The following is a 56213-nucleotide window of genomic DNA, read 5'->3' as shown; positions in this document are numbered from 1 at the left end:
CAAAATGGCAGAGCGCGGGGTCAGCATTTTAATTGATTGCATTGAAAATCAGTCGGGGGCAGTTCACGAGATGGCGGATTTCTACCTGCGGGAAGGGGAAAGCGTTCGCCTTATGGAAGAAGCTTTCCCGGCCGGTGGTACGGCTGAGAGGGGATAAAATGAAAAAGCAAAAACCAATGGAACGCGGAGCCGGTGTCCTTTTGCCGGTCACGAGTCTTCCGTCCCCCTATGGGATTGGCACCTTTGGGCAGGCAGCATATGATTTTGTGGATTTTCTGGTTCAGGCAGGTCAGCGCTGGTGGCAGGTGCTGCCGCTGGGTCCGACCAGCTACGGTGACAGCCCGTACCAGAGCTTTTCGGCATTTGCGGGCAACCCGTATCTAATCGATCTGGACATTCTGCGGGAGCAGGAACTGCTAACCCTTGAAGATTTAGAACAGGCAGACTGCGGGCAGAATCCCGTGGATATTGATTATGCGGCGCTGTACAAAAAGCGCTTTGCTGTGCTGCGGCAGGCTTTCGTTCGCAGCAAGCACCAAAAAACAATGGATTATTTGCTGTTTTGTGGGGAAAACGGGGAGTGGCTGGAGGAATACGCGCTGTACATGTCGCTGAAAACGGAGTTCGGCGGCAGGGAATGGCTGGCATGGCCGGAGGAGCTTCGTCTGCGCGAGCCGAATGTTCTGCGGGCCAGCCGCGAACGAAACGCGGATGAGATCGAATTCTGGAAGTTCTGTCAATATGAGTTTTTCCGCCAGTGGTTTCGTCTGAAAGCCTACGCCAATCAAAATGGGATAGAGATTATCGGCGATATCCCCATTTATGTTGCGCTCGACAGCGCGGACGTGTGGTCGCAGAGCGAGCAGTTTCAGCTCGACGAGCAGCGCAGGCCCACTCTGGTGGCGGGCGTTCCGCCCGATCTGTTTTCCGAAACCGGTCAGCTTTGGGGCAACCCGCTGTACGACTGGGAGTTTATGGAGCGCGACGGCTTTACCTGGTGGCAACGGCGTATGCGTTTTTCGGCGCGCCTGTACGACATCATTCGCATTGATCATTTTGTCGGGATTGCGCATTACTATTCCATCCCCGCAGAGGAAACCACCGCCATGAGCGGCTGGTGGAATCCCGGCCCGGGCCGCCCATTGATCGAGGCAATCGCCGGGGTAATGGGGGATAAGCGCGTGATTGCCGAAAATCTCGGTGTCGTGATTCCCGAGGTGGACCGGCTGCTCAAAATCAGCGGCTACCCCGGCATGAAGCTGATGCAGTTTGCCTTTGACGGTGACGAAACCAATTCCAATCTGCCGTTTCATTTTGAACACAATCTGGTAGTGTATGGCGGTACGCACGACAACGAAACGCTGGTGGGCTTTTTCGCGCATCAAAAACAAAAGAAAACACGCTTTGCACGAGAGTACCTGAATGTAAGTACAAACCGCGAGGTTCCCGCCGCGCTCATCCGTGCGGGGTATGCCAGTGTTGCGAATACCGCGATTTTTCAAATGCAGGATTTGCTGGGGCTGGATAATTCCGCACGAACCAATACGCCCTCTACTTTGGGGTGGAATTGGCGTTGGCGTCTGGCTCCCGGTCAAATACCGCCGGAGCTTGCGGAGAACCTGCGTCGTATGATGCAGCTGTACGGAAGATGCTCGGGAGGGACAAAGCATGAATCAGTTTGAACAGAAGATCGACCAATATCTGGATTATGACTACGGGGTTACGGCGCGGGAAGCGTCCATCCCTCAGCTTTATAACGCCGTATCCAAAGCGGCGATGAAATCGCTTTCCTTTACAGAACAGCCCGGAAAGAAAGCCTGCTATTTTTCGGCGGAATTTCTGCTTGGCCGCCTCATTTACAGCAATCTGCTGAATCTGGGCTTGTTGGAGCGCTGCCGCGCGTATTTAGGGCGCAACGGCTTTGACCCCGGCGTGTTTGAGAGTATTGAGGACGACGCTCTCGGCAACGGCGGTCTCGGTCGGCTTGCCGCCTGTTTTCTGGATTCGGCGGCAACACACGGCCTTCCGTTGCACGGATTTGGCATCCGCTACAAATACGGATTGTTCCATCAGTATTTTGAAAAGGGTTTTCAGAAAGAAACCGCCGATGACTGGCAAAAGGTCGGCGATCCCTGGGGAATCCGTCGGGAAAGCGAAGCCGTTACGGTTTCGTTTGCCGACCAGACGGTACGTGCAGTGCCCTACGATATGCCTGTAATCGGCTGGGGCGGGCATACCGTCAACCGCTTGCGCCTCTGGCAGGCCGAGCCGCTTTCCGCGTTTGATTTCGAGCAGTTCAATCTGCAAAAATATGACGAAGCGGTCGAGGAGCGGGTGCGCGCCGAAGAAATTACGGCGGTGCTGTACCCGAACGACGATACTCCCTCAGGGAAGCGCCTGCGCCTGAAACAGCAGTATTTCTTCAGCAGCGCGTCCCTGCAAAGCCTGACGCAAGAATCCATTTGCCACCACGGTGAGGATTTTTCTCATTTTGCCGAGGACTATGCGATTCAGCTCAACGATACGCACCCGGTTATCGCGATCCCGGAGCTTCTGCGCCTGTTGATGGAGGAGCATCAGCTTTCGTTTGAGCAGGCGTTCCCGATTGTTCGCGATACCTTTGGGTATACGAACCATACCATCATGGCTGAAGCACTGGAAAAATGGGATGTTTCGCTGTTTCTGTCCGTCGCGCCGCAGGTGTACCCGTATGTGGTCATGCTGCAAAACAGCCTGAACCGCGAAATCAAAGCGCGGAATCTGCCCCAGCAGGACAGAGCGGCCTTGCAGATCATCAGTGGCGGGCAAATCCATATGGCGCGGCTTGCGGTGTATGCCTCCCACACGACCAACGGTGTGGCGAAAATTCACAGCGAGCTACTGAAAAGCGTGGTACTGCCCGAGTGGTACAGAATGTACCCCGAGCGTTTCCAGAATAAAACGAACGGCATCACCCAGCGCCGCTGGCTTGCTTTGTGCAATCAGGAGCTTTCCGCGTTTATTACCGAGCGCATTGGGGATGGTTGGATCACCGACTTGAATCAGCTCCAGAAGCTGACGCCATACCTGAACGACCCGGCGTCGCTCGCGCGCTTCCGGGAGATTAAGCGGCAGAAAAAAATACAGCTTTGCAACCATGTGCGCATTCATGAATATGGCTATGAGCTGAACCCCGATTTCATTTTCGATGTACAGATCAAGCGACTGCATGAGTATAAGCGTCAGCTTCTGAATGCGTTTTCCATTCTGGATATTTATTTTGCAATTAAAGACGGCACGCTGACAGATTTTACGCCTACCGTGTTTTTGTTCGGGGCAAAAGCCGCTCCCGGTTACCGGCGCGCAAAGGGAATTATTAAATTCATCAACGAGATTGCCCGCATGGTAGACGCCGACCCCGAGGTGCGAAATAAAATTCAGGTGCTGTTTGTGCAGAACTATAATGTGTCTTACGCCGAAAAGCTGATTCCTGCGGCGGATGTGTCCGAGCAGATTTCTACCGCGGGGACCGAAGCCAGCGGTACCGGCAACATGAAGCTGATGCTGAACGGCGCGGTTACGCTTGGCACACTGGACGGCGCGAATATCGAAATCGTCGAGCAGGCCGGGGAAGAGAACAATTATATCTTCGGCGCAACGGTAGAAGAAATCGCTGAAATTGCCGATACCTACGACCCGAAAGCACTGTACAAGTCGAATCCACGCATTCGCCGCGTGGTAGATGCCCTGATCGGCGGCACGCTGGACGACGGCGACACCGGATTGTTCCGCGAGCTGTACGATTCTCTGCTCAAGGGTGCGTCGTGGCACAAGCCCGACCAGTATTACCTGCTGCGCGATTTTGAGTCCTACTGTGATGCAAAGCTGCGCGCCAACCGCGATTACCGCAGTGCCGAGCAGTTCTCGCGCAAGTGCCTTGCGAACACCGCGCACGCCGGGCAGTTCTCCAGCGACCGCACGGTGCGCGAATACGCGCGGGATATTTGGGGAATATAAGAACTTTATGATTTTTAGAAATGATAGTATATTGGAATAATGAAATTTGGAATATATTGTATAAGAAGATGTTTCTCGAATCGAGGAAATAGAAGCACGATTTTACTCTAAAGCGAAAAGAGATAAGGGAGCGGTAGCATAACCGCTCCCTTATCTTTTAAACGATGTTAGACCTATGGGAAACAAACGGAAATCGGCGGGGAATACGGCTGAAACCGTGACCAGAAAAGTGCCTCCAAGGCCTTATAGAAACTGAACTTTTAGACACTTTTCAAAGAAAAATCCCGGGCGGTAGCCCGGGACTTTGTCTACAGTCTGAGAGATCATCTTAAAAGAATGACATTATTTATTAATAAAACCTCAAATCATTTAGTCAGTGACCCTTTTTAGTTTAAAGCATGTTGCCTCTAATTCCAAAATAAGACTATCATTATTAACAACTAAAAAACCTATAGGTATGCCGAATCCTGTAGAAGAGTCAGATACTTGTATTTCTTTTATTTCATCATCCATATTTATACCTAGTAGATCCATTTTAAAATTTCTATAAAAATCGTCTTCGTTATAACATATTATAGTAATTTCATAGAGTGGATTTTTAAGTATATATTGATAATCACTATAGTTTTTTAGCCCTTTTGATGAAAATAAGTCTTTATTAATTACAATTTCATCATCAATAATTTTTTGCCCTGTTGGATATTCAGAAGCATCATTATATGAATTCGCAAATCCCAAAAGCTTTTCAACCTTCCAAGTTCCATAGAAAAATTTTTCAGTTTCACTATCCAAAGCCATTCTACCTACAAATGGTTCAGTTGAATTAGTTAGATTAATATTATCATCTTCTTTTACTTCATCATCTGCAGTTGGAGCACGATCTTGTTCTTGAACAGTATTAATAGTAGTCCCATCGTTTTGATTTTTTAATACGGATTCATTACTACATCCAATCAAACTGGCAGATAGAATAGTCACTATCAGAAATATTAACACTTTTGCTCTCATTTTTCCTCTTCTTTCCTCTCCTAATGATATAAATATCTATCTAAACTTAATCCATAAATATACCAATAGTCAAATATATTTTTACCATTGTGTGGCAGGTATAGCCCTTCCCGGCATGGATTGATAGTGTCTTTGGGTGATTAGATGCATTATCGCACTTCTTTTACCTTTTTTCGATACGCTGTCTGATTTGACGTTCACTTCACATTCATCTAATCCGGTATATATTCGGCTATATCAGGCAGGTTACAGTCGAGAATATCGCAAAGAGTATTGAGTGTATTAGTAGATACAGACTCATTTTTTTGCAGTCTAGCCAGAGTAGAACCACTGATATTTTCTGACTTACCATTGTTTCTTAGGGTATAGGTGGTTGCACCTTTCTGTTTCATGGTTTTCCATAATGGAGCGTAAGAAATCATTTTTATTCCTCCCTCTTTACTTTTCCTTATTATGCCGTATAATGGACATATATTGTTATGTACAATATTGGGCACGTGAAATAGGAGGGAATAAAAAATGATCATCCGTAAAGTTTGTCAAGAGCAGTATGAGCAGGTATGCCGGTACTTAAATCAGCAGGGGAAATCCGGTACGTTCGATGCGAGTTATGAGGTGACGATACAAGTGGATGACTGTGAGTACCTGCTCCGGCTTCAGCCATGCAGTAAACGGAAGCTTGCCGCATTGCAGGCGGTACAGCTTTACCGAAAGGAAAAAGAACGGCGGTTCAAATTAATTACGGAAAATCTGCCGCTGTCTACTTTGCTGGAATTATTTCTGTTTCAGCAAAAGAAAAATACTGCTGAATCGAACCTCAATTAACGATGAAGAAAGGGAGTGGTAAGTCACCACTCCCTTATTTTGCTGAACAGATAGCGATTGGCAATAGAAATCTGCCGCAATGCGTGTTATGATAGGACAAATAAAATGAAAACACAGGATTCTGAAAGCAGATGCTTTTTGGAATCCTGCGAGAGAAAAGGGGGCCTTTCCGTGACGGTACTGGTCAGCGCGTGCCTGCTCGGCAAAAACTGTAAATACGACGGCGGCAATAATGATCATCCGCGCGTCGCCGCGTTTTTAGCGGACAAAGAAATCATCCCTGTCTGTCCCGAAATACTGGCCGGTTTGGGCGCTCCGCGCAATCCCGCGGAAATTCAAAACGGAAAAGTGGTGGATTGCCTGGGAAATGATGTGGATCAACAATTCCGGGAGGGGGTTCGTCTAGCGCTTGAAAAGATCAAAAAAATACCGGTCGATCTGGCTATTTTGCAGCCAAGAAGCCCCACCTGCGGCGTTCGGCAGATTTATGACGGCAGCTTTTCCGGTAAACTGATTCCCGGTCAAGGTGTGTTTGCCAAGGCCCTACTCGATATGGGCGTAAAAGTAATGGACGCTGACGAAATTTAAGAATAAAAAAACCTCCTGGCGCAGTTTTTATTCTGCGATAGGAGGCTTTTTTTGATGATCCATTTTTCGCGGTATCGTTTCTTATGCCGGGGCTTGTTATGGCTTACGACAGCCGTCCTTTAAAATCCTGATACCCAAAGGTTTTTTGCACCCGCAGCTTGCCGCTTTGGTCGAGAATCGCAATCGAAGGCAGAGCCATCCCGTTAAAGGTGTTGGTTTTCACCATCGAGTAATGGGCCATGTCACCGAAAATCAGCCGGTCACCGGGGGTGAGAGGGTGGTCGAAGGAGTAATCCCCAATGATGTCGCCCGCAAGGCAGGTAGGCCCGCCCAGGCGGTAGCAGTACGGCTTTTCTTCCGGCAGTCCCGCGCCCAGCAGAGGCGGGCGGTAGGGCATTTCGAGTACATCCGGCATGTGGCACGCGGCGGAGGTGTCGAGAATCGCGTTGGCAATTCCGTTTTCCACGATCTCCAGCACGGTGCAAACGAGAAAGCCCGCGTTCAGCGCGACGGCTTCGCCCGGCTCCAGATATACCTGCACGCCGTAGCGCTCTTGTGTGCGCTGAATCAGGGAAATCAGTTTTTCCACATCGTACCCCGGGCGGGTGATGTGATGCCCTCCGCCAAAATTCAGCCACTTCATTTTGGGAAGATACGCGCCGAATTTCTTGTCTACGGCATCCAGTGTCCGCTCCAGCGCGTCGGCGTCCTGTTCGCACAGTGTGTGAAAGTGCAGGCCCGAAATGTTCTCGAGCAGCTCCGCATGAAAATTCGCTGCCGTTACCCCAAGCCGCGAGCCGGGGGAGCAGGGGTCGTAAATCGCGTGATCCTGCGTGGAGCATTCCGGGTTTATGCGGATGCCGCATTCGCGGCCGGCGGCGAGAGCGCGGTCTTTGAACTTCTGCCACTGAGAAAACGAGTTGAATACAATGTGGTCGCACAGGCGGGTGATCTCGTCAAATTCCTCGTCGCGGTACGCGGGGGAGAAAACGTGGTTTTCCTTACCCATTTCTTCATAGCCGAGCCGCGCTTCATAAAGGCCGCTGGCGGTTGCTCCGCTTAAATACGAGCCGATGAGCGGGTACAGCGAAAACATGGAGAAGGCCTTTTGCGCCAGCAGAATCTTGCAGCCGGTGCGCTCCTGCACCATTGCCAGCAGCTGCAAATTCTGAATCAGCAGAGCCTCGTCCACCACAAAGCAGGGGGAGGGGGCCTGTAAATAAAGCTTTGTCCGTTCCATCGTCAGTCAACCAGCTCGGGGGCAAAGCTTTCCTGCCACGGCAGACCCCATTTGTTGAGCGCGTCCATGAAGGGATCGGGATCGAACTCTTCAATGTTGTGTACGCCGGGCTTGTTCCATACGCCGGTCATCAGCAGAGCCGCGCCGATCATGGCCGGAACGCCCGTGGTGTATGAAATCGCCTGTGAGCCTACCTCGCGGTAGCATTCCTGATGGTCGCATACATTATAGATGTAGTAGGTTTTGTCCTTGCCGTCCTTTTTGCCCTGAAAGATGCAGCCGATGTTCGTCTTGCCCTTAGTGCGTGGTCCAAGAGAGGCAGGGTCGGGCAGAACCGCTTTGAGAAATTGCAGCGGCACAATTTGCTTGCCCTCAAATTCAATCGGCACAATCGAGGTCATGCCCACATTCTCAAGGCATTTCAGGTGGGTCAGGTAGCTCTGGCCGAACGTCATAAAAAAGCGGATGCGGCGGATGCCCTTGATGTTGAGCGCGAGGGACTCCAGCTCTTCATGGTGCAGCAGGTACATATCCTTCTCGCCGATTTCGGGGAAGTCGTACACGCGCTTGATCTCCATCGGCTCGGTTTCAATCCATTTGCCGTTTTCCCAGTAGCTACCCTTGGCACTTACCTCGCGAATGTTAATTTCGGGGTTGAAGTTGGTGGCAAAGGGGTAGCCGTGGTCGCCCGCGTTTGCGTCGAGAATATCAATGTAGTTGATCTCATCAAACTGATGTTTCTGAGCGTAAGCCGAGAACACCCCGGTTACGCCGGGGTCAAAGCCGCTGCCGAGCAGCGCGGTGATACCGGCTTTCTCAAAGCGCTCTTTGTAATCCCACTGCCATTTGTATTCAAATTTCGCGGTGTCAAGGGGCTCGTAGTTTGCGGTATCTACATAATTGGTTTTGGTTGCAAGGCACGCGTCCATAATGGTCAAGTCCTGATACGGCAGAGCCAGGTTCAGTACCACATCGGGCTGGAAGTCGTCGATGAGCGCGATCAGCTCATCGACGTTGTCGGCATTTACCTGTGCGGTGTGGATAACGGTCTTGCCGCCGGAGAGTTTCTCTTTGAGAGCGTCGCATTTGCTTTTGGTACGGCTCGCGATGCAGATTTCCTCAAAAACGTCGCTGTTTTGGCAGCATTTGTGAATGGCAACGCTCGCAACGCCGCCGCAGCCGATAATCAGTGCTTTTCCCATGGTGTGATACCTCCTGTGAAATGGGCAGAAATGCTCTGCCGGTCTGTTTGATTTTCTAAGGTTAAGAAGCGGGGATGATCGTCAAAAGAAGTTCCCGCAGAATTTTACAGGCAACCGCGGTGGAAACACCGCTCTGGTCATAAACGGGCGAAAGCTCGTTTACGTCGCAGCCGACTACGTTTAAGCTCCCCAGCGCCAGTACCGCGTGCAGCAGCTGCAAAAAGCTGACTCCGCCCGGCTCCGGTGTTCCCGTGCCGGGGAAGACTGACGGGTCGAGAACATCCAGATCAATCGTGACATAAACAGGTTTGCCCTTTAGAGAGGCAATTACGCTCTCCAATCCCTCAAAATTAAATTTGTGGGTAGATACGTGCTGGCGCCCCCAAGTAAATTCACTCCGGTCGCCGGAACGGATACCGAACTGAAAGATTTTGCCGTCCCCAACCAAATCCCAGCAGCGGTGCAGCACCGTCGCGTGGGAGAGGGTGGCGCCAAGGTATTCCTCGCGAAGGTCGGCGTGCGCGTCAAAATGCAGAATGTGCAGATTCGGGTGGCGCTTCACCGCGGCCCGAACCGCGCCCAGCGTAACCAGATGCTCACCGCCGATCATCACCGGCAGCTTATTGTCTGCTAAAATACTCGTAGCGAATTCCTCAATCTGTGAGAGGGCTTTTTGGGTATCGCCAAAGCACAGTTCTAAATCTCCGCCATCGAATATAGAAATATCTGATAAATCCTTATCCTGATAAGGGCTGTATGTTTCCAGTCCAAAGGAGTCGGCACGCATGGCCCGGCTTGCAAAACGAGTGCCGGGGCGGAACGATGTGGTGGAATCAAACGGCGCGCCGAACAGAACGGCTTTGGCCTCTTCATACTCACTGTCACAGCCTAAAAAGGTTTCAATGTTTTTAGTCAATGTGTTCGACATTTCGCAAAAGCTCCTCCACATAATTTGGCAGGGCAAACGCGCCCTTGTGCAGCTTGGTATTGTAATAGCGGGTCGGGATGCCGCGTTCCTTCCAGCACTTCCCGTCTAAATCCTTGAGCGGATGATATTTCTTCGACGCAAACCCGAACAGCCAGTGGCCGGAGGGGTAGGTGGGAATATGCGCCTGGTACACACGGCTGATGGGGAAGGATTTCACAATCCGCTTATGCGCTCTCTGCATCGCCAGCGCGTCCACCGCGTAGAATGGGCTTTCATGCTGGTTGACCATAATGCCGTCGTCTTTGAGCGCCTTAAAGCAGTTGCCGTAAAACTCCCGGGTAAACAAGCCCTCGCCGGGGCCGAACGGATCGGTTGAGTCTACCAGAATCAGGTCATATTCTTCGCTTTGGCGGCGCACAAATTTCAGGCCGTCCTGAAAATAGAGCTTCACTCGCGGGTCGTCAAAGCCCCGCGCAGTGATCGAAAGATACTCCTGACACACTCGCACCACTTGCTCGTCGATTTCCACCACGTCGATCCGCTCAATCTCCGGGTAGCGGATCAGCTCGCGCACCGCGCCGCCGTCGCCGCCGCCAATGACCAGTACGCGCCGCACCTTGGGGTGTACCGCCATTGGAACATGGACGATCATTTCGTGGTAGATGAACTCGTCGCGCTCTGTGAGCATCATGTAACCGTCGAGCGTTAAAAAGCGGCCGAATTCCTCGGATTCAAATACATCAATGCGCTGAAACTCGCTCTGCCCGCTGTACAGCTGCCGGTCCACCCGGATGGAAAACTGAACGCCGGGTGCGTGTTTTTCGGTAAACCATAAATCCACCGCTTATTCCTCCTTCATCACGTTGAGCTGTTCCAGCTCCAAATCCTCCGGGCCGGTTAAGAAGCAGCCCTTTTCCTTGGCGTACGCGATATATTCCAGTATTTCACCGGTAATCAGCTCGCCTGGGGCAAGAATCGGGATTCCCGGCGGGTAGCACATGACAAATTCACTGCAAATGCGCCCGGAGCTCTGCGCAAGGGGCAGAGCCTCTTTTTCGGCGTAAAAGGCCTTCTGCGGCGGCACCGCAACAATGGGGGAGATATACTCCATGCGCAGCATGCCCGTTTTATCGCGCTTGTAGTTGCGGCGGATTTCCGCGAGCGCGCCGACGAGCCGTTCTAAATCGCGGTGGCGGTCACCAACGGAAAGGTACGCCAGAATGTTGCCAAGGTCGCCGAACTCCACCTGAATATCATACTCGTCCCGCAGAATATCATACACTTCAATTCCGGCGAGGCCGAGTTCCAGCGTGTTGACGGAAAGCTTTGTAGTGTCGAAGTCATACACGGTGTCGCCGTTGATGAGCTCACGGGAATAGGCGTAGTAATCACCGATCTGGTTGATCTCGCCGCGCGCGTACTCGGCCATTTCCACAACCCGGCGAAAAATCTCTTTGCCCTCGGTAGCAAGCTTTTTCCGGGAAATATCAAGGCTCGACAGCAGCAGGTAAGAGCCGCTGGTCGTCTGGGTCAGGTTGATGATCTGCCGTACATAGCCCGCGCTGACGCCGCCGCCGAGCAGCAGAAACGAGCTTTGAGTCAGCGAGCCGCCGGATTTGTGCATGCTTACCGAGGCCATGTCTGCTCCGGCCTTCATGGCGCACAGCGGCAGATCTTCCCCAAAATACAGGTGTGTGCCGTGCGCCTCGTCTGCCAGCACCAGCATGCCGTGTTGGTGAGCCAGCTCGGTGATTGCCTTTAAATTCGAGCAGATGCCGTAATAAGTGGGGTTGTTCACTAGCACCGCCCGCGCTTTCGGGTGTTCGCGGATCGCCTGTTCCACAGCGGAAAGGCGCATGCCGAGGGAAATGCCAAGGCGGTGGTCGGTTTCGGGATTGACATAGACGGGCGTCGCGCCGCACAGGATCAGTGCGTTAATCACGCTGCGGTGTACGTTGCGCGGCAAAATGATTTCATCCCCGTGCTTGCAGGCGGAAAGCACCATGGCCTGCACGGCGGAGGTAGTACCGTTCACCATAAAAAACGCGTGTGCCGCGCCGAATGCGTCGGCGGCCAACTCCTCCGCCTCGCGAATGACGGAAACCGGGTGGCACAAATTGTCCAGCGGCTTCATGGAATTGACGTCGAGCTGCATGCAGCGCTCGCCTAGAAACTGGGTCAGCTCGGGGTTTCCCCGCCCGTGCTTATGCCCGGGAACATCGAAGGGAACCACCCGTTCCGCCTGAAAATCCAGCAGCGCCTGCCGGATGGGCATACGGCTTTGATCTAGTTTGCTCAACAAAGGGCCTCCTTTCTGTTCAGTACACGTTGCTGCCGGTGAATATTTCGATCATCTCGCGCCGCAGGCTGTCCGTAATTTTCAGGCGCGCTTGGGGCGGCAGCTCGTAAACGTCGGTATTGAACAGATAATTCTGCAAATTAATTTCCTTAATCAGCATTTTGGTATGGAACAGATTCGATTGGTATACGTTTAAATCAATCGCATCGTATTTGCGCAGGGTTTTGTCATCGATAAAATCTTGAATGGACGTCATTTTGTGATCCATAAACAGCTTTTTCCCGGTTACGTCGCGGGTAAAACCGCGTACGCGGTAATCCATGGTGATGATGTCGGAGTCAAAGCTGCCAATCAAATAGTCCAGTGTGCTCAGCGGGGTAATTTCGCCGCAGGTGGCAACATCAATGTCCACCCGAAACGTAGCCAGAAAGGTGTCTGGGTGGTATTCGGGGTAGGTGTGCACCGTCACGTGGCTTTTGTCCAGATGCGCCACCATCGTTTCGCCCGAAAGCTCCGCGCGTGTGCCGGCCCGGCGTCCCGCCAGCATCGATTCCTCCGCAATCAGAAAGGTGACGCTCGCGCCCTGCGGGTCATAATCCTGCTTCGAGATGTTCAGCACATGCGCGCCGATCATCTCCGTTACGCGCTCCAGAATCCCGGTCAGGCGTTCGGAGTTGTACTGCTCGTCAATATAGGCGATGTAGTCGCGCTGCTCCCGTTCGCTTTTGGCGTAGCAGACGTCATAGATGTTAAAGCTGAGGGATTTGGTCAGATTGTTAAAGCCATATAATTTCAGTTTGTTTTCCATACCGTCACCTGATTTCCGGCGTATTTTTGCAGAAGAAAATAAAAAAAGACCCAAGGGAAAAAGCACGGCACGCGCCGCATTTTTACACTTGAGTCACAGTTTCTGTCGATTTTGTTTTATTTCGAGCGGGCCGTGCGCAAAGGCATACGGCAAACCGCTGTTATTTATTCAAAAGTACAGAGAATCAGAGTCTATATAGCAATAACTTACTTTTACTACTCTTATTGATTGTTTCACAAGCGTAATGTGCGAAAGGCACACGGTTTTAAGTAACCAACTTATAAAATTTGAGCAACGGCTCAATCAATAAGGCAACGAAAGTTGCCGCCCGGCATTTTGACCCAGCTGTCCGTATGGCGTTTGATTTTCCCCGCAAAAGCGAAAAAAATGGTCAAAAAAAGTTGTTGCTGCGAAGGTGAAGCCTCACCTTCGCTGAAAATAGGCTTTAATCCTACTTTTCTTTCGAGTTGCATTGTACTATAAACAGCTACAAAATGCAAGAAAAATTTTATTTGATTTTGATTATGTCAATATTGATTTATCAGATTCCGAATTCTTATAGTATCAGCAGGTAAGTAAAAAATATGCTCTATATGGCTTGCAGGTTGCGAGAAGAATAATTTCTTCCCCCTCTTGCAAGAGGTGATGAAAAATTCATAGGAAAGTCACGAGTTTTTCAATAGAAAAAATCTTTTGTTTCAGCAAGTTCAGCAAATTCGCCGAAACGAAGGTGTGTGTTCTCGTGCAGAGAACAGGTGTCTCAGAATGAAAATGTATAATTAATTTATATTTATGCAATATTTATAATAAAAATGAATAGGCTTGAAAGAATGCCTTTTTAATAATTCAGAAGTAGAAATTTCAAAAATGGGTGAATCAAAAGATTTTGTGTAGTTTATTAGGAATATCGTTTAAAAAATTTCTCGATTATTGATCTTATTTCTCTCTTGTTATTATACAGCTAAAATGTTATAATAATCACAAAGATAACATGAAATCGTTCCGTCGCTCTCATTTTGTATTGTGCGGAATTATTTCATGCTTTTGATTGTACACAACAAAAATACAATGATAAAAGTAGGGTGGATTTTAGCATGAAGTATGACAATGACGCAAAACAGCTCAAATATAGAGTGCTGTCTTCGGTAGCTCGCCTGAGCTACGACAATCAGCTGTCAGAGCATCTTGGGGATATTCCATATGAGATCATCCCTGGTCCGCAGCCCGCTTTTCGCTGCTGCATTTACCGTGAGCGAGAAATCATTCGTGAGCGCGTTTCGGCAGCCTGCGGCGAAGATCTTCCCCGCCAGGAAGACAAGGCCGTCATGGGCGTGCTTCCGGCCGCATGTGAGGGGTGTCCCATCAACCGCTTTAATGTAACGGACAACTGTCAGAAGTGTTTGGCAAAAAAATGTGTGGCGGCTTGTCCGTTTGGGGCGATCAGTGTTACCGGACGCGGTGCGTATATCGACCCGGCGAAATGTAAGGAGTGCGGACGCTGTGCTGCGGCCTGCCCTTACAACGCCATTTCGGATACGATGCGCCCTTGTCTGCGGTCTTGCCCGGTCAATGCCATTACCATGGATGAGAACCGTCTGGCCGCTATCGATTACAGCCGCTGTATCAGCTGCGGCGCGTGTATGGCCGGTTGCCCGTTCGGTGCGATCACAGACCGTTCCAGCCTCGTAAGCGTAATTCGTGAGATCCAGTCCGGAAAAAAGGTGTATGCCGTATTCGCCCCCGCCATTGAGGGCCATTTTGGAACCGCAAATGTGGGCCAGCTCAAAGAGGGCCTGCGCCGTATTGGCTTTACCGATGCGGTTGAGGTTTCTCTGGGTGCGGATGCCACTGCGTACCACGAGGCGCAGGAGTTGAAAGAGGCCGTTGCGGAAGGTAAGAAGATGACAACCTCCTGCTGCCCGGCATTTGTGGATATGATCGAAAAGCATTTCCCGAAGCTGGAGCCTAACATTTCTCGTACGGCGTCTCCCATGACAATGACCGTACGGTACTTAAAAGAGAAGGATCCGGACATATTGGTAGTCTTTTTTGGCCCTTGTGTGGCGAAGAAGCTCGAAATTCAGAAAGCGGAGAATACCGCTGATTATGTGATGACATTTGAAGAGCTGGTAGCCATGTTCAACGCCAAGGAGATTGAAGTTGAAACGATTGAAGTTGAAAACGTGCAGGACGGCAGCATTAAGGGTAAGAATTTTGCCGTCAGCGGCGGCGTTACCGCAGCGGTGGAGGCTGCTTTGGCCGAGGATGGTTTTGATCAGACGGTTTCCTGTGTGAAGTGCAGCGGCGCTAGGGAATGCAAAAAGCAGCTGATGATAATGAACGCGGGCCGTATGCAGGAGGATCTGATCGAGGGCATGGCCTGCGAGGGCGGCTGTGTTGCCGGCCCGGGCGGCGTAGAGCCGGTGCAGAAGCTGATGAAGAATCGTCAGAAGCTGCTGGCTGCCGCCGACAAACGCGGCATTAAAGAAAATTTGGAAGAGATTCATGATTTGACGCACATTCATATGGAGCAGAGAGCATAATAGATTCATGCACTTTAAAACAGTTTGATACCAGTATAACGTTTTCCTCCCCCGCCGCAGGCGGGGGAGGAAAACGGCAGCTTTATCATGCGGCATTACTTATTGTATCAAAAAGGAGGCGGATGCCCCGATGAATGCCATAGCTGCGCAGGGGCTGGGAAAGTCGTACGACGGGAAGATGGCCGCGCTTGCGGATCTGACCCTTCAGGTGCCGCAGGGAGGCGTGTGCGGCTTTCTCGGCCCGAATGGCGCGGGCAAAACGACGACGGTAAAGCTTTTGACCGGGCTGCTGCGACCCACATCCGGAGAATGCTCTGTGATGGGGCTTTCGCCCCGGAGCGAGCCTGAGCGTGTGCATGCCCTGTGTGGAGTCATGACAGAAACGGCTCATATGTACGGCAGTATGACCGGTCAGCAAAATCTGGAGTTTTTCGGCCAGACAGCGGGGCTCGCCCGCACCCAGGCCAAGGAGAGGGCAGAACTGCTGTTGCGCGAGCTGGAGCTCTGGGAGGCCCGGGATCAGAAGGCGGGTCAGTATTCCACCGGAATGATGCAGCGCCTATCTTTGGCGCGCGCGCTGATACACGAGCCGCAGGTCCTTTTTTTGGACGAGCCCACCAGTGGCCTTGATCCCGAATCGGCTCAGGCGGTTAACGAAATGATTTCCACTCTGGCGAAAAAAAGCGGTGTTACCGTGTTTTTGTGTACGCATCAGCTGCGCTATGCGCAGGATCTGTGTACTACCTACGGGATTCTGTACCGCGGCCAGATGATTCTGCATGGCGATTTTGCCGCCCTGTGCGAGGGAGCCGGGTGCCATATCAAGGCGGGTATCCTCACGGAGCCGGAGCAGGCCCTGCACGGTTTTGTGAAAAATGGGGAGTACTGGGAAATGGAAATTGCGTCCGAGGCCGAAATGCCCGCGATTTTGCGTGATCTGGTCGCGCAGGATATTCCGGTGTATGAAGCGCGGCTGATCCGCCCCACGCTTGAGGATGTTTATTTTTCCTGCCTGCAGGGCCGGGAGGTGGCAAAATGAAGCTGTTGTCGGAGCCGGAGCTTGCTGTTCTGAAAAAAGACTTTAACGAGGTCTGGCATCTTCGCAGCGTGCGCGGCACGCTGGTTGCCGTGCCAATCTGCATGGTGGTGTTTCTGCCGCTGCTGTACCTGTTTCTGGTGCTGTATGCCCCGGCTGATCAGCTCAACGGGATAGACAACATGATGAAGCTGATGCCGCCGGAGCTTTTGAACGTTTTTAATTTAAAGCAGTCCATGTTCTATTTGATGGTGAATCTGGTCTGTCCCATGTTTTTCCTGATGATCCCACTGATGTCCTCCACTACTTCGGCCGCGGCCAGCTTTGTGGGAGAAAAGGAAAGGGGAACGATGGAGACGCTGCTGCTGACTCCGCTTTCGGCCCGCAGCCTGTTTAAAGCAAAGGTAGCGGGGTGCGCGGCGCTTTCCTTTCTGATTTCGGGAATCTCCTTTGTGACGTTTTCCATTGTGGTGGGAGCCGGCAACCTGATTCTGAAAATGCCATTCTTCCTTAACTGGAACTGGCTGGCACTTGTGTTTGTACTTTCGCCAGCCGCAACGGTGTTTGGCGTGATTTTTATGGTTTTGCTTTCCGGCCGATCAAAAAGCTATTTGGAATCCATGCAGCTGTCGGGCTATATTGTGCTACCACTGGTACTCCTGCTGATCGGTCAGTTTACGGGGTTGATTTATCTGGACGCGTTTTGGACTCTGCTTGCCGGCCTTGTGTTGGCCCTGGCGGATGTACTGCTTCTTTTTTTGTCCTCCAGAAAATTCAATTCAGAGCTGCTTCTGAAAAAATAAGGCTTTGTTTTTTCATTACTGCTACTCAGGGACAAGCCGGGCTTGCAAAAGCTCTGGCTTGTTCCCTTTTTCCTGTGTCCTCATCCAGCGATCACGGATAAAAGTAATGTGACTTTGAAGATGCTGGTCTCTTTCTTCCACCTTCGGCGGGGGATAGAGACCACCGTTTTCTAGTCAGCTTGCTTGTAAAGCGGATCGGTTATACAGAAGAAACATCTTACAATTCACTTTTCAATTTGATATACTAATAATTAATGGGGGGATGATACTATGGCAGCGGATTTGCATTGTCATACAAGAATGTCCGACGGCGCGGTTTCTATAGATGAACTGGTGCTGCTGGCAAAAATAAAGGGGATTGGTACGATTGCGGTGACTGATCACGATACCTTTGCGGGGGCGACCCGTGCAAAGATTTTTGGGAATCGCCACGGGGTGGAGGTGATTCCAGGGATTGAAATCTCCGCTTACGATAACGCCCGGGGCAGGAAGGTACATATTCTGGGGTATTACTGTGAAAGTCCCGACCGCCTGGAGGGCCTGTGCAATCGCATCGGCGAATCACGGAAGCGGGCGGCCAATATTATGATGCAGAAGGTCATGCGGATATACCCGATTCCAGCAGAAATGGTGCTGCGCCGTGCGCAGGGCTGCACCAATATTTATAAGCAGCATATCATGCACGCGCTGATCGACGCGGGATATACCACCGAAATGTTCGGCTCGGTGTTTCATAAGCTGTTCAACCCGCGCGGGGGCCTTGCTTACTGCGCAATCGAATATCCTGATGTTCACGATGTCATCCGGCAGATTCACGAGGCCGGCGGCGTTGCGGTGATGGCGCATCCCGGCCAGTACGATGGGCACGACCTGATGCTGGAGCTGACCGAGCGGGGAGAGATCGACGGCATCGAGGTATGGCATCCTCTGCATTCAGAAGAGGAGATTCCCCAGTATATCGCGCTGGCGGGGCTGCGGGGTCTGCTCATGACCGGCGGTTCTGATTTTCACGGAATGTATACCTCTCATTCCTGTGCGCTGGGGACCTTTACCGCCCCCGACGAACAGCTGGAAGCTCTTAAAAAGAAAAGCCGCAAGATCAAATCCGGCGGCTGATTCATAAAAATCAGGGAGGAAAAGCAATGCAATATGAATTTCATCCCAATGGGGTATGTTCTTCCAGAATTTTTCTGGAGGTGGATGGAGATACTGTTCAAAAGGTTCAGTTTGTCGGCGGATGCAGCGGAAATAGCCAGGGGATCGGTGCCCTGGTGCAGGGCATGAAGGTCGACGAGGTGATCGCGCGGCTGCAAGGCATTCGCTGCGGGCGCAGAAATACGTCGTGTCCCGATCAGCTGGCGCAGGCGTTGCTGCTTTATCAATCAAAAAATAAAACAGACAATTAATTGCTCATCTTACGTGAAAAGGGAGCTGTGGGGTTTCCACAGCTCCCTTTTCGTGTGCGGGTCCAGACGATTTGCTGAGTGAAGAATTAGCAACCGCAGCCACAATTATTGTTGTTGTTGCAGCCACAATCATTTGAGCATCCGCTGTTGCCCCAGCCACCGCAGCAAAACAGAATGAGGATTAAAATGATGATCCAGCTGCAGCCACCACCAAAGTTATTGTTACACATTATTGTATTCCTCCTTTCGGTTTACACTATAGTATATTGCATGTAGAGAAATGGTGTTACAATAATTTTGCTGCATCATTTTCGAAGAGAAATTTTTAGCCAATACTCCTTCGAGGACTGAGATCCGCCCGAATGAATACAATTAAGAAAGGGCGGGGCAGCAAAAAAGAGAGAAACTATTTAGAATCGTTAGAAAATAATATGCTGAACGAGTTAAATTGCTACTGTTGGGGGAAATAGGTAAAAATTGACTTTAACTGACTTTGACTATCTGGCTGCTCCTCTTTATAATAAGATTTACAAAGTCAAAGAAAGTCAAATTAAAACCTCGACTGGAAGGGTGATCATGAAAATCAGCGATCATGTTGCCAATTATATACTGGCACTATTGGAGGAAGAAAACGGCAGAGCAGAGATTCAAAGGAACGAGCTTGCTGAAGTGATGGGGTGCGTCCCCAGCCAGATCAGCTATGTCATTACCTCCCGCTTTACGCCCGAGCAGGGCTACCTGGTAGAAAGCCGGCGCGGCGGCGGGGGATGTATCCGCATTACACAGATCCGGATGGATACGAGCGGCGCAATTATGCACACGGTCAATTCCGTTGGGGCTTCGCTCGACAGCACTACGGCGCGGATTATGCTTTCAAACCTGCTCCAACGCGAAATTATTTCAGAAAAGGCGGCGAACATTATGGCCGCAGCCTTGAACGACCGATGTTATCAGAATGTTCCGAAAGAGAGCAGGGATGTGCTTCGCGCAGCGATTTTTAAGCATATGCTGATGACACAGATTTGAGTTTTTAGGAGGGATTGTTATGAAATGTCAGATGTGCGGGAAGAACCCGGCCACCACGTATGTGAAAATGATTGTAAACGGCGAATTGACCGAATACGCTCTGTGCGGTGAGTGTGCGCAGAAAGCGGGGTACGGCAATCTTCTGTTCCCCTTTGCGCTGGATTTTAACAGCCTGCTTGGCAGTTTCTTCGGGAGCCCGGTTCCCGAAATGACGGATACAGTCCGCTGCCCGGGGTGCGGCTCTTCCTTTGGGGAGATCGCCCAGAGCGGCAAGGTTGGCTGTGCCGAATGCTACAATACCTTCCGCGACCGCATGATGCCGTCGATTCAGAGGATACATGGCAATACCAAGCACTTTGGCAAGCGCCCGAGCAGCCGCGCTTTACGGGTTACACCAGAGGCAAAGCTAAGCGTGGCCCCGCAGGAGGATACGGAGCTTACCCGCAAAAAGAGAGAGCTGCGCGAAGCGATTGAAAGCCAGAATTTTGAGCGTGCGGCGGTGCTGCGCGACGAAATCAAAACGCTGGAAGGGGATGGGAAGGCATGAAAAAATGGTATGAAAAAAGCGGGCAGGAAGCCGATGTAGTCATCAGTACCCGCGTGAGGCTGGCCCGCAACCTGAGCAAATACCCGTTCCCGGTGAAAATGAGCGCCGAGCAGCGCGAAAAGGTGGAAGAGGCGGTGCGCGACGCCGTGATGCGCGGTAACAGTTCAATCTCCAGCAGCTTCCGGTTTATCAGCCTCGACGACATCAGCCAGAACGAGGCGGTATCCTTAGTGGAACGCCACCTGGTCAGCCCGGAGTTTATCTCGGCTCCGAATGGACGCGGGCTTCTGCTGACGCAGGATGAAACCATTTCGATCATGATCAACGAGGAAGATCACCTGCGCATTCAGGTCATGCGTGAGGGCCTTGACCTGGAAGGTGCCTACGAGATGGTGGACCGGGTAGACGCGCTGCTGAATGAAAGCTTGCATTTTGCGTTTGATGAGGAGCTGGGTTACCTGACCCAATGCCCCACCAATCTGGGCACAGGCATGCGGGCGTCTTTGATGCTGCATCTGCCGGCTCTGCAGGAAAGCGGAGCCATGCGGCGGGTGGCTTCCAGCCTGTCAAAGCTGGGGCTTGTGATTCGCGGCATTTACGGCGAGGGCAGCGAGCCGGTGGGGGCGATTTACCAGCTCTCCAACCAGGTGACCCTGGGGCTGAGCGAGCAGGCCGCGGTCGCGAACCTGAAAAGCATCGCAGGCCAGCTGATCGCGCAGGAGCGCACGGCTCGGGCCGAGCTGGTGAAAACAGTGGAAGCACAGGATCAGATTTTCCGTTCCATCGGGATTCTGAAAAGTGCCCGTGTCCTCAACAGCGACGAATTCATGAGGCTGATTTCCTATGTGAGAATGGGCGTTGCCACCGGTCTTCTCACGGGGATTTCATATGACACAATCAGCAGCCTGATTGTGCAGATTCAGCCCGCCACTATGATGCTGACCAAGAAAATGACCACAGCCGAGCGGGATGCGCTGCGTGCAAGCATTGTATCTCAGCGGCTAAATTTACAATAAAAAGGGGGGGAACGATCTATGTATCGTTTTAACGGATTTACAGAAAAAGCAAACACCGCACTGAATCTTGCCATTGAATCGGCGGAAAATCTGGGGCACACCTATATCGGCAGCGAGCACATTGTGCTGGGCCTTTTGAAGGAAGGCACAGGAGTGGCCGCCACAGTGCTGAACAAGCTGCAGGTAACAGCCGAGCAGCTGGAAGCGCTGATGTCCGAAAAGATAGGAACCGGTGCAAAAACCAGCCTTTCAGCGGATGATTTTACGCCCCGCAGCAAGCGAATCCTTCAGATTGCAGTGATGGAGGCCGCACGGCTTGGCCATAATTACGTAGGCACCGAACATCTGCTCATCGCGATTTTGTCGGAGGGGGACAGCTACGGCGTTCGTTTCCTCCAGTCATTTGGCGCAAAAGCTGGCGACATTCTCAACGAAATCAGTTCTGCCCTGAACAGCGGAGAGGATCCCGTTTCCAGCAACTCCGGAATGCCTTCAGTTTCGTCCGGAAAAGGTGGCAAGGGTGGCAGCACGAAAACGCTGGACCAGTTTGGCCGCGACCTCACCGCGCTGGCGGCTAAGGGCGGCGTCGATCCCGTCATCGGCCGCCAGACCGAAATCGAGCGGGTAATTCAGATTCTGTCCCGCCGCACCAAAAACAACCCCTGCCTGATTGGTGAGCCCGGCGTTGGCAAAACAGCCGTCGCAGAGGGCCTTGCACTAAAGATCGCAGAGGGTCAGGTGCCGGAGCTATTAAAAAACAAGCGCGTGATCACACTGGATTTGACCGGTATGGTTGCCGGTACCAAGTACCGTGGCGATTTTGAAGAGAGAATCAAAGCCGCGATGGACGAAGTGCGCAACGCGGGGAACATCATTCTGTTCATCGACGAGCTGCATACCATCATCGGTGCCGGTTCCGCGGAGGGTTCCACAGACGCGGCAAACATTTTGAAGCCCGCGTTGGCCCGCGGTGATTTTCAGGTGATCGGCGCGACCACCATCAATGAGTACCGCAAATATATTGAAAAAGATGCTGCGCTCGAGCGCCGGTTCCAGCCTGTCATGGTTGGCGAACCCAGCGAGGAGGAAGCAATCGAGATCCTGAAGGGGCTGCGCGACCGGTACGAGGCGCACCATAAGGTCAAGATCACCGACGAGGCCATCGATGCCGCCGTAAAGCTGTCTTCCCGATATATTGCGGATCGCTTCCTGCCGGATAAGGCCATCGACCTGATGGACGAAGCTTCTTCCCGTGTGCGCCTGCGTGCTTTTACAGCTCCTGCCGATTTGCAGGACTTGGAAAAACGCATCAAGGAGCTGGAGCAGGAAAAAGCCGCCGCTATTAACGCGCAAGAATTTGAGCGCGCTGCCAAGGTGCGCGACGAGGAGAAAAAGGCCAAGGAGGAGATGGAAAGGCAGAAGAATCTGTGGACCGAGAAGCGCTCGCATGAAGGTGGAGAGGTCACTCCCGAGGACATTGCAAACGTGGTGTCTGTGTGGACCGGAATCCCCGTTGTGCAGCTGACAGAAGAGGAAAGTGCCCGCTTGCTGCATCTGGAAGACACACTGCATCAGCGACTGGTTGGGCAGAATGAGGCCGTTTCCGCTGTGGCCAGAGCTATTCGCCGCGGACGCGTCGGCCTGAAAGACCCGAAACGCCCCGTAGGCTCGTTCATTTTCCTTGGGCCGACCGGTGTCGGCAAAACCGAACTGACCAAGGCTCTGGCAGAAGCGATGTTCGGCGACGAAAACGCGATGATCCGTTTGGATATGTCGGAATATATGGAGAAGCACACCGTGTCCCGTTTGGTTGGTTCCCCTCCTGGATATGTGGGCTACGATGAGGGCGGCCAGCTGACCGAGGCCGTTCGCCGCAAGCCGTATTCTGTTGTACTGTTCGATGAGATTGAAAAGGCGCATCCGGATGTATTTAACATTCTGCTGCAAATTTTGGAGGATGGCCGCCTGACCGATGCGCAGGGCCGAAAGGTCGACTTCAAGAATACCGTGATTATTATGACCTCGAACGTCGGGGCACGCCTGATCACCGAGAAAAAGGGCAGTTTGGGCTTTGCGTCGGAGGATCATCAGAAGCTGGACAGCGACAAGCTCAAGGAGCTGGTGCTTGGCGAACTGAAAAGCACGTTCCGGCCCGAATTCCTGAACCGTGTGGACGACATCATTGTGTTCCATAAGCTCACCGACGGGGATATTCGCGAAATCGCAGGGCGTATGCTCAAAACACTGCAGAAGCGCCTGAGTGAAATCGGCATTTCTGCGGAGTTTACCGAGGACGCTGTGGCGGAAATCGCCAAAGAGGGCTTCGACCCGATTTACGGGGCGCGTCCGCTGCGCCGCGCGATTCAGACAAAGCTTGAGGACCGCCTTTCTGAGCTGATGCTGGAAGGAAAAGTACACGCAGGGAATCACGTTGTCTGTAATTTCGAAAAAGGTGAATTTATTTTTGTTGAATCTCCTATTGAGAAATAAGTTGACTGCGGCTATAATAACCTCACGCCGTAAGCAAAAGCAAAGCTTTTGGCGGCTGGGAGAGCATTGAATCATCTGCGATGCGATTGCGAAACTGTAAGTGGAAATTTTCTATACTCGCTGGATGATTTATGATATAATAGAGGCATTCATAAAGTGAAAGTGGGTGTTGTCAATGGAATCCGCAATGAACAGCCGCCCGGGTTTAGCAGCAGCTTTATTCCGATTAGTCGGTGCCTCGCTCCCTGCCGATTATACAGAAGAGGAAGAGGCGCAACGTTTGTATACGAAGCTCCAAAACGATCACGAACGTCTGCGCAAGGTAATTTCTCTTTGTGGTATTCCTAAAACGCCACAGCAGCTATTTATTGCTGCCACCGCTTGCAGCTGGCTGGGCGGGAACGACGAGTTGACAGCCAAGTATGCCCAGCAATACCTGGAAACGCCGGGGTGGGATCTCCTTTCCAGCGGAACGATGGTCGAAGAAGGCATCACCATCAGCCGCTGGGCCAGGAGCCGTGCGGAGATGTATGTGCTTTTGGCGCAGGCACAGGAAAATCTGGGCAAGCATGAAGCGGCTCTTACCAATTTCGCCGAGGCCTACCGCCTGGAGCCTTATGACGCGATGTATGCCGTGAAGATGGCGGGCATCATAGAAACCGCTCGAAGCCGCAAGGAGGCGCTGCAGTTCTTAAAACAGCAGACGCTGACCTCGTATTACCGCCCTCTGCACTATAAGGATGAGTACGGCCATCATGGCAGTAATCAAACCTTCCGGCAGATCATCGATTCCCATATTCTGCGTCTCGAATCGCTGGAAAAATGAAAAAAGGCCCGCAAAGCAGTGGTGACTGCTGCGCGGGCCTTTTTTGTTTTTCAGATAAATTCTGTTATGATTTGTTTGTCGCTGCATTCGGGGGAATAAACGAAGCGTTCCATGTGGTCGCCCTTAAAAAAGTATTTTGGGGGAATCGGGCGGTAAGAATAATCAAAGGTATCGATAATCACGAGCTTAATTTTCATGCGGGAGGGCAGAATGCTTTTAATATAAACGCTGGCCTGCTGCCCCGGCAGAACCTCCTCCTTGATTTCGGCAAGGCCGGCCAGATTAGGGGCCAACTCCACAAAAATTCCGTATGGCTCGGTAGAGCGGATGATGCCTGCCACGGTTTCGCCGGTATGGAACAGGGCAACGTTTTCCTCCCAGGTTCCTAAAAGCTCCTTTTGGGTGAGGGTAATGCGGTCCCCCTCCATCGATTTGATGATGGTGCGAACATCCATCCCTACCGTAAACCGTTCCCTGGGGTGGTCAATGCGCGAAACCGAAATGGCATCGATCGGCAGCAGCGAAATAATCCCGCAGCCGATGTCCGCGAAAGCGCCGAACGTTTCCAGATGAGTGATCCGGGCATCCGTCACGTCGCCGGGGCGCAGCTTCTCTATGTATTCCCTCCGGCATTTTTCCTGTGCTGCCCTGCGGGAGAGCACAGCAATCGCGTTGCCCGCATCATCCTTCTGAAATCCGGTTATGATAAAGCAGACAGGGCGGTTCACGCGGGAGATGATGGCAATATCCCGGGTGGTTCCCTCACGAATGCCCAGAGCGCCCTCTTCCCGGGGAATTAACCCTTTCGTGCAGCCCAAATCTACCAATAGATTATGGGAACTGTCACAAACAAGCGCCCTGCCCTCCAATATTTTTTCGTCCCGGCATGCGTCCATCAGAGCAGTCATGCTTGCCATGGCTGCCCGGTTTTCCGGCGTATCAATCTTCCAGCCCTCGGGCTTATAAGTATTCAGGCCCATTCTTTTACCTCCTTTTTCCGGTCAAAACATCTATATGCAAAAAAGAGCGCGCCTAATACAGAAATCAAAATGTTCCACTGATTTGAAACTTCCGGCGCGTAGTGTGTGGCATCGATTCCTTTTGGGAAAGCTTGCATATTTTTGTAAAATAGACTAAAATATTACCAAATCGATCAAGAAAAGGATGTGGTTTGATGCGGAAAAGAATCCGCGCAGCGCTGGTTGGATTTTCCTTGCTGCTGTTGCTGACAGCGTGTGGCGGCCAGCAGAGCAAAGTGCTCGGTTATCAGCTGGACAAGCCCGCCGCTGGCGAGGAAATCGCTGTAATGGAAACCAGCATGGGTGAGATGAAGCTCCGTTTCTTCCCGGAGGCTGCACAGAAGGCGGTAGAAAACTTTAAGCAGCTGGCGCAGAAGGGGTATTATAACGGAATTACCTTTCACAGGGTGATGAATAATTTTATGATACAGGGTGGCGACCCTACCGCAACCGGCTCCGGCGGTGAAAGCGCGTACGGTAAGGCGTTTGAGGATGAATTCAGCGAATCTCTCATCAATCTCCGCGGTGCAGTATCGATGGCGAATTCCGGCCCGAACACCAACGGCAGCCAGTTCTTTATTAATCAGGCTCCCGTATCTGCGTTTTCCGGCTGGGACTATTATCAAAAGGGCTACGACGTTTACAAGCAGAGTCCTGACGCGTTTACCACGCAATACGGCAGCTGGGTTGATATGAGTAAAATTTCAGATACCTATAAGAAGCTGTATACGGAAAACGGCGGAAATCCGACACTGGACGGCGCTTACAGCACCACAAAGAAAGGCCACACCGTGTTCGCTCAGGTGTTTGAAGGCATGGATGTTGTGGATCAAATTGCGGCGGTAAAGGTTAGCGAAACCAATAAGCCTGTCACCGATGTGACGATTACAAAGATTACACTGGAAAAATACAAGAGCTAATTTCTAACGTGTGTATGCAAGCCGCAAGCGGACTGCTTTAGTAATTGCTTACATGCGCTTAGAATCACAGAAAAGGAGATAATAGAAATGGAACTGATTCATGCAACCGAAGAAAATTTTGATCAGCTGATTACTGAAAATCCGCTGGTGCTGGTGGATTTTTGGGCCAGCTGGTGCGGCCCCTGCCGCATGGTAGCCCCGATTGTGGAGGAGCTTGCAAAAACCTTTGAAGGCAGCCTGACCGTCCTTAAGGTGGACGTTGACGATAATCAGGAGCTGGCCCGCCGCTACGGCATCATGAGCATTCCTACCATTATTCTGTTCAAAAACGGCCAAAAGCAGTGGGCTGAGGTTGGAGTAAAGCCGCAGACCTATTTTGAGGAGCAAATTCGGCAGTCGCTTTGATCGTTCCGGGAAAAAAGTGTTGTTTTTTCTCTTATCTTTGGTACTCCTTACGAATCCGACAAAATATCGCCTATCCCAATTGACACTCGCTGGGATAGGCGATATAATAAAATGCGGTAATTTGTGTTCCCCAGCAATTTGATGGGGAATTTATTTTTTAATGGGCAATTTGGCTGGTAGGAGGAAATTATGGCAGCAAAATTTGTGTTTGTGACCGGCGGTGTAGTGTCTGGCTTGGGAAAAGGAATTACTGCAGCTTCTTTGGGTCGTTTGCTGAAATCTCGTGGACTGCGTGTGACGATGCAGAAATTCGATCCGTATCTGAATGTTGATCCGGGTACGATGAATCCGTTTCAGCACGGCGAGGTATTTGTAACCGATGACGGCGCGGAGACCGATCTGGATCTGGGCCATTACGAGCGTTTTATCGATGAAAACCTGACGCAGAACAGCAACGTGACCTCGGGCCGCGTGTATTGGAACGTTCTTCAAAAGGAGCGCAACGGCGATTACGGCGGAGGAACCGTGCAGGTTATCCCGCATATTACAAATGAGATTAAGAGCCGTATCACGGCTGGCAAAGAGAATGTGGATGTCGCGATCATTGAGGTCGGCGGTACGGTGGGTGACATTGAGAGCCAGCCATTTTTAGAGGCGATCCGCCAGTTTGCGACGGAAATCGGCCGTAATAACTGCTTGTTTATCCACGTGACTCTGGTGCCGTATCTGGCCGCGTCTCATGAGCAGAAAACAAAGCCTACCCAGCACAGTGTAAAAGAGCTGCTTTCCATCGGAATTCAGCCTGATATTATCGTTCTTCGTTCCGAGCTGCCGGTTGGTGAGGATCAGAAAAAGAAGATTGCCCTGTTCTGTAATGTAAGAGAAAACTGCGTGATTCAGAATCTGGATCTTCCGCTGTTGTATTCCGTGCCGCTGGCCCTGAAAGAGGAGCGGCTGGATGATATTGTTTGTAAGCACTTTGGCCTCGATACCCACGGCGCGGATTTGACGGAGTGGATGAAGATGGTCAACACCGCCATGGCGCTGACTGAAACCGTTACGATTGCCATGGTGGGCAAATATGTAGATTTGCACGACGCATACCTGAGTGTTGCCGAAGCGCTGACGCACGGCGGCATCGGAAACCACGTTAAGGTAGACATTCGCTGGGTCGATTCCGAGCTGATTACGCCCGAAAATGTGGGCGAGGTTCTCGAAGGAGTGCATGGTATTCTCGTGCCTGGCGGCTTTGGCCAGCGCGGCATTGAGGGAAAGATCACGGCAGTTCAGTATGCGCGTGAGCGTAGAGTACCGTTTTTTGGCATCTGCCTTGGCATGCAGATGGCGATTGTGGAATATAGCCGCCACGTGCTTGGCTTGGAGGATGCAAATTCCGCTGAATTTGATCCACAGAGCAGCAACCCGGTCATCGACCTGATGCCGGAGCAGAAGGATGTTGTTCAGCTGGGCGGAACGATGCGGCTTGGAAAATACCCCTGCAAGCTCCTGCCTGGTACCAAAGCCTTCGAGTTGTACGATGAGCAGCCTCTCATTTCAGAGCGTCACCGCCATCGCTACGAGGTAAACAACGATTACCGTGATCGCCTGGAGGCGGCCGGCGTTATATTCTGCGGAAAATCTCCCGACAACCGAATTGTTGAGATGATGGAGCTTCCGGGTCACCCGTGGTTTATGGGTGCGCAGTTCCATCCGGAGTTTAAATCTCGTCCTAACCGCCCGCATCCGCTGTTCCGTGGTTTTGTCGGCGCTGCCAAGGAGTATAAAAGAGAAACTTCGGCTGATAATAATGCCACTTGAAAGCAGTGATTGAACTCTTCCCCCGCCGCAGGTGGGGGAAGAGTTCTTGTACTGGCGCTAGACCAATTTAAAGTGAATTGACGATAACACGAAAGGGTTAGAATCTCATGGAGCATAAAATCAAGGTATCTGCTCCGGTATATCAACAGATTGCGGCGGATATTGCCGCAAAGATCGTTGAGCGCAGGTACCAGGTGGGGGATAAACTGTACGCCCGGTCGGCGTTGGCCAGCCAGTACAGTGTTTCGCCTGAAACGGCCCGCCGGGCCATTGCCGTTTTGTCGGATCTGGAAATTGTTTCGGTAGTAAAAGGGAGCGGAGTCGTTATTCTCTCCTACGACAACGCGGTTCGCTTTGTTCAGCAGTTTATGGAGATTAAGTCCATGTACGACCTGAAAAAGAATATCATGGACAGCCTGGAGCGGCAGCGCAGAGAGACCGAGTATATGAAGGAATCCATTTCTGAAATCTTGGACAGGACGGAGCGCTTTCAAGCGTTTAACCCTTTTATTCCGTTTGAAATTGAGATTACGACCAAGACGCCGTATTTGAATCTTTCGATTTCCGATATTAATTTTTGGCACTATACAACCGCAACCATTCTGGGCATCCGCAGGGGAGAGATGATGATGATTTCCCCCGGGCCTTATGCGGTTCTCTCCGACGGCGACGTTCTCTATTACTGCGGCGATACAGACTGCCAGCGGCGTGTCCGCAACTTTCTGTATCCAGAGCATCCGCCGGAGCAGGCGATTCTTCAAAAATTACGTTCCTCCCATCGAAAAGTGGAGGAATAAAAGCAGCATCCTTTCGTTGCCTGATTAAGGCCAAAGAAAGGATGCTGCTTTTTATAATAGGGCTTTTCTACCGTCGTCATCCCTCATAAAACAATGTCTGATTATGCTTTAATTCGTCTTTGCTAAGCATTCAGAAACAGCAGTTAAAATCCCCTCAACGGAAGAAACCTGAATCGTTGCACGGCTCAGTTCTTCCAAACTGCCATATCCATATGTGCAGCCAATGGATATTAGGCTGTGCCGCGCTGCAATCTCCATATCCTGCCATCGGTCGCCAATCACTACCCAGTTGCCGGAACAGTTCAGGTTGATCAAGTCAAAAATCTGCCATTTGGGTGCAAAGGCGAAATCTTCCGTACAATAAAATGCTGAAAAGTATTGATCCAACCCCCAATATTCACGATGCGCCTGCATATAGCTGTGTTTGCAGTTGCTGAGAAAGATCAAATTGTGCCCCGCGGCTTTCAGCCGCTGCAGAACAGTTAGAGCCTGAGGGTACAGCTTTGCGTTTCCGGCGAGAGTTAGCCGCACCATCTCATCGCCTACGACTTTACTGCAGAAAGCTTTTTCTTGCTCAGTCAAAGCAGGCATGAACTGTGACCACATATCTTTTGCAGAGAATCCTAGCCAACGGCTGATCTCGTGTGCAGACCATTCCCTTTGGAGAGCCAGACCTTTCTTTACAAGTTGTTCATAGGAAAGGCGGAAGGCGGGCGCATAGATGTGAAGGCTTTCGTGCAGAGTTCCGTCATAATCAAAAATTAAGCTTGCCATGCTGCGCTTCGATCTCACGAATCAGGTTGACCATTTCAATAGCGCCCACAGCACAATCAAAGCCCTTGTTGCCTGCCTTGGTGCCTGCTCGTTCTATGGCCTGTTCAATATTTTCGGTAGTCAGCACACCAAACATGACCGGAATATTGCTATGCAGAGATACATGGGCAATCCCCTTGGATACCTCATTGCACACATAGTCGTAGTGTGTTGTGCTGCCCCGGATGACGGCGCCAAGGCAGAGGACGGCATCGTATTTCCCGGTTTTTGCCATTTTAGAGGCGATGAGCGGAATTTCAAACGCCCCGGGAACCCAGGCAATGTCGATAGCATCCTCACTGACCTCATGGCGTTTCAGTCCATCCAGCGCACCGCTTAGCAGCTTGCTTGTAATAAACTCATTGAAACGGGCTGCAACAACACCAACCCGAATATCCCTGGATACGAGTTTTCCTTCAAATGTTTTCATGGTGATACTCTCCTTTATTTGATATCAGTAATTCAAAAGATGTCCCATTTTTTCCTGCTTGGTTTTCAAATAGAACAGGTCATGTGCGCTAGCGTCCATTTGGATCGGAACACGCTCCGCAATTTCCAGCCCAAAATCGGATAGCTGATAGACCTTATCAGGGTTGTTTGTGAGCAGGCGCAGGGTCTTTGCACCAAGGTCACGCAGAATCTGCGCGCCGATGAAATACTCCCGCAGATCTCCCGAAAAACCCAGCGCAAGATTCGCCTCTAACGTATCCATCCCCTGATCCTGAAGCGCATAAGCGCGCAGCTTATTGATCAAGCCGATCCCGCGGCCCTCCTGACGCATATAAAGCAGAATGCCGCGGCCTTCCTTTTCAATCTGCGTCATGGCCGCTGCAAACTGCTGGCCGCAGTCACAGCGCTGAGAACCGAAGGCGTCGCCGGTCAGGCACTCGGAGTGGACCCGGCATAAAAGGTTCCGGCCGTCGCCGATTTCCCCCTTTACCAGCGCCACATGGTGTTCGCCGTTGAGCTTGTTACTGTATCCATAAATCTTGAAATCACCGTATTTGGTAGGGAGGGATGCACAGGTGACCCGCTCCACCAGATTATCATTCCGTTTGCGGTATTCCTGCAGGGCTTTGATGGTAATCATCTTAAGGCCCCATTTTTGCGCCAGCTCCATCAGCTCCGGCGTACGCATCATGGTACCGTCCTCCCGCATGATTTCACAGCACAGGCCGCATTCCTTTAAACCGGCCAGCCGCATCAGATCCACCGTAGCTTCGGTATGCCCGTCGCGTTCCAGAACGCCGTTTTCCCTTGACAGCAGCGGAAACATATGGCCGGGACGACGGAAGTCCTCCGGCTTCGCATTTTCTTCCACGCATTTCATGGCGGTTATGCTACGCTCGGCAGCCGAAATACCTGTGGTGGTACTCACATGGTCGACAGAAACCGTGAACGCAGTTTCATGGTTATCCCTATTATCGCTGACCATTTGAGGAAATTGCAGCTTTTTGCAAAGTGTTTTGCTCATAGGCATACAGATCAGGCCCTTGCCATGCACTGCCATAAAGTTCACATTTTCCGTAGTGGCAAACTGGGCGGCACAAATAAAATCGCCCTCGTTTTCGCGGTCTTCGTCATCGGTAACCAGAATAATTTTGCCCTGCCGAAGCTCTTCCAGAGCCTCTTCAATGGTGCTGTATCCAAACATTTTAATTCCTCCTGTTTTAAAAGCCGTGTTTCGCAAGAAATTCGGCTGAGATCGTTGTCCTGGGTGATTGGGCTTCCATGAGCCGCTCCACGTATTTTCCAATACAGTCGTTTTCCAGATTGACCATGTCGCCAATGTGTTTGCCGGACAGAATGGTCTTTGACGCGGTATGCGGTATAACGGAAACGCTGAAACCATCCTCATGGACTTTCGCCACCGTCAGGCTGATCCCGTCTATTGCAACCGAGCCTTTTTCAATGATGTACTTCAAAATGTTGGGGTCGGCTTTCACAGTATACCAAACGGCGTTATCGTCTTTTGTAATGGCGGAAATTGTTCCGGTGCCGTCGATATGTCCCGAGACAATGTGTCCGCCGAACCTGCCGTTTGCGGGCATTGCGCGTTCCAGATTGACCGGGCTTCCTGTGCGCAAGCTTCCCAGAGAAGAGCGGTTCAGGGTTTCGTGCATCACATCGGCAGTAAAGCCGCTTTGAGAAAAGAAAGTGACGGTAAGGCAGACGCCGTTAACCGCGATGCTGTCCCCAAGGTGAATATTCTCCAGAATCATCCGGGACTGCACCGAGACGGCGGCGGATTTCTGGCCTTTGCGGATGGTCTGGATTCTGCCGATCTCCTCTATGATCCCTGTAAACATCCAAGCACCTCGCTTTCCAATAAAATATCTTCGCCAATCCGCGTGATTGTCGGTTCGCTCAGCCGGAAGGCATCCTTCGGGAAATCGACGCCGAGGCCCGCTACCGGAGTCTTTGCGCTGCCACCAAACAGTTTGGGAGCAATATAAGCCTGAACCCTGCTTACGATTCCGCTTTGCAGGGCAGACCAGTTTAGGGTGCCGCCGCCCTCCAGCAAAACGCTGTCGATTTTTCTTTCGCCCAGCACCCGCATCAGGTAGTTTAAGTCAATGTGACCGTCTTTTTCGGGCAGTACTACAATATCGCAACCTGCTTCCAGATAAGGCCGATGCTTTTCACGGTCCGTTACCGCTGTGGCCAGGAGCGTACCGGCAATTTCTGTCGACGTGACAAGCCTTGCCTGTAACGGCGTTCGCAGGTTGGTATCACATATGATTCGAAGGGGATTTCTGCCGTTTTCCATCCGGCAGGTCAGCAGGGGGTCATCCTCGAGAACAGTGCCAATGCCCACCATGACGGCAGAATATCGGTGCCGGTCTTCATGAACGCGCCGGCGCGCCGCTTCCCCGGTAATCCATTGAGACTTACCCTTATGTGTGGCGATTTTTCCGTCCAAAGTCATGGCGTACTTCATAATCATGTAAGGTGTGCCGTTTTGAATGTAATGAAAAAAACTTTGATTGAGCGCATCGCATTCGTCTTTTAATATGTTTTTCGTCACTTCGATTCCATGGGAACGCAGAATTTCAATCCCTTTCCCCGAAACCTGAGGATTTGGGTCGGATGATCCAATTACTACACGATGAATGCCGCTCTCCAGAATGGCGTCGGTACAGGGCGGCGTTTTTCCGTAATGGCAGCAAGGCTCAAGGGTCACATAGATCGTGGCACCAGCCGGGGATAATCTACAGCTTGCGAGAGCATTACGTTCCGCATGGAGCGCCCCATACCTTTCATGATACCCCTGCCCGATGATCTGACCATCCTTTACAATCACCGCGCCCACCATCGGATTTGGATTTACCCATCCGCAACCTTTTTTTGCAAGCTCGACGGCAAGACTCATATATTTTGAATCCGTCATATCACACCTCCAAAATATAAAAATGCCCTGAACAAAATCGTTCAAGGCATTCCAGTACCGCAGATGTAAACCGGTGCTGATGAAAATAAAAAAGCTCTGGAATAAAAACTATTCCAGAGCAAATTTTCATACACACAGAAACACTGTATCCATTCATCTTCTTTCATCCAGACTATACTGTCGGCTTCGGAGTTTCACCGAATCATGCCTTGCGGCTCGTGGGCTTTACCACCGGTAGGGAATTGCACCCTGCCCTGAAGATATTATTCAATTGTATTCATAATACCATTTGTTCTGTGTTTGTCAAGAGAAAAGCGAAGCACAGCGGTGTTTTCTTTGTTGCAAATAATTAAACCGTAGTTCCATCTGAGAGTTCTTTCTCCTCCTGATGATCCGAAATGCGGTAGCACAGCGTCATCAAGCTGTCGTTCAAATGGACGTTTTCCACTACGGTGTCCGGGTACTTCATTGTAATATCATAATGGCTGAAATTCCAGAAGTTGCGGATGCCGAGGTCATACAGCTGCTCCGCGAGCTTTTCTGCGCCTTCCCGCGGAATACAGAGGATCGCCATGGCCGGCTGCTCCGCATCGCAGAATTCTTTCAAACGGTGCATGTCGGTTACGGAAATACCGTTGATCTCGGTGCCGATTTTAGTCGGCGAGTTATCGAAGATTCCCACCAGCTGAAACCCCTGCGTGGTAAAAGACATATGGAGTGCCAAGGCTTGCCCCAGATTGCCGGCTCCGATCAAAATTGCTTTGTAAGCGTTTCCGAGCCCGAGAATTCCCCCGATTTCCCGCTGCAGCTGATCGACAATGTAGCCATAGCCCTGCTGGCCAAACCCGCCAAAGCAGTTTAAATCCTGGCGGATTTGAGAAGCGGTAAGACCCATTTTTTCAGACAGCTCTTTGGAAGAGATACGGGTCATCCCCATTTTTTTGAGATGCGTTAGAAAGCGGTAATAACGCGGAAGTCGCCGAATCACGGACATGGAAACGTTTTCCCGTTTAGACATTTAGTCCACCTCCAATAATTTTAAATATTCCTTTTATATTAATTGCTCACAAAACAGTGGAAATAAATTTCCAGTTTACCCCCGCCGCAGGCGGGGGTAAATCTTTTTGCCTGTTTTATGGAGATTAGTGTTTAGATAACGAATTGATGAATCATTGTTAAAATAATCAGGTGCAAGGGATAAAACACATAAAAGAACCATTTACCCGCAGAGGAAGTACCGCGCTGCCCGTTATAGCAAAGCAGCAGAGGAACAGCCAGAAGAAGGCCAAACTGAAAGAATCCGCCCCACGGCGGTGCACTGCTAAGCAAAGAATTATTCCAGGCTAAAAAACCGGCAGCGACCGTGGCCGCCCCCGCGAACAGAAGCATCTGCCGTATGGGGTCAAGCCGGTGTTCGGCAAATACGATCGTAAAAATTACCGCAAAAACCGACCAGTCGCCCAAAGAAGCCAACAGCATAAGCAATAGTAACCCAAGCCATCCGACGAGTCGATCTCGCAGTTTGTCCAAAATCCAGACCGAAAGAAGGGCAAACAGTAGCGTGAACAGCACGTTCAGGTGAAGGGGAAGAGTCAGGACGTGCAGGTTTCCTGTCAGAAAGAAGTGATAGGGTATCTGAGAAATCACCGCAAAGACTGCCAGCCTCGCCGCATATCTGGTACGGCTGCGGGTTTGGTAATATCCCTGCGCGATGAAGAAGCACATGATTGGGATTGTGGTTCGCCCGATCGCATGAAGAAACTGGCCGGTTCCGCTGTAGGTTGAGAGGAACAGCCATGCAAAATGATCCGCCAGCATGGCGGCTGCCGCAATCAGCTTCAGGGAATATGCGGATAAACCACAATGAGTGTTCTTTTTCATTTGGCTTGTCTTTCCCTTCTGGTGGGATAAGCCTCTCTGTTCGTGCAGAGAATCTAAAAACAAGTGAAACTTATTATGAAGTAAAACGAAAAGCTTGTCAATGCCTTTCAGAGAATGAAACCCAAGATCGATAATTTTTTATCTTTCAATTAGACGAAATTTAAACGTTTGTATTCCGAATCGGAAAAGCTGTGATTTTCTTACCAGAATAGTATAGTATATTTTATATCAAATGGATACACCTAACGCAGAATCTGGTAAAAAAATATCACGAGATTCCGGTTGCGAGAGACTTTAATATCGTATGAATTTACAAAAAGGAATCGTCCGCTGCAAAACAGTGGGATGGAAGAAGTAAATGATTGAAAAGGGAGAGCGGACAAAGAATTATTCCATCATAATATAAAAAAGTGGGGGATTACTTGCAGAAAGAAGAGCAAGTAATCCATTTTTTGCATCTTATGGTAGGGAAAGGAGCGTTATCATGTCTACCAGAAAAGGAATTGATGTTTACAATGGGACAGGTAAGGTCGACTGGATGCTTGTAAAAGAAGCCGGGTACGATTTTGCCATGATCAAATCCAGTGAAGGGAACACACTGGCAGATCACAGCATGAGTGAAAACTTGACTAAGGCCGCGATGGCCGGTCTGCATACCGGTGTGTACCACTGGACTCACGCCGTTTCAACGGAAGAAGCCGCAAAAGAGGCTGAGTTTTTTCTGAATTTGATCCGGGGCTGCAAAATGGAATACCCTGTGGCACTGGATGTGGAACAGGATACGATACTCAGCCTTCCACGCGATCAACTGACCGATATTGTAATAGCCTGGTGTAATCAGGTGAAACAGGCCGGGTATTATGTGGCAATCTACGCGAATCTGGATGTTTTGCGAAACCACTTGGACTGGAGCCGAATCAAACAGTTTGATTTGTGGCTGGCTCAATATCATACGGAACTGTCGAATGAATTCCCTGCATCAATTTGGCAGAACAGTAATACAGGAAGGGTTCCCGGAGTAAAAAACGGAACGGGAGATGTTGACCTGAACCTTTCCTTTCGGGAGTATCCGGAGATCATACGCAGGGGAGGCTACAACAATTTTTCGGCGACTGCACCTCCGGTACAGTCGAGCTTACCTCTTTCTCTCGATACCAGTAGTAAAGATATGGCTGTGGGGGAACGTTACACTGTTCTTGCCAGATGTGAAGAAAAACCAGAAGTAACTGTAACGGGGCGGGATGTGATTCAGGCTTCGGAGCCAAGGCTGGATGCAACGGGGCGCGGATGGCTGATCGATGTCACAGCTCAAAAGCCGCCGGTACGCCACGCACACATTCAGGTTCGCTCCAAAGAAAAAACCGCCAACTGCAATTTCAATGTGATGTAACGGTGTCTGGGGGCGAAAATGTGGACAAAATAAAAGCCGGTTTGGCTGCCGTATTCGCGGTAGCTTCTGCCCGGCTGGGAATCCTTGCGGTTCCCGTTTACCTTTTGATCTTGTCTAGTCTGGCCGACTATGTTACGGGGATCATTGCTTCTGTTTATCGGAAGGAAGCGGTCAGCTCCTACCGAAGCATCCGGGGTATCGTTAAAAAGATACTCACGTGGGCGCTGGTGGGGGTAGGGGCTGCAATTGACTATCTGCTTATGTATGCAGGCAGTCAGGCCGGAATAGAGCCGGTAACGGTTCGCTTCGCGGTAGCCTCTCTGGTGGCTGTTTGGCTAACGGTAAACGAGCTGCTGAGCATCCTGGAAAACATTCAGGCAACCGGTGTTGCGCTTCCGCCTTTTTTAACGCGAATTCTTCAGGGCATTCAGAAATGCGTTGAGAAGCAGCAGGATGACGACACACAACCAAGGCAATAAATTTCTTGTTTTTTTGAAAGCAAAAGGGTCTTCCTCCAATCTCATTCGGAGGAAGGCCCTTTTGCTCTTACAGCTTAAAATCATCCAGATCATATTCCCTCAAAGGGGGTAGCGCGCGCGGGGTGCGCATCAGAGGATCATAGGAAAAGCGACGGCAGGAGCCGTCCTCCCTGATCGTCAGGCCTTTGGAACACATGGGCTCCTCATCCGTTCCTGTATTATAGCTGCAGTAATCGCAGTTGGTTTCAATTTGACTTCCGAATAATTTTTTCTTATGTCCGAACAAAACAATTCCTCCGATTTTCCGGGCCGGGCAATCTACGGCCTTGGTATCCTGCATATGATTTAGTTATTATAGCATGATTTTTTACGGAATTCCAGCCTTTCCGCCCCGACGGAGCAGAGCAGAACAATACAGAGTATCACCAGCGCGGCCGCCGCGGCAGGGCTGCCGGAAAGCTCTCCGTTTAGGGAGCGGGAGGTATTCTGGAACGCGGGGGCTGCCTGTGGAAAAATCTGGAACAGCACAATAGCGAAAATAGCCGAGAAAATTCCCTTGATCAGCTGGTGGGCAAAGAACATCGAGCGGGAAAACGGAATTTTTGTCAGGGACGACAGCACCTGAAAATGAACGCAAATCCCACCCCAGCCCATGGCGAAAGCAAACAGCATCGCGCTGCCGCCCAGAGCCGCAATATCAAAGCAGCCGCCGGTTACTTCCATGATCACTGAAAGGGCGGAGCCGCATACGGCGGAGGGCATCCCCAGACGAAGCAGAAATTGTGCCAGAAAGGCGGCGCCCCCGATTTCACGCAGCAGCGCGATCAATACCGAAAACAGGATCACAAAGGCGCACAAATTCATGGTTCCTCTGGCAGCGTCCACCGTGGAATCAATCAGCGGGGAAGAGCTGTGCTTGGCACGCTCCGCGGGCGCTGCGGAAAGAGATTCTTTCGGCTCTGAAAACTTTAAAAGGAATCCCAGCAAAACGGAGGCCCCCAGCTGGGCGCTGAGCAGAATGGCGCCGGCAGTCGGGTTCCCCAGCAGCCCGACCCCAACCACGCTGATGACAAACGCCGGGCCGGCGTTCACACAGAACGAGGCCATGCGGGCCGCCTGGCGATCGGTAATGCTGCCCTGCTGATGCAAAGCGGCGATTCCCCGCGCACCGACCGGGAACCCGCCGATCATGCTCATCAGGATGGTGGCGGCGGTACAACCGGGCAGGCGGAACAGAACCCGTGTCACCGGGCTCAGAAACTTGCCCATGGCGTCAGAAATCCCCGATTTTACCAGGTAGGTGGAAAGCGCCATAAACGGGAACAGGGAAGGTACCAAAATAATCAGACAGTACTCCAACCCCCGTATGGCGCCCGATGTCGCCGCGGCAGGCAAAAACAAAAGCCCCGCTCCAAAAGCGGCGGCGAACAGCGCGGAAAATACTTTACCGGAATACATATGCTTCACCTCAAATCATGTATATGAATCCGGGTGATTTTTATATCCCGGATTGCATAAGTTTATAGTATTCTGCTATATAAAGCGAAATCGCGGCTGTTGTTTCTTCCCGCCTTCGGTGAAGGAGAAACGCCTAGGTTTCTGTTATTTATTTGCAGAGTATCGCAAATTTAGAAAAATCACGGGATGAGGTGTGGCGGTGAAGAAAAAGCAATTGAACGAGCCAAATCTTCCTCCGCCTTCGCTGCTCAGCGGATTCCGCATGGAAATCAGCGGGAACCGCGAAGCGGTTTTAGAGGGCTGCGGCGGTGTTCTGGAATACAGCGAAGAAGCGATACGGGTACGCGCGGGAAAGATGAGTGTCCGCTTTACAGGGCGGGGCCTCAAGATCAAATGCCTGACGGCGGATTCTCTGGTAGTAGAAGGATATCTGACAGGACTGGAATTTATAACGTGAGGTGTGACAATGGGGTCGATTGCTTTTGTGCGCTGGATTCTGGGTTGGGTGGAATTCCAAATTTACCCGCGCAGAAAGGGTGCGTGTGAGCGCTTTCTAAATCTGTGTGCCCGGCAGGGTGTGGCGCTTTGGCGCATTGGGCGCGCGGAGAATTTTTTCACTGCGTCCATCGTGGTCGGGCGGTATGAAGAGCTGCGCCCAATCGCGCGAAAAGCCCGGGTGCGCCTCAAAGCGGGCGAGCGCCACGGTCTGCCTTTCCTGTGGAAAAAAGTTTCCGCCAGAAAAGGGCTGCTGGTGGGGTTGGCTCTGTTTGCTTTTACACTGCATGTCTTCTCTATGTATGTATGGAGCGTTCAGGTTACCGGGAACACCAGTATTCCCGGCGATAAAATCATTGCGGAGGCAAAAAACCTGGGGCTTTCTCCCGGCGCGCTGAAAAGCCGACTGGAATATCAGGAGCTGCAGCGCCGGTTGATGATCGCCTTTCCGGATGTTTCATGGCTGTCGGTCAATACGCAGGGCTGTACGGTAGAAATTGCTCTGGAAGAGCAGATCAAGCACCCCGAAGCGGAAAATCAGGAAAAGATCAGTAATCTGAAAGCCTCCGCCTCCGGGCAGATTTTAAAGCTGGAGGTTACAGGCGGAGTGTTGCAGGTAAAGGTGGGGGACGCGGTGGTAAAGGGCCAGCTGCTGGTCAGTGGCGTCGCAGACAACACCTTCGGCGGAACGCGGATGATGCGCTCTTCCGGCAGAATCATCGCTGAAACCGAAAAAAGCCTTGTGGTCGAAATCCCAATGAAGCAGACTGTCCTGCGCCCGACAGGCAAACAGATTGTCCGCCGCAGCGTGCGGATTTTTGGTCTGGAGCTACCTCTGTCCCTCACGGGCCGCCCGCAGGGCGAGTACCAAAAGGCATCGCAGCGTGTTACGCTCAAAGGCAAAACGGGCGATCTGCCGATTTCGGTCTACACCGAAACCTGGTCGGAGCAATCGCGGGAGCAAGTCACCCTGACCGAGGCGCAGGCCGAGGCACAGGCCAATGTAAAAATGGAGGAATTAAAACAGCAGGAATGGAAAGATGTGAAGATTCTTTCGTCCAATCTTTCCGGGAAAATCGACGGGTCTGTTTACCGCATGACTCTGTACTGCCAATGCGAAGAAAATATCGCGCTTGAATCAGAAATACTGTTTAAACCATAGAAATTTTGTGAATAATTTTATTGAATTTTTATTGTATTTCTGATGACGGATGGTGCGAATCATGTTATAATATACAAGAAATGCAGAGATGGCGAAAGGTGAAAGAATGTTTGAGCAACGCATTAATATCGATCGCATGGAGCAAGCCGTTGCGCTTTTCGGCAGCTTCGATGAAAATATTAAGCTGGTGGAAAAGGAATATCAAGTCAACGTTGTTGGGCGCGGAGCGGAAATCAAGGTTTCCGGTGAGCCTGAAAATGTAGGGAAGACGGTTCGTGTCATCGAAAGCCTTCTTTCCCTTATAAACAGAGGGGAAGCACTCAGCGAGCAGAATGTGCGCTACTGCATCTCCCTTATCAACGACGGCAGCGAAGAAAAAATCGAGACCTTGGCGGGCGACTGCATCTGCATTACGTCGAAGGGCAAGCCCGTAAAGCCCAAAACGCTCGGGCAGAAAAATTACTGCAATCAGATCCGGCAGAACACCATCACCATTGGTGTGGGGCCCGCCGGTACCGGTAAAACATACCTCGCTGTGGCCATGGCGGTCACGGCGTTCCGCGCTCAGGAGGTCAACCGGATCATCCTGACCCGGCCCGCAGTGGAGGCCGGCGAAAAGCTGGGTTTTTTGCCGGGCGATTTACAGCAGAAGGTAGACCCTTACCTGCGCCCTTTGTACGATGCGCTGTTCGATATGCTGGGAGCGGAAACGTACCAAAAATATCTCGAGCGCGGCAATATTGAAGTGGCGCCGCTGGCGTATATGCGCGGCAGAACGCTGGACGACAGCTTCATCATTTTGGATGAGGCGCAGAACACCTCCCCCGAACAGATGAAAATGTTTCTGACCCGATTAGGCTTTAACTCTAAAATGGTAATTACCGGCGATGTGACGCAGATCGATCTGCCGGACGGCAAGCGTTCCGGCCTGAAAGACGTGATGCGGATTTTGAAGAACATCGATGACATTGCGCAGGTCAGATTCAGCGAAAAGGATGTTGTGCGCCACCGTCTGGTGCAGGACATCATCAAGGCTTATGAAAAGAATGAAGAGAGCAGGAGATAGAGATGGAAAAAATCAGAGTGATCATTGATAATAAACAAAAGGAAGTAAAAATTCCCACTGGACTGCGGATGCTGATTCGCCGCTGCTGCAACGCGGTTCTGCGCCTGGAACAGTTCCCCTATCCGGCGGAAATCAGCGTGACCTTTGTCAATAACGAGCAGATTCGCGAGCTGAACGGCCAGTACCGTGATAAGGATGTTCCCACGGATGTGCTGAGCTTCCCGATGGGCGAAGACGGGCAGTACGATGAAAATCACGATACCGGAGCAAAAATTCTGGGCGACATTGTTCTTTCTATGGAAAAAGCGGTGGAGCAGGCCGACCGTTACGGCCACAGCCTGGAGCGCGAGGTGGGGTATCTCTGCGCTCATTCCATGCTGCATCTGCTGGGTTACGACCACGAGCAGGGCGGGATGGACCGCGTTCGCATGCGCGAAAAAGAGGAGCAGGTAATGACACAGCTGGGGCTCCCGAGTACCAGCAGCTACGTTTTGGATGAGGATGAAGAGTAAACGAAAAAAGCGCTTTCTGAAAAGCCTAAAATATGCTTTTCGGGGCGTGATATACTGCATCAATAACGAGCGGAACATGCGGATCCATACAGTGGCGGCGTTGTATGTGTTCGCTTTTTCGTTCTTTTTTGACTTGACCCGCACGCAGTATGCGCTGCTGCTTATCACCTTTGCTATGGTAATGGGTGCGGAGCTGTTCAATACGGTGGCCGAGGAAATATCAGATATGCTGGCTTCAAGCTTTCACCCCGTCGTGCGTATTATCAAAGACCTGGCGGCGGGTGCGGTGCTGGTGTTTGCCGGTTTTGCCGTTGGTGTTGGTCTGTGTCTGTTCTGGCGGCCGGTTGTGCTGCTTTCCATTGCACGGCTGTTTTTGTATCATCCTCTGTATCTGTTTGCGCTTACGCTGGCTACGGCTGCTTGTGCGGTGTATATTCTGCTGGGGCCGGTCGGCATCCGCGATTATCTTCACCGCAATTATAATAAAAAATAAAAATAGAAATTATAGGATCATAGTCGATGCGCTTCTAAAGCTGGTTGCTTCTGTTCCCGCCAAAGGCGGAGGAGGAAACAAAACCGCTCACTTTCTGAAAGCGGCATCGCTATAGAAAAAGGAGCTTTCTTTTGTCGGAATTGAATCAAATGCAGGAAACTGCCGGAAAAACCGCGTTTATCGCCATTGTGGGACGCCCCAATGTTGGGAAATCATCTATTTTGAACCGCTTGCTGGGTCAGAAGGTTGCGATCGTCAGCAGCAAACCGCAGACCACCCGTACCCGCATTATGGGAGTGTTGACCGAGGGGGATACCCAGCTGGTGTTTTTGGACACGCCCGGTCTGCACAAGCCGCGTACGCGGCTGGGGGATTATATGGTCAAATCCGTTACGGAATCCGTGGCGGGTGTAGACGCCTGCCTCCTCGTTGCAGAAGCGGGTACCCACATCAGCCCTGCGGATCACGAGCTGATAGAAAAATTCAGTTCGATGGGCCTGCCTGCGATTCTCGCGATTAATAAAATTGACACGCTGGGGGATAAATCTCCGCTGATGGCGCAGATCGGCGCGTTCGCGCAGAAATTCGGGTTTGAGGCAGTGGTTCCTGTATCCGCTAAGGACGGCAACGGAATGGAGCTGCTGAAACAGGAGCTGATGAAACTGGCGCAGCCCGGCGGGCATTTCTTTGCGGACGATACCCTTACCGACCAGCCGGAGCGCGTTCTAGCGGCCGAGATGGTGCGTGAGAAAATTCTTCGCCTGACGGATAAAGAGATTCCCCATGGGATCGCCGTGGCGGTAGAGAGAATGAAGGAGCGCGAGGACGGCAGCGGTATTACCGATGTTCAGGCGGTGATTTACTGCGAGCGCGACACGCACAAAGGCATTCTGATCGGCAAGAACGGTTCCATGCTGAAAAAGATTGGTACGTACGCCCGCGAGGACATGGAACGGTTTTTCGACTGCAAGATCAACCTCCAGCTTTGGGTCAAGGTAAAGGAGGATTGGCGCAACCGCGAGAACCTGCTGCGCTCCTTAGGATACGATTCAAATTCCTTCCAGTAGCAGAAAAATTGCGAATAGTTTGTCAAATATTGGCGAACGTTCTTTTATTTTCCTCTCATACTGTTCTCTGAACTGCAAATACTCTTCTTGGGATTCTTTTTTGGGAGGCGTTTTTTGTGGACAGAGAACTGGCTTGGAATGTTTTTCAGCAGACCGGCAGTGTGGAGGCTTATTTGCACTATGCAAGGCTAACACAGGCCATAAATCAGCAGACCTTAGACCGGCAGCCCGAGGAGGATGAGTATGCAAATCAATACCGAGGGCTTAGTCCTTATGGAGAAGAGCGTGGGTGAAAGTGACCGGCTCGTTACGGTTTTAACCCGTGACGAGGGAGTCATCCGCGCGTTTGCACAGCAGGCGAAGCGCCTGCAGAACCGAAAATTGTCCTCCACTCAATTACTCAGTTATTCCCGCCTTTCTGTTTATAAGGGGCGGGATAAGTACATAATTAACGACGCTTGGCCGATCGAATCCTTTTTTGATCTGCGCCTGGATATGGAAAGGCTGTCCCTTGCCCAATATTTTTGCGAGTTGGCCGTCGTACTGGCTCCCGAAGAAACAGAGGCGGGGGATTTTTTGCGTTTAATGCTCAATTCGCTGCATTTTCTGGCAAAAGGGCTGCGGCCCGGCCTGCAAATGAAGGCTGTGGTGGAAATGCGCATGCTGGCGCTGGCCGGGTACATGCCGAATCTGGTCTGTTGCCGCGACTGCGGCTGCTATGAGGCGGATGTGATGTTTTTTCTGCCCCACAGCGGGGTGATCGTGTGCGGGGACTGCTTTTCACCCGCGGCGCTGCAGGGAGAACCGGCCATTCCGCTTCCGCGCGGCGTAATGACGGCGCTGCGCCACACGATCTATGCAGATTTTGACAAGCTGTTTTCGTTTCGCCTGTCGGATGACGGCCTGCGCCTGTTGGCGGATGCCTCTGAGCAATATCTGCTGAGTACCGTACAGCGGCGCTTTGCCACACTTGATTTTTATCATCAAATGGCCCGGCCTTAGCCGGGCGGGAGGAACACCATGGATCAAAAGCTGATTTTTCGAAGGGCACAGCAAGAGGACTTGCCCTGCCTTCTGGATTTGTATCTTGGTTCTATCGAGCTGATGCGCCTTCAGGGAATTGACCAGTGGGATGATGTTTACCCGAATGAAGAAGTTCTGGCGCAGGATATTACGAATCAGGAATTGTATGTACTGGAGGATGACGACGGGCTGGCGGCCTCCGTTGTTTTAAATGATGATCAGGAGCCGCAGTACCGTTATGTGGATTGGCAGTATCATACCGGAAAAATCGGGGTGATTCACCGCCTTTGCGTTGATGCTGGGCATCAGGGCCAGGGCTGCGGGAAAAAGATTGCACGAATGGCGGAGGAGTATTTTCGCGAAAACGGATATTCGGCTATCCGGCTGGATGCATTCCCGGGGAATCAGCCGGCCATCCGGCTGTACCGGGCGATTGGCTACGAGCATTGCGGCAGAATCCTGCTGCGCAAGGGCGTGTTTCACTGCTTTGAAAAATCTTTGGCAGTGGAACTACAGGAGGAACAACTGCTTTAAGTAGTATTGTAAGAAAGGAACTTCCATGCAAAAATATAATGTTCAGCGGCACAGCGCCGCTGTGGAACTGGATAAAATTTTAAAGCTTCTGGCGGAGCAAACCGCCAGTGAGGATGCTTCAGAGCAGGCGCTTGCGCTTGAGCCCGCCGCTTCCACCGACGAGGTGCGCCGCCGCTTGCAGGAGACAGACGACGCATTCGTCTTAATGGCAAAATTCGGTTCGCCTTCGTTCAGCGGGCTGAAAAACGTCGCGAATCCCCTGCGCCGCGCGCAGGCGGGTGGGGTGCTGAGCCTTGTGAATTTTTTGCGGATTGCGGGAGTGTTGCGCTCCATGCGCGCAATTTCAGACTGGCGCCGCAAAAGCGAGGGCGTGAAAACGACGCTCGACTGGCGGTTTGAATCCGTCGTCCCCAATAAATATCTCGAAGAAAAGATCAACGCGGTTGTGATTTCAGAGGAAGAAGTAGCCGATAGCGCTTCTCCGGAGCTTGCCTCCATCCGTCGCCGTATCCGTGCGGCATCCTCCCGCGTGCGCGAGCAGCTCGATAAAATGATCCGTTCGGTGGCATACCAGAAATTCCTGCAGGACCCCATCGTGACAATGCGCGGCGGGCGCTACGTTGTTCCGGTCAAGGCAGAGTGCCGCGGTGAAATTCCCGGCTTGGTACACGACACCTCCTCCAGCGGCGCAACTGTATTTGTGGAGCCGATGGGCGTGGTGGAGGCTAACAACGAAGTCCGGGTGCTTCAGTCGCGCGAAAGCGCCGAAATCGAGCGAATTCTGGCGGAGCTCTCCACAGAGGCGGGAGGCTTTGCAGACCTCATTATTGAAAGCTACCATGCGGCGGTAGGGCTTGATCTGGTGTTCGCCAAGGGGCAGCTCGCTTATAAAATGAAGGCCAGCGTGCCGAAGGTGAACGATACGGGCAGAATCCTGCTGAATCAGGCGCGGCACCCTCTGATCGACCCCAAGATGGTTGTGCCGATGAACATAGAATTGGGCACTACGTTCGATACGCTTGTGATCACTGGCCCGAACACAGGCGGTAAGACGGTTACACTGAAAACGCTAGGCCTTTTAACGCTCATGGCCATGTGTGGGCTGATGCTGCCTGTGGCCGACAACAGCGAAATTTCAGTGTTTCATCAGGTGCTGGCCGACATCGGCGACGAACAGAGCATCGAGCAGTCGCTCAGTACATTTTCCGCGCATATGACGAATATCATACAGATCATTGATCAGGCAGACGAGCATAGCCTCATTCTGCTTGATGAGCTTGGCGCCGGCACTGACCCGGTTGAGGGAGCGGCGCTGGCCATGGCGATTCTGGAGGCGCTTCGCGGCAAACATGCGCGGGTTGCCGCCACGACCCACTATGCAGAACTCAAGGTCTACGCGTTGCAAACCGCGGGCGTGGAAAACGGCAGCTGTGAATTTGATGTTGCCACCCTGCGGCCGACGTACCGCCTCTTGATCGGCGTACCGGGGCGCTCAAACGCGTTTGCCATTTCGGGTCGCCTCGGTCTGAATCAAGAGATTGTTGACCGTGCCCGCGAGCTGGTTTCGGGAGAAAACCGCCGGTTTGAAGATGTGGTTCAGAATTTGGAGCAAAGCCGACAGCAGCTCGAGACGGAGCGCTTGCAGGCGCGGGAGCAAAACGCCGAGGCGCAGCGAATCAGCCGTGAGGCGAGGGAATACCGTGAGCGTTTGGAGCGCGAGGCCGCGAAGGAGATGGAGCAGGCTCGCGAAAGAGCGGCGCAACTGGTGGCACGTACCCGCGCACAGGCCGACGCGATGCTCGAAGAGCTGGAGGAAATGAAGCGCCAGGGCGCAAAGAGCATGACTGCCGAGCAGCGGGCCAGAATGAAAGCCGGCATGCGCGACCTAGAGAGTGCCTCCGACCCGGTGAGCCAGAAGGAGTCGGAAACCTACGTTCTGCCCCGTCCGCTCAAAGCCGGCGACGATGTGCTGATTTTTGATATTGACAAAGAAGGCACAGTAATCGAAACTCCGGCACCAGACGACAAAAAAGTGCTAGTGCAGGCTGGTATCATTAAGACAAGGGTTCCCGTAGAGAATCTTCGCCTGCTCGACCAGAAAACTCAGAACCGTAAAGCGCGCCGCAGCGGCACAAGAAACGTGCCGAAACGCTCTGATGCGCCGGTGATGACAGAGATGGATGTGCGCGGCGAGGACTCAATCGAGGCCGTTATGAGCGTAGACCGCGCGATTGATTCGGCCCTGCTGTCCGGTATTCACCAGCTTACCATTATTCACGGCAAGGGTACCGGTGTGCTGCGTACGGCGATACAGCAGCATTTGCGCCGCCATCCCTCTGTGCGAACGTACCGGTTGGGCGTTTTCGGGGAAGGGGAATCCGGCGTAACCATTGTAGAACTCAAGTAAGCCGCCTCCGGGCGGCTGAGGGCCATCGAATCATTGTGCGACAGGCATTGCGGGATACCCGCAAATCAGGCTCCATACAAAACAGCAGGGAGTCTGGTTTGCAGGCAGATTTGTCTGCGACAAGATTTGATTGGCCTGATTTTTTTGGTAACACCGTCTGGAAAGGAGCTGTTTGATTTGCATATGCCAATTCCCCGTTGGGGGCTGATTACGTTGGGGGTCGTTGTTGTTCTCGGTCTCGCGGTTTTTATCCCTTACCGAATGATGCTGACGGATGATCTCGCGGGCAAGTACAACCCCGCCCCGTCACAAGATTTGCTTCGTCCTGCCGCAAAGGCAATGCTTACCGGTGATCCGGTGGTTTTCAGCGAAGCGGAGGTCAACGCTTATGCCGCGTACCATCTGCAAGATGTTCAGAATTATCTGAGTAAGGCAAAATTTCAGCCCAACCAAATCTACCTTACGTTCCCGGAAGAGGACACCGTGACCGCCTATACTCCCATTACCTGGCGGGGGAAAAACCTGGGGGTTACGTCGCAGTGCAAGGTGGTGTATGACGCGGCGAACGAGTGCCTGAACATTGAGGTTCGGCAGGTTCGGCTGGGCAGGCTGAACGTTTCACCTAAGTTTGCGCTGAACCGCATGTTCGCAAAAGAGCTGCCGAATGGCATTACCAGAGTAGATAATATGATTACTGTGGACTTAAAACCCTATCTGGAGTCTGAGCGTGCAGTGCAGGCCGGTTTTTCACTCGGGCTTTTCAAGGTGCAGGAAAATGGCGTTTTATTTCAGGCGAGCAGCACTTTGTCCGATGCCGGCAGCAAGTTAAAGGAGCGTCTCAAAGAATGGCTGGGTGAAAGCTTTACAGGCGATTCGGGTGATTTAGCGGGCAGGCTGCAGGATTATTTGAAAAAGAGCAGAATCAGCTGAAAAACGCTTGACTTTTTAAGCCGATTCCTGTATAATTCAATTCTGTAAAGGATTTGGCTTTACAGAAAGGTACTGACTTTACAGCGAATGAGGGTGCAGTATGGCAAAAAATCTGGAAATATCTCTTCTGCTGGATTTTTACGGCGATATGCTCACCGACAAGCAACGCTGTGTGATCGAGTATTATTATAATGATGATTTGTCCCTTGCGGAAATCGCCGATAACGAGGGCATTACCCGGCAGGGGGTGCGCGATTCGATCAAGCGGGCGGAATCCCAGCTTTTAGAAATGGAAGAACGCCTTGGCCTTGCGCGGCGCTTTCGCGAAATGCGCGAGGGGCTCGAGCAAATCCGCGACGCGGCCGAGCGAATCCGCATTTATAACTCGCAATCCATCTTTTCACAGGATGTGCAGCAGGACGTGGTTTTGATTGAAGAAACCGCCAGGCAGTTGTGTGAAGAGTAGACGAAAGGATTTGAAAAGCAGTGGCGTTTGAAGGATTGGCGGAAAAGCTCAGCACCGCCTTTAAAAATCTGAAATCCAAAGGGAAGCTGACCGAAGCCGACGTTAAAGCCGCCATGCGCGAGGTTCGCCTCGCATTGCTGGAAGCCGACGTCAACTACAAGGTTGCAAAAGATTTTACCAATAAGGTGACCGAACGCGCCATCGGTACGCAGGTGATGGAAAGCCTGACTCCGGCGCAGATGGTTATTAAGATTGTAGATGAAGAACTCACTGAGCTGATGGGTGGGCAGCAGTCTCGCCTAAATGAAGCGTCAAAACCGCCCACGATTGTGATGCTGTGCGGTCTGCAGGGTGCCGGTAAAACGACCCACGCGGGTAAGCTGGCTGCCATGCTGAAAAAGCAGGGGCGCCGCCCCATGCTGGTGGCGTGCGATATTTACCGCCCCGCCGCGATCAAGCAGCTGCAGGTGGTCGGTTCTCAGGCCGGGGTTCCCGTGTTTGAGCAGGGCAGCACAAAGCCGGTGGAGATTTGCCGCGCTGCGGTGCGCCATGCCAGAGACTACGGCAACGATATCCTGATTCTCGATACCGCCGGTCGTCTGCAAATTGACGAAGAGCTGATGAACGAGCTCAAAGAACTCAAGAGCGCACTCGAGCCGCAGGAAATTCTTCTGGTGGTCGACTCCATGACCGGTCAGGAAGCGGTGAACGTTGCAAAAACCTTTGACGATCTTCTTGATATTTCGGGTGTGATCCTCACAAAGCTCGACGGCGATACCCGAGGCGGCGCGGCGCTTTCTGTGCGCGCGGTCACCGGTAAGCCCATCAAATACGCGGGCATCGGCGAAAAGCTGACGGATCTGGAGGTATTCCACCCCGACCGAATGGCCTCCCGTATTCTGGGGATGGGCGACGTGCTGACGCTGATTGAGGACGTTCAGCAGAGCATCGATAAAAAAACGGCGGAACAAACCGCCCGCAAAATGATGCAGAACAAAATGGATCTGAACGACCTGCTTGATCAGTTTAATCAGATGAAAAAGATGGGCCCGCTCAAATCTGTGCTGTCGAAGCTCCCGGGCATAGATAAGCAGATTAAAGACGTGGACATCGACGAGCGCATCATGGATCGTTCCGCCGCAATCATTCTTTCGATGACGCCGGAGGAACGTGAGAATCCCACTGTGATCAACCCGTCCCGCAAGCGGCGCATTGCTGCCGGTTGCGGAATGAAGGTGGAGGACGTCAACCGTCTGCTGAAGCAGTTTGAGCAGATGCAGAAGATGATGAAGCAAGTCAAGGGAATGAAGAAAAAGAAGAGGTTCCCCGGAATGCCGGGAATGCCCGGGCCGGGCAGTATGCCGTTTTAAGCCCCACTCAATCAGGGAATTCATTCAAAAAGGACAAAATCCTTTCAAGTGAATCACATATATTAAATTTAGAATCATATTTTTTGGAGGTTGTTTTGTATGGCAGTAAAGATCAGATTGCGCAGAATGGGCGCTAAGAAAGCTCCCTTTTATCGTATTGTGGTAGCGGATTCCCGCTTCCCCCGCGATGGCCGCTTCATTGAGGAGATTGGCTATTACAATCCCATGGAGGAGCCCTCTGTTGTGAAGGTAGATGCAGAAAAGGCGAAGAAATGGATGTCTAACGGCGCTCAGCCCACCGATACTGTGAAAGCACTGTTCAAGAAGCACGGAGTGATTTAAAAGATCGGAGGAGATCTACCGATGGAGAAATTACTGGTTACGATCGCCCAGGGGCTCGTTGAGCATCCCGAGGCCGTTGCCGTGCAGGTGGACGAGCCGTCTGAAGACGGATCCGTCGTATATCATCTGCATGTAGCGGAGGATGACATGGGCCGGGTGATCGGCAAGCAGGGGCGTATTGCCAAAGCCATCCGCGTGGTAATGCGTGCCGCAGCAACCCGCACCAATGACAAGGTTTCTGTCGAGATCGACTGATAAAACCAAGACTGTAACATGGCTTGTCCCGAAAGGGAGGCTGGCTTTGTTGCAGTCTTGTTTTCGGCATAGAGTAAATTTAGGTGGAATCATAGACAATTCTGCCGTGTAAAAGCAAAGCATGCAGTTTCTTGCCGCACTTTCGTCGGCAAGAGAAACTTCATGGTTTGGAAATCAATTGGCGATTGAGGAGGAAAGCAATGCTGCAGCAATATTTGGAAGCGGGAAGAATCGTGGGGACGCATGGGTTAAAGGGTGAGCTTCGTATCGAACCCTGGTGCGATTCCGCGGAGTTTTTATCTCAGTTCCGCACGCTGTATTGGGACCCGAACGGCAGCTCTGCGGTAAGGGTGCTTTCCGGCCGGGTGCATAAGCGCCTGCTTCTTGCGTACCTGGAGGGTGTTACCTCGGCTACACAGGGCGATACGCTGCGCGGGCGGGTGCTTTACCTTAGCCGTGCGGATGTAACGCTGCCGAAGGGAATCTGGTTTGTGCAGGACTTGCTTGACCTGACGGTTGTGGATTACGACACCGGCAAGGAGTATGGCAAACTGACAGATATTCTCAAAACCGGGGCGAACGACGTATACCAGATCACCTCAAAGGAGGGGAAAACGTATCTCGTTCCCTCTATTCCGCAGGTGGTTCTGGAGCGCAACCCGGAGGGCGGGGTTGTAAAAATCAGACCAATCAAGGGGATTTTTGAAGATGAGGATTGATCTTTTGACCCTGTTCCCCGACATGTGCGAAACGGTGATGGCCGAAAGCATTGTGGGCCGGGCCCGTAAAAAAGGCGCGCTTCAGGTGTGCTGTCATCAAATCCGCAATTATGCCTACGACAAGCACTCCCGTGTGGATGACTGTCCGTTCGGCGGGGGGATGGGAATGCTGCTGATGGCGGAACCGATTGCAGAGTGCATCGACGACTTGGTGCGCCACCTGGGGAAAAAGCCGCATTTTGTGTATATGTCGCCGCAGGGTACCGTGCTGACGCAGCAGAAAATGAAGGAACTGGCCAAACACGAGAATATCGCGATTTTGTGCGGCCATTACGAAGGCATCGACGAACGGATTATCGATCGCTATGTGGATGAGCAGATCTCCGCGGGTGATTACGTTCTGACCGGCGGTGAGCTGCCGGCGCTGATTCTTGCGGATGGCGTCAGCCGCCTGATTCCCGGCGTGCTTGCCGACGATTCCTGCTTTGAGGAAGAAAGTCATTTCAGCGGATTGCTGGAGTACCCGCAGTATACGCGCCCAGCCGACTGGCGCGGCCAGCAGGTGCCGGAGGTGCTGCTTTCGGGGCATCATGCTAATATCGGCAAATGGCGAAGAGAGCAGTCTTTGCTGCGAACTTGGAAGAATCGCCCCGATCTGCTCAAAACAGCGCATTTAGATGAAAAGGACAAACGCTTCCTTGCTTCATTTTGTGATAAAGCCTTTAATTCTTCCGCGAACGAATCAAAATAGAACGCATAATATAGAATATTCGTTGCCGAGATGTTAGAGATGACAAAAGTTTTCAACATTCGGGGCAAACTATACAAAGGGATTGCCTGTCCCAAACAGCGTATAGGGCATCAATCCAAAATTAGGCTTCCTTCCTTGACGGTGGTTTCTATTGTGATATAATGACTATGACTTAAAAAATAATGTCAGTTTGTATATTATTATGATGTGAGATGTTTTTTCGGGTTAGTTGCTACATTTTGAAGCTAGGAGTGAATTTTGAATGTGTGTGAAAGAAGTATTGGTTCAGAATCAGGTAGGATTACATGCTCGTCCGGCTACCTTTTTTATTCAGAAGGCTAACGAATTTAAGTCTTCGATCTGGGTGGAAAAAGAGGAGCGCCGCGTCAACGCGAAGAGCCTGTTAGGCGTATTGTCTTTGGGGATTGTTGGCGGTACCGATATTCGCATCATCGCTGATGGTTCCGATGAGCAGGATGCTGTCGATAACCTGGTTGCGCTGGTGGAATCCGGCTTTGCGGAGTAAGAACCTGTTTTTGGTATAAACTGCTGAGCGCCGGCGGCAGGTGCGAATTCGGGTTCGCGTTTTGAAATGTTCCGGCCGGCGATTTTTGGGCAATTCAAGGCACCGCTTTGGCGGTGCTTTTTTGTTATACTGAGTGGTAAGCGTACTGTGCTTTTGCAAAAGGATGGAAAAGCCCGTCACTGTGCGCATGGTATTTGCCGGGGCAAACGAAGGCATTCTTTGATCGAAAGGGGGGGGAACGCTTGGAGGACCATAAAAAAGAGCTGCGCAAAAAGGCGATGCGACTACCGCTGACACCGGGGGTCTACCTGATGCGCGACAAAAGCGGTACGATCATCTATGTTGGTAAGGCCAAGGCTCTGAAAAACCGCGTCAGCCAGTATTTCGGCTCCGAAAAGAACCACGAGGACAAGGTGCGCCGCATGGTGGCCAACGTGCAGGATTTTGAATACATCCTCACCGACAGCGAATTTGAGGCACTGGTGCTTGAATGTAGCCTGATTAAGCAATACACGCCCAAATACAACATTCTGCTCAAGGATGATAAGGGTTACCATTATATCCGCATCAGCCGGGGAGAATGGCCCAGAATTTCCGAAGCAAAACAGATTGCAGATGACGGCGCGGAATATATCGGCCCCTATGTCAGCTCGTGGTCGGTCAAGCAGGCCGTGGATGAAGCACTCAAGATCTTCCGCCTGCCCTCCTGTAGCCGCCGCTTTCCCCAGGACATCGGCAAGGGACGGCCATGCCTGAATTATTATATCAAGCAGTGCTGCGCTCCCTGCCGGGGCCGCATGAAGCCGGAGGAATACCGCGAGGCCGTTTCGGAGGCTGTGGATTTCCTGCGTGGCGGCAGTGCCGACTCCATGAAGCGCCTGACGGAAAAAATGGAGCAGGCGGCGGAAAACCTCGAATTTGAGTATGCGGCCAGAATCCGCGACCGCATCGCCGCCATTCAGAAGATGAGGGAGAGGCAGAAGGTGGTTTCCATCCGAGTGCCGGAGCAGGACGTGATTGCCCTGGCGCAAGGCCCCGGAAACGCATGTGTAGAGGTATTTCGTTTTCGCGGCGGAAACCTGGTAGACCGCGAAACCTTCCTTTTGGGAGAAATCGGTAATCCCAAGCAGGCGCGCAGCGAGTTTCTGGAGCGATACTACTCCATGCGTGAACAGATTCCCCCGCGCCTGACGCTGGACGGGCCGTTGGAAAACGCCGCTCTGCTCGAAGAATGGCTGACGCAGAAAGCAGGGCGAAGGGTAAAAATCACCGTGCCGCAGAAGGGGGAGCAGGCGCAGCTTGCCGAAATGTGCCGCAGCAACGCGGCGGAGCAGCTTGCGCAGCAAACGGGTCGAACCGGGCGCGAGGCTTCCGCTTTGGATGAGCTGGCGCGCCTTTTGGGGTTGGAAAATCCCCCGCAGTATATCGAATCCTATGATATTTCAAACCTGGCCGGCGGCGACAATGTGGCTGGTATGGTCGTGTTTGAAAATGGGCGTCCGCTCAAATCTGCATATCGTCGCTTTCAGATCAAAAGCTTTGAAGGACAGGACGATTATGGCGCTATGCGTGAAGTAATCAGCCGCCGTTTGGGGGAATACTATCAGCACAAAGACAGCGCGGAGGGCTTTGGTCGTCTGCCGGATCTGATTTTGCTGGATGGCGGAAAAGGGCATGTTTCTGCGGTGCGTCCTATTTTGCAGCAGTATGGGGTGGAGATTCCCCTGTTCGGTATGGTCAAGGATGACAAGCACCGCACTCGGGCCATCGCAAAAGACGGCGGGGAGATTTCCATTCATTCCAACCGCAGTGCTTTTACGCTGGTTTCTACGATTCAGGACGAGGTTCACCGCTTTGCTATTGGCTATCATCGCCAGATGCGCAAGAAGAACACGATTTCCAGTACACTGACGAACATTCCCGGGGTAGGGAATACCCGGGCCAAAGCGTTGCTGCGGCATTTTCGTACGATTACCGCAATTCGGGAGGCGGATTTGGAGCAGCTGTGCGGGGTAAAAGGGATGACACGTCCCGCCGCCCAGACCATCTATGAGTATTTTCGTCAGGATTCAGGAGAAAAAGATAGCGGTTGACAGTATGTACAAATAATGGGATAATAAATTTAACAAGACTCTGGGAAAGGTCCGGTTTTGCATATGCGAATTATCACAGGTTCTGCGCGAGGCAAGAAGCTGCAATCTCTGGAAGGGGAGCGCGTTCGTCCTACGCCCGACCGGGTGAAGGAAGCCCTTTTTAATATTATTCAGTTTGATTTGGAAGGCCGCCGGGTGCTCGATTTGTTTGCCGGTTCCGGCCAGCTTGGGCTGGAGGCGATCAGCCGTGGCGCACGGGAGGCTGTGTTTGTTGACAGCTCGCGTGATTCCGTCAGCGTGGTTGAAAAAAATATTGCCGCCACCGGGTTCGGGGAGCAGGCTAAAGTGGTGAATGCAGATTTTGCTTCGTTTTTATCGCGGAATCCACAACCCTTTGATATTGCTTTATTAGATCCGCCTTACCGCACGGGGCTGCTGCAGCAGGCTCTGCCGCAGGTGGCCACGGTGATGAATCTTGGCGGAACGATTCTCTGTGAACATCCGAGTGACGAAGAACTTCCTCTTTCTGCCGGCGATTTTGTGAAGGTGCGTTCTTACCGCTACGGAAAAATTCTGCTGACCGTGTATCGGCATAAGGACGTGACATCATTATGAAAATCGCAATTTGTCCGGGCAGCTTTGATCCGGTTACCCTAGGACATCTAGACATCATTAATCGTGCCCGCAAAATATTTGATCACCTGATCGTTGCTGTTTTGGTAAACCCTAATAAGCACACCAGCTTTACCGTTGAGGAGCGCATTGATATGCTCAAGCGCGCCACGGCAGATATGCCTGACATAGAGGTTGTCGGCTTTGAGGGCCTGCTGGCGGATTACGCTAAAATCCGCAATGCTACCGCGATTGTAAAGGGATTGCGGGCCCTGTCTGACTTTGAATACGAATTTCAGATGGCTCTGACCAATAAGAAGCTGAACCCGAATCTGGAGACCCTGTTTTTAACCACTCGGGCCGAAAATATGTATCTCAGCTCCAGTATCGTGAAGCAGGTGGCCAGTTTTGACGGTGATATTTCTAATTTTG

Annotated in this window: 60 protein-coding genes and 1 riboswitch (2 of these 61 only partly in view); of the genes, 42 read left to right on the top strand and 18 right to left on the bottom strand. The window is 51.7% G+C overall.

The window, feature by feature from the left end; all coding sequences use genetic code 11:
• The 3 genes in view from QOS46_RS05155 to QOS46_RS05145 are tightly spaced (at most 1 nt apart) and all read left to right on the top strand, a layout consistent with a single transcriptional unit that may run on beyond the window.
• Positions 1-157: the end of a LacI family DNA-binding transcriptional regulator gene (locus QOS46_RS05155; RefSeq protein WP_283607785.1), read on the top strand. 890 nt of this gene lie to the left of the window's left edge; the window shows 157 of its 1047 coding nt (coding positions 891-1047); its start codon lies beyond the left edge, outside the window; it ends in the stop codon at positions 155-157.
• Between the two features lies 1 nt (position 158).
• Positions 159-1682 (top strand): 4-alpha-glucanotransferase, encoded by a 1524-nt coding sequence (gene malQ / locus QOS46_RS05150; protein ID WP_283607783.1) that lies wholly within the window; start codon positions 159-161, stop codon positions 1680-1682.
• Positions 1669-3996: a glycogen/starch/alpha-glucan phosphorylase gene (locus QOS46_RS05145; protein ID WP_283607782.1), complete on the top strand. Its 2328-nt coding sequence runs from the start codon at positions 1669-1671 to the stop codon at positions 3994-3996. Before malQ ends, QOS46_RS05145 begins: the two co-directional genes overlap by 14 nt.
• 369 nt (positions 3997-4365) lie before the next feature.
• On the opposite strand, the gene QOS46_RS05140 is transcribed toward QOS46_RS05145, so the two are convergent.
• Together QOS46_RS05140 and QOS46_RS05135 are read right to left on the bottom strand one after the other, a co-directional pair.
• Positions 4366-5004: a hypothetical protein gene (locus tag QOS46_RS05140; RefSeq protein ID WP_283607781.1), complete on the bottom strand. Its 639-nt coding sequence runs from the start codon at positions 5002-5004 to the stop codon at positions 4366-4368.
• A 212-nt stretch (positions 5005-5216) separates the two neighbouring features.
• The gene (locus QOS46_RS05135) at positions 5217-5426 is read right to left on the bottom strand and encodes a helix-turn-helix domain-containing protein (protein WP_283607780.1); all 210 of its coding nucleotides are present in this window, start codon (positions 5424-5426) and stop codon (positions 5217-5219) included.
• Positions 5427-5523: 97 nt separating this feature from the next.
• Here QOS46_RS05135 and QOS46_RS05130 point away from each other — a divergent pair, with 97 nt between their 5' ends.
• Positions 5524-5829, top strand: coding sequence for a hypothetical protein (locus QOS46_RS05130; RefSeq protein WP_283607778.1), 306 nt, complete (start codon positions 5524-5526; stop codon positions 5827-5829).
• Positions 5830-6000: 171 nt separating this feature from the next.
• Positions 6001-6417, top strand: coding sequence for a DUF523 domain-containing protein (locus tag QOS46_RS05125; RefSeq protein ID WP_283610774.1), 417 nt, complete (start codon positions 6001-6003; stop codon positions 6415-6417).
• A 103-nt stretch (positions 6418-6520) separates the two neighbouring features.
• On the opposite strand, the gene nspC is transcribed toward QOS46_RS05125, so the two are convergent.
• The 6 genes from nspC to speD form a co-directional block, all read right to left on the bottom strand.
• Positions 6521-7657, bottom strand: coding sequence for a carboxynorspermidine decarboxylase (gene nspC / locus QOS46_RS05120; RefSeq protein ID WP_283607777.1), 1137 nt, complete (start codon positions 7655-7657; stop codon positions 6521-6523).
• 2 nt (positions 7658-7659) lie between these two features.
• Positions 7660-8859, bottom strand: coding sequence for a saccharopine dehydrogenase family protein (locus QOS46_RS05115; protein ID WP_283607775.1), 1200 nt, complete (start codon positions 8857-8859; stop codon positions 7660-7662).
• Between the two features lie 61 nt (positions 8860-8920).
• Complete coding sequence (gene speB, locus QOS46_RS05110) at positions 8921-9787, bottom strand: agmatinase (RefSeq protein ID WP_283607773.1); 867 nt, start codon at positions 9785-9787, stop codon at positions 8921-8923.
• A complete protein-coding gene (gene speE / locus QOS46_RS05105) occupies positions 9768-10628 on the bottom strand; it encodes a polyamine aminopropyltransferase (RefSeq protein ID WP_283607772.1) in 861 nt (286 codons plus the stop codon). The genes speB and speE overlap by 20 nt, the downstream gene beginning before the upstream one ends.
• 3 nt (positions 10629-10631) lie before the next feature.
• A complete protein-coding gene (locus QOS46_RS05100) occupies positions 10632-12062 on the bottom strand; it encodes an aminotransferase class I/II-fold pyridoxal phosphate-dependent enzyme (RefSeq protein WP_283610772.1) in 1431 nt (476 codons plus the stop codon).
• A gap of 43 nt (positions 12063-12105) precedes the next feature.
• Positions 12106-12894 (bottom strand): adenosylmethionine decarboxylase, encoded by a 789-nt coding sequence (gene speD / locus QOS46_RS05095; protein WP_283607770.1) that lies wholly within the window; start codon positions 12892-12894, stop codon positions 12106-12108.
• 1094 nt (positions 12895-13988) lie between these two features.
• Here speD and QOS46_RS05090 point away from each other — a divergent pair.
• The 10 genes from QOS46_RS05090 to QOS46_RS05045 all read left to right on the top strand — a co-directional run bounded on the left by QOS46_RS05090 (position 13989) and on the right by QOS46_RS05045 (position 24587).
• Entirely contained in the window at positions 13989-15437 is a 1449-nt protein-coding gene (locus QOS46_RS05090) for a 4Fe-4S dicluster domain-containing protein (RefSeq protein WP_283607769.1), read from the top strand.
• Positions 15438-15567: 130 nt separating this feature from the next.
• Positions 15568-16476: an ABC transporter ATP-binding protein gene (locus QOS46_RS05085; protein WP_283607767.1), complete on the top strand. Its 909-nt coding sequence runs from the start codon at positions 15568-15570 to the stop codon at positions 16474-16476.
• Complete coding sequence (locus QOS46_RS05080; protein ID WP_283607765.1) at positions 16473-17276, top strand: ABC transporter permease; 804 nt, start codon at positions 16473-16475, stop codon at positions 17274-17276. The genes QOS46_RS05085 and QOS46_RS05080 overlap by 4 nt, the downstream gene beginning before the upstream one ends.
• A 270-nt stretch (positions 17277-17546) precedes the next feature.
• The gene (locus QOS46_RS05075) at positions 17547-18392 is read left to right on the top strand and encodes a PHP domain-containing protein (protein ID WP_283607764.1); all 846 of its coding nucleotides are present in this window, start codon (positions 17547-17549) and stop codon (positions 18390-18392) included.
• Positions 18393-18418: 26 nt separating this feature from the next.
• Positions 18419-18682: a TIGR03905 family TSCPD domain-containing protein gene (locus QOS46_RS05070; protein ID WP_283607763.1), complete on the top strand. Its 264-nt coding sequence runs from the start codon at positions 18419-18421 to the stop codon at positions 18680-18682.
• Positions 18683-19258: 576 nt separating this feature from the next.
• Positions 19259-19708, top strand: a complete 450-nt coding sequence (locus QOS46_RS05065) for a CtsR family transcriptional regulator (RefSeq protein ID WP_283607762.1) — start codon at positions 19259-19261, stop codon at positions 19706-19708.
• 19 nt (positions 19709-19727) lie between these two features.
• Positions 19728-20255: a UvrB/UvrC motif-containing protein gene (locus QOS46_RS05060; protein WP_283607761.1), complete on the top strand. Its 528-nt coding sequence runs from the start codon at positions 19728-19730 to the stop codon at positions 20253-20255.
• The gene (locus QOS46_RS05055) at positions 20252-21271 is read left to right on the top strand and encodes a protein arginine kinase (RefSeq protein WP_283607760.1); all 1020 of its coding nucleotides are present in this window, start codon (positions 20252-20254) and stop codon (positions 21269-21271) included. Before QOS46_RS05060 ends, QOS46_RS05055 begins: the two co-directional genes overlap by 4 nt.
• A gap of 18 nt (positions 21272-21289) precedes the next feature.
• Positions 21290-23761, top strand: coding sequence for an ATP-dependent Clp protease ATP-binding subunit (locus tag QOS46_RS05050; protein ID WP_283607758.1), 2472 nt, complete (start codon positions 21290-21292; stop codon positions 23759-23761).
• 280 nt (positions 23762-24041) lie between these two features.
• Positions 24042-24587: a hypothetical protein gene (locus tag QOS46_RS05045; protein WP_283607757.1), complete on the top strand. Its 546-nt coding sequence runs from the start codon at positions 24042-24044 to the stop codon at positions 24585-24587.
• Between the two features lie 50 nt (positions 24588-24637).
• Here the strand turns inward: QOS46_RS05045 and QOS46_RS05040 are convergent, their stop codons facing one another.
• The gene (locus tag QOS46_RS05040) at positions 24638-25567 is read right to left on the bottom strand and encodes a S1 RNA-binding domain-containing protein (protein ID WP_283607756.1); all 930 of its coding nucleotides are present in this window, start codon (positions 25565-25567) and stop codon (positions 24638-24640) included.
• Positions 25568-25761: 194 nt separating this feature from the next.
• Here QOS46_RS05040 and QOS46_RS05035 point away from each other — a divergent pair, with 194 nt between their 5' ends.
• The 4 genes from QOS46_RS05035 (at position 25762) to QOS46_RS05020 (ending at position 29546) form a co-directional block, all read left to right on the top strand.
• Positions 25762-26526 carry a peptidylprolyl isomerase gene (locus tag QOS46_RS05035; RefSeq protein ID WP_283607755.1) on the top strand — a complete coding sequence of 255 codons (765 nt, stop codon included), beginning with the start codon at positions 25762-25764 and terminating at the stop codon, positions 26524-26526.
• An 87-nt stretch (positions 26527-26613) separates the two neighbouring features.
• Entirely contained in the window at positions 26614-26931 is a 318-nt protein-coding gene (gene trxA, locus QOS46_RS05030; RefSeq protein ID WP_283607753.1) for a thioredoxin, read from the top strand.
• 189 nt (positions 26932-27120) lie between these two features.
• Entirely contained in the window at positions 27121-28749 is a 1629-nt protein-coding gene (locus tag QOS46_RS05025; RefSeq protein WP_283607751.1) for a CTP synthase, read from the top strand.
• Positions 28750-28856: 107 nt separating this feature from the next.
• A complete protein-coding gene (locus tag QOS46_RS05020) occupies positions 28857-29546 on the top strand; it encodes a GntR family transcriptional regulator (protein ID WP_283607749.1) in 690 nt (229 codons plus the stop codon).
• Positions 29547-29654: 108 nt separating this feature from the next.
• Here the strand turns inward: QOS46_RS05020 and QOS46_RS05015 are convergent, their stop codons facing one another.
• The 7 genes from QOS46_RS05015 to QOS46_RS04985 all read right to left on the bottom strand — a co-directional run bounded on the left by QOS46_RS05015 (position 29655) and on the right by QOS46_RS04985 (position 35631).
• The gene (locus QOS46_RS05015; RefSeq protein ID WP_283607747.1) at positions 29655-30320 is read right to left on the bottom strand and encodes an HAD family hydrolase; all 666 of its coding nucleotides are present in this window, start codon (positions 30318-30320) and stop codon (positions 29655-29657) included.
• The gene (gene ribH, locus QOS46_RS05010) at positions 30301-30789 is read right to left on the bottom strand and encodes a 6,7-dimethyl-8-ribityllumazine synthase (protein WP_283607745.1); all 489 of its coding nucleotides are present in this window, start codon (positions 30787-30789) and stop codon (positions 30301-30303) included. Before ribH ends, QOS46_RS05015 begins: the two co-directional genes overlap by 20 nt.
• A 24-nt stretch (positions 30790-30813) precedes the next feature.
• Positions 30814-32013 carry a bifunctional 3,4-dihydroxy-2-butanone-4-phosphate synthase/GTP cyclohydrolase II gene (locus QOS46_RS05005; protein WP_283607743.1) on the bottom strand — a complete coding sequence of 400 codons (1200 nt, stop codon included), beginning with the start codon at positions 32011-32013 and terminating at the stop codon, positions 30814-30816.
• A 16-nt stretch (positions 32014-32029) separates the two neighbouring features.
• Complete coding sequence (gene ribE, locus QOS46_RS05000; protein WP_283607741.1) at positions 32030-32668, bottom strand: riboflavin synthase; 639 nt, start codon at positions 32666-32668, stop codon at positions 32030-32032.
• Complete coding sequence (ribD, locus tag QOS46_RS04995) at positions 32650-33750, bottom strand: bifunctional diaminohydroxyphosphoribosylaminopyrimidine deaminase/5-amino-6-(5-phosphoribosylamino)uracil reductase RibD (protein ID WP_283607739.1); 1101 nt, start codon at positions 33748-33750, stop codon at positions 32650-32652. Before ribD ends, ribE begins: the two co-directional genes overlap by 19 nt.
• Positions 33751-33901: 151 nt before the next feature.
• Positions 33902-34016, bottom strand: a riboswitch (FMN riboswitch).
• 83 nt (positions 34017-34099) lie between these two features.
• Positions 34100-34768 carry a redox-sensing transcriptional repressor Rex gene (locus QOS46_RS04990; protein WP_283607737.1) on the bottom strand — a complete coding sequence of 223 codons (669 nt, stop codon included), beginning with the start codon at positions 34766-34768 and terminating at the stop codon, positions 34100-34102.
• Between the two features lie 131 nt (positions 34769-34899).
• Positions 34900-35631 carry a TraX family protein gene (locus tag QOS46_RS04985; protein WP_283607735.1) on the bottom strand — a complete coding sequence of 244 codons (732 nt, stop codon included), beginning with the start codon at positions 35629-35631 and terminating at the stop codon, positions 34900-34902.
• Between the two features lie 484 nt (positions 35632-36115).
• On the opposite strand from QOS46_RS04985, the gene QOS46_RS04980 reads away from it, so the two are divergent.
• Together QOS46_RS04980 and QOS46_RS04975 are read left to right on the top strand one after the other, a co-directional pair.
• Complete coding sequence (locus QOS46_RS04980) at positions 36116-37021, top strand: glycoside hydrolase family 25 protein (RefSeq protein WP_283607732.1); 906 nt, start codon at positions 36116-36118, stop codon at positions 37019-37021.
• A gap of 20 nt (positions 37022-37041) precedes the next feature.
• The gene (locus QOS46_RS04975) at positions 37042-37500 is read left to right on the top strand and encodes a phage holin family protein (RefSeq protein WP_283607730.1); all 459 of its coding nucleotides are present in this window, start codon (positions 37042-37044) and stop codon (positions 37498-37500) included.
• Between the two features lie 67 nt (positions 37501-37567).
• Here the strand turns inward: QOS46_RS04975 and QOS46_RS04970 are convergent, their stop codons facing one another.
• A complete protein-coding gene (locus tag QOS46_RS04970) occupies positions 37568-37786 on the bottom strand; it encodes a hypothetical protein (protein WP_283607728.1) in 219 nt (72 codons plus the stop codon).
• A 59-nt stretch (positions 37787-37845) separates the two neighbouring features.
• Positions 37846-38958, bottom strand: a complete 1113-nt coding sequence (locus QOS46_RS04965) for a nucleoside recognition domain-containing protein (RefSeq protein WP_283607726.1) — start codon at positions 38956-38958, stop codon at positions 37846-37848.
• A 199-nt stretch (positions 38959-39157) separates the two neighbouring features.
• On the opposite strand from QOS46_RS04965, the gene QOS46_RS04960 reads away from it, so the two are divergent.
• From QOS46_RS04960 to coaD, 21 genes are all read left to right on the top strand, one after another.
• Entirely contained in the window at positions 39158-39415 is a 258-nt protein-coding gene (locus QOS46_RS04960) for a YabP/YqfC family sporulation protein (protein ID WP_283607723.1), read from the top strand.
• Between the two features lie 9 nt (positions 39416-39424).
• Positions 39425-40615, top strand: coding sequence for a sporulation protein YqfD (locus tag QOS46_RS04955; RefSeq protein WP_283607720.1), 1191 nt, complete (start codon positions 39425-39427; stop codon positions 40613-40615).
• A 106-nt stretch (positions 40616-40721) separates the two neighbouring features.
• Positions 40722-41681, top strand: coding sequence for a PhoH family protein (locus QOS46_RS04950; protein ID WP_283610771.1), 960 nt, complete (start codon positions 40722-40724; stop codon positions 41679-41681).
• Between the two features lie 2 nt (positions 41682-41683).
• Positions 41684-42193 carry an rRNA maturation RNase YbeY gene (ybeY, locus tag QOS46_RS04945; RefSeq protein WP_283607719.1) on the top strand — a complete coding sequence of 170 codons (510 nt, stop codon included), beginning with the start codon at positions 41684-41686 and terminating at the stop codon, positions 42191-42193.
• Positions 42183-42686: a diacylglycerol kinase family protein gene (locus QOS46_RS04940; RefSeq protein WP_283607718.1), complete on the top strand. Its 504-nt coding sequence runs from the start codon at positions 42183-42185 to the stop codon at positions 42684-42686. The genes ybeY and QOS46_RS04940 overlap by 11 nt, the downstream gene beginning before the upstream one ends.
• Positions 42687-42817: 131 nt before the next feature.
• Entirely contained in the window at positions 42818-43753 is a 936-nt protein-coding gene (gene era / locus QOS46_RS04935) for a GTPase Era (RefSeq protein WP_283607717.1), read from the top strand.
• 116 nt (positions 43754-43869) lie between these two features.
• The gene (locus QOS46_RS04930; protein ID WP_283607716.1) at positions 43870-44046 is read left to right on the top strand and encodes a YqzL family protein; all 177 of its coding nucleotides are present in this window, start codon (positions 43870-43872) and stop codon (positions 44044-44046) included.
• On the top strand, positions 43997-44755 hold the full coding sequence (gene recO / locus QOS46_RS04925; RefSeq protein WP_283607714.1) for a DNA repair protein RecO: 759 nt from the start codon (positions 43997-43999) through the stop codon (positions 44753-44755). Before QOS46_RS04930 ends, recO begins: the two co-directional genes overlap by 50 nt.
• Before the next feature lie 18 nt (positions 44756-44773).
• Positions 44774-45310, top strand: a complete 537-nt coding sequence (locus QOS46_RS04920) for a GNAT family N-acetyltransferase (protein WP_283607713.1) — start codon at positions 44774-44776, stop codon at positions 45308-45310.
• A 25-nt stretch (positions 45311-45335) separates the two neighbouring features.
• The gene (locus tag QOS46_RS04915) at positions 45336-47717 is read left to right on the top strand and encodes an endonuclease MutS2 (protein ID WP_283607711.1); all 2382 of its coding nucleotides are present in this window, start codon (positions 45336-45338) and stop codon (positions 47715-47717) included.
• A gap of 183 nt (positions 47718-47900) precedes the next feature.
• Positions 47901-48647 (top strand): hypothetical protein, encoded by a 747-nt coding sequence (locus QOS46_RS04910; protein ID WP_283610770.1) that lies wholly within the window; start codon positions 47901-47903, stop codon positions 48645-48647.
• Positions 48648-48747: 100 nt separating this feature from the next.
• Complete coding sequence (gene ylxM / locus QOS46_RS04905) at positions 48748-49113, top strand: YlxM family DNA-binding protein (RefSeq protein WP_283607710.1); 366 nt, start codon at positions 48748-48750, stop codon at positions 49111-49113.
• Positions 49114-49133: 20 nt separating this feature from the next.
• The gene (gene ffh / locus QOS46_RS04900; protein ID WP_283607709.1) at positions 49134-50483 is read left to right on the top strand and encodes a signal recognition particle protein; all 1350 of its coding nucleotides are present in this window, start codon (positions 49134-49136) and stop codon (positions 50481-50483) included.
• Positions 50484-50582: 99 nt separating this feature from the next.
• Positions 50583-50825 carry a 30S ribosomal protein S16 gene (rpsP, locus tag QOS46_RS04895; protein ID WP_283607707.1) on the top strand — a complete coding sequence of 81 codons (243 nt, stop codon included), beginning with the start codon at positions 50583-50585 and terminating at the stop codon, positions 50823-50825.
• 21 nt (positions 50826-50846) lie between these two features.
• Positions 50847-51080 carry a KH domain-containing protein gene (locus QOS46_RS04890; protein ID WP_283607705.1) on the top strand — a complete coding sequence of 78 codons (234 nt, stop codon included), beginning with the start codon at positions 50847-50849 and terminating at the stop codon, positions 51078-51080.
• A gap of 200 nt (positions 51081-51280) precedes the next feature.
• On the top strand, positions 51281-51799 hold the full coding sequence (gene rimM / locus QOS46_RS04885; protein ID WP_283607703.1) for a ribosome maturation factor RimM: 519 nt from the start codon (positions 51281-51283) through the stop codon (positions 51797-51799).
• Positions 51789-52550, top strand: coding sequence for a tRNA (guanosine(37)-N1)-methyltransferase TrmD (gene trmD, locus QOS46_RS04880; protein ID WP_283607700.1), 762 nt, complete (start codon positions 51789-51791; stop codon positions 52548-52550). The genes rimM and trmD overlap by 11 nt, the downstream gene beginning before the upstream one ends.
• 262 nt (positions 52551-52812) lie before the next feature.
• On the top strand, positions 52813-53076 hold the full coding sequence (locus tag QOS46_RS04875; RefSeq protein ID WP_283607698.1) for an HPr family phosphocarrier protein: 264 nt from the start codon (positions 52813-52815) through the stop codon (positions 53074-53076).
• A gap of 242 nt (positions 53077-53318) precedes the next feature.
• A complete protein-coding gene (gene uvrC / locus QOS46_RS04870) occupies positions 53319-55169 on the top strand; it encodes an excinuclease ABC subunit UvrC (protein ID WP_283607696.1) in 1851 nt (616 codons plus the stop codon).
• Positions 55170-55232: 63 nt separating this feature from the next.
• The gene (rsmD, locus tag QOS46_RS04865; RefSeq protein WP_283610768.1) at positions 55233-55784 is read left to right on the top strand and encodes a 16S rRNA (guanine(966)-N(2))-methyltransferase RsmD; all 552 of its coding nucleotides are present in this window, start codon (positions 55233-55235) and stop codon (positions 55782-55784) included.
• On the top strand, positions 55781-56213 hold the 5' portion of the coding sequence (gene coaD, locus QOS46_RS04860; protein WP_283607695.1) for a pantetheine-phosphate adenylyltransferase. The gene runs 62 nt beyond the window's last position; only the first 433 of its 495 coding nucleotides appear in the window; it begins with the start codon at positions 55781-55783; the stop codon falls past the right edge of the window. The genes rsmD and coaD overlap by 4 nt, the downstream gene beginning before the upstream one ends.

Source organism: Faecalispora anaeroviscerum (assembly GCF_947568225.1).
Lineage (GTDB): Bacteria > Bacillota > Clostridia > Oscillospirales > Acutalibacteraceae > Faecalispora > Faecalispora anaeroviscerum.
The sequence above is the reverse complement of the archived record's forward strand: the minus strand, read 5'-3'. Positions and strand labels throughout refer to the sequence as shown.

Bases quoted from the DNA above. Each gene is read 5' to 3' on its own strand.
- QOS46_RS05075 (WP_283607764.1), top strand. From the start codon at position 17,547: ATGGCAGCGGATTTGCATTGTCATACAAGAATGTCCGACGGCGCGGTT.
- trxA (WP_283607753.1), top strand. From the start codon at position 26,614: ATGGAACTGATTCATGCAACCGAAGAAAATTTTGATCAGCTGATTACT.
- QOS46_RS05080 (WP_283607765.1), top strand. From the start codon at position 16,473: ATGAAGCTGTTGTCGGAGCCGGAGCTTGCTGTTCTGAAAAAAGACTTT.
- QOS46_RS05090 (WP_283607769.1), top strand. From the start codon at position 13,989: ATGAAGTATGACAATGACGCAAAACAGCTCAAATATAGAGTGCTGTCT.
- QOS46_RS05025 (WP_283607751.1), top strand. From the start codon at position 27,121: ATGGCAGCAAAATTTGTGTTTGTGACCGGCGGTGTAGTGTCTGGCTTG.
- speB (WP_283607773.1), bottom strand. From the start codon at position 9,787: ATGTCGAACACATTGACTAAAAACATTGAAACCTTTTTAGGCTGTGAC.
- trmD (WP_283607700.1), top strand. From the start codon at position 51,789: ATGAGGATTGATCTTTTGACCCTGTTCCCCGACATGTGCGAAACGGTG.
- QOS46_RS05035 (WP_283607755.1), top strand. From the start codon at position 25,762: ATGCGGAAAAGAATCCGCGCAGCGCTGGTTGGATTTTCCTTGCTGCTG.
- rimM (WP_283607703.1), top strand. From the start codon at position 51,281: ATGCTGCAGCAATATTTGGAAGCGGGAAGAATCGTGGGGACGCATGGG.
- ribE (WP_283607741.1), bottom strand. From the start codon at position 32,668: ATGTTTACAGGGATCATAGAGGAGATCGGCAGAATCCAGACCATCCGC.
- nspC (WP_283607777.1), bottom strand. From the start codon at position 7,657: ATGGAACGGACAAAGCTTTATTTACAGGCCCCCTCCCCCTGCTTTGTG.
- QOS46_RS05050 (WP_283607758.1), top strand. From the start codon at position 21,290: ATGTATCGTTTTAACGGATTTACAGAAAAAGCAAACACCGCACTGAAT.
- QOS46_RS04875 (WP_283607698.1), top strand. From the start codon at position 52,813: ATGTGTGTGAAAGAAGTATTGGTTCAGAATCAGGTAGGATTACATGCT.
- QOS46_RS05145 (WP_283607782.1), top strand. From the start codon at position 1,669: ATGAATCAGTTTGAACAGAAGATCGACCAATATCTGGATTATGACTAC.
- ribD (WP_283607739.1), bottom strand. From the start codon at position 33,750: ATGACGGATTCAAAATATATGAGTCTTGCCGTCGAGCTTGCAAAAAAA.
- QOS46_RS05055 (WP_283607760.1), top strand. From the start codon at position 20,252: ATGAAAAAATGGTATGAAAAAAGCGGGCAGGAAGCCGATGTAGTCATC.
- QOS46_RS05015 (WP_283607747.1), bottom strand. From the start codon at position 30,320: ATGGCAAGCTTAATTTTTGATTATGACGGAACTCTGCACGAAAGCCTT.
- rsmD (WP_283610768.1), top strand. From the start codon at position 55,233: ATGCGAATTATCACAGGTTCTGCGCGAGGCAAGAAGCTGCAATCTCTG.
- QOS46_RS04910 (WP_283610770.1), top strand. From the start codon at position 47,901: ATGCCAATTCCCCGTTGGGGGCTGATTACGTTGGGGGTCGTTGTTGTT.
- QOS46_RS04915 (WP_283607711.1), top strand. From the start codon at position 45,336: ATGCAAAAATATAATGTTCAGCGGCACAGCGCCGCTGTGGAACTGGAT.
- QOS46_RS04955 (WP_283607720.1), top strand. From the start codon at position 39,425: ATGGGGTCGATTGCTTTTGTGCGCTGGATTCTGGGTTGGGTGGAATTC.
- malQ (WP_283607783.1), top strand. From the start codon at position 159: ATGAAAAAGCAAAAACCAATGGAACGCGGAGCCGGTGTCCTTTTGCCG.
- QOS46_RS05005 (WP_283607743.1), bottom strand. From the start codon at position 32,013: ATGTTTGGATACAGCACCATTGAAGAGGCTCTGGAAGAGCTTCGGCAG.
- ybeY (WP_283607719.1), top strand. From the start codon at position 41,684: ATGGAAAAAATCAGAGTGATCATTGATAATAAACAAAAGGAAGTAAAA.
- QOS46_RS05140 (WP_283607781.1), bottom strand. From the start codon at position 5,004: ATGAGAGCAAAAGTGTTAATATTTCTGATAGTGACTATTCTATCTGCC.
- QOS46_RS04890 (WP_283607705.1), top strand. From the start codon at position 50,847: ATGGAGAAATTACTGGTTACGATCGCCCAGGGGCTCGTTGAGCATCCC.
- QOS46_RS04950 (WP_283610771.1), top strand. From the start codon at position 40,722: ATGTTTGAGCAACGCATTAATATCGATCGCATGGAGCAAGCCGTTGCG.
- recO (WP_283607714.1), top strand. From the start codon at position 43,997: ATGCAAATCAATACCGAGGGCTTAGTCCTTATGGAGAAGAGCGTGGGT.
- QOS46_RS04920 (WP_283607713.1), top strand. From the start codon at position 44,774: ATGGATCAAAAGCTGATTTTTCGAAGGGCACAGCAAGAGGACTTGCCC.
- QOS46_RS05065 (WP_283607762.1), top strand. From the start codon at position 19,259: ATGAAAATCAGCGATCATGTTGCCAATTATATACTGGCACTATTGGAG.
- QOS46_RS05130 (WP_283607778.1), top strand. From the start codon at position 5,524: ATGATCATCCGTAAAGTTTGTCAAGAGCAGTATGAGCAGGTATGCCGG.
- QOS46_RS05020 (WP_283607749.1), top strand. From the start codon at position 28,857: ATGGAGCATAAAATCAAGGTATCTGCTCCGGTATATCAACAGATTGCG.
- QOS46_RS05085 (WP_283607767.1), top strand. From the start codon at position 15,568: ATGAATGCCATAGCTGCGCAGGGGCTGGGAAAGTCGTACGACGGGAAG.
- QOS46_RS04990 (WP_283607737.1), bottom strand. From the start codon at position 34,768: ATGTCTAAACGGGAAAACGTTTCCATGTCCGTGATTCGGCGACTTCCG.
- speD (WP_283607770.1), bottom strand. From the start codon at position 12,894: ATGGAAAACAAACTGAAATTATATGGCTTTAACAATCTGACCAAATCC.
- QOS46_RS05100 (WP_283610772.1), bottom strand. From the start codon at position 12,062: ATGCCCATCCGGCAGGCGCTGCTGGATTTTCAGGCGGAACGGGTGGTT.
- QOS46_RS04965 (WP_283607726.1), bottom strand. From the start codon at position 38,958: ATGTATTCCGGTAAAGTATTTTCCGCGCTGTTCGCCGCCGCTTTTGGA.
- ribH (WP_283607745.1), bottom strand. From the start codon at position 30,789: ATGAAAACATTTGAAGGAAAACTCGTATCCAGGGATATTCGGGTTGGT.
- rpsP (WP_283607707.1), top strand. From the start codon at position 50,583: ATGGCAGTAAAGATCAGATTGCGCAGAATGGGCGCTAAGAAAGCTCCC.
- QOS46_RS05040 (WP_283607756.1), bottom strand. From the start codon at position 25,567: ATGGGCCTGAATACTTATAAGCCCGAGGGCTGGAAGATTGATACGCCG.
- ylxM (WP_283607710.1), top strand. From the start codon at position 48,748: ATGGCAAAAAATCTGGAAATATCTCTTCTGCTGGATTTTTACGGCGAT.
- QOS46_RS04940 (WP_283607718.1), top strand. From the start codon at position 42,183: ATGAAGAGTAAACGAAAAAAGCGCTTTCTGAAAAGCCTAAAATATGCT.
- QOS46_RS04985 (WP_283607735.1), bottom strand. From the start codon at position 35,631: ATGAAAAAGAACACTCATTGTGGTTTATCCGCATATTCCCTGAAGCTG.
- QOS46_RS05115 (WP_283607775.1), bottom strand. From the start codon at position 8,859: ATGGGAAAAGCACTGATTATCGGCTGCGGCGGCGTTGCGAGCGTTGCC.
- QOS46_RS05135 (WP_283607780.1), bottom strand. From the start codon at position 5,426: ATGATTTCTTACGCTCCATTATGGAAAACCATGAAACAGAAAGGTGCA.
- QOS46_RS04980 (WP_283607732.1), top strand. From the start codon at position 36,116: ATGTCTACCAGAAAAGGAATTGATGTTTACAATGGGACAGGTAAGGTC.
- QOS46_RS05070 (WP_283607763.1), top strand. From the start codon at position 18,419: ATGCAATATGAATTTCATCCCAATGGGGTATGTTCTTCCAGAATTTTT.
- QOS46_RS05060 (WP_283607761.1), top strand. From the start codon at position 19,728: ATGAAATGTCAGATGTGCGGGAAGAACCCGGCCACCACGTATGTGAAA.